Raw genomic sequence first — 53567 nt, forward strand, 5'->3', positions numbered from 1 at the left:
TGGGGGTGGACGTGAACACCGCGTCGGCCCCCCTTCTCACCCAGGTGGCCGGCCTCAACAGCACCACCGCCCGCAATGTGGTGAAATACCGGGAGGAAAACGGCCCCTTCACCGCCCGGCGGCAGCTGCTCAAGGTGCCCAAGCTGGGCCCCAAGGCCTTTGAACAGTGCGCCGGCTTCCTGCGGGTGCCCGAGAGCCAGAGCGTACTGGACCACACCGGCGTCCATCCCGAGAGCTACGCCGCCGCCCAGAAGCTGCTGGAGCTGTGCGGCTACACCCTCTCCGACGTGGCGGCCGGGACCCTCTCCCAGCTGAACGAGCGGCTGGATGCCTATGGCCGGGAGGAAGCCGCCGCGGCCTGCGGCGTTGGCCTGCCCACCCTGGAGGACCTGGTCAAGGAGCTCCTCAAGCCCGGCCGGGACCCCCGTGACGAGCTCCCGCCCCCCATCCTGCGCACCGACGTGATGGAGCTGAAGGACCTGAAGCCCGGCATGGAGCTCACCGGCACGGTGCGCAACGTCATCGACTTCGGCGCCTTCGTGGACATCGGCGTCCACCAGGACGGCCTGGTCCACATCTCCCAGCTAGGGGTGGACCGCCGGGTCAAGCACCCCTCCGAGGTCCTCTCGGTGGGGGACGTGGTGACCGTCTGGGTCAAGGAGGTGGATGTGGCCAAGAAGCGCATCTCCCTGACCATGCGCCGGCCCAAATAACCGCCCCTTTGATCCCAAACCCGCTATTTCCCCGGAAAGGAGCCTTCCATGATCCTCACCTTTGACGAGACCGGCGCCATCCTGGACGAGCTGGCCGACAGTCTGCCCCCGGATTTTTACCGGGAACTCAACGGCGGCGTCTCCCTCCTGCCCGAGGAACTGCCCGACCCGGCATTTCCCGGGGAAGCCCTCTATATTTTAGGGGAATACTGCCACGACCAGATGGGGCGGTATATCAACCTCTATTACGGTTCCTTCGCCGCTCTGGCCCGGGCGGAGGGCTGGACGCAGGAGGACTGGGAGGAGGAGCTCTATACCACCCTCCTCCACGAGTTCACCCACCACCTGGAGGGTCTGGCCGGGGAAAACGGCCTGGACCGCAAGGACGCCGCCCTTCTGGAGGAGCTGCGCGCCCAACTCTCCTGAATCCTCCAAACACGCACAAAAGCGCCGTGACCAAACCGGTCACGGCGCTTTCCATTTGTATTGAGCGGTTACAGCGCCAGATCCACGCCGAACTGCCGGGCCATATCCCGCAGGCCCTCCCCCACTTCTTCCCGCTCAAAGCCGCCTGCCTTCAGATCGGCGTCGGAGAAGCGGTTCAGGTGGACATAGAAGTCCACCGCGATCTCCAGATAGCGCAGATCGGAGGGGTCTGCCTCCTCATAGAGCAGATCCTCCGCCTCATTGAGGTGGTTTTCCTTGAGCAGCTGATCCAGGGCAAACCACAGGCCGTCCGCCTTGGCGTCGGCCTCCAGTCCGCTGGGGGTGTAGTCGGTCCCGGTCTTGCGCAGGACCAGGTGTGCGATGGTGGTGGCCAGCGCGTCGGTGGAGCGCACCAGATAATCGTCCTTCAGCATCCTTATGCTCCTCTCTTGAAATTATCTTAAAAAGATACTTGACTTTTATTTTCGTATATGGTATCTTACTAAGAGTCAAGAACATTTGTTCTTTCCAGCTATGAAAAAACGCCCCGCCGATTGGCAGGACGCTTTTGGTGGAGGAGGGTGGATTCGAACCACCGAAGCTAACGCAACAGATTTACAGTCTGCCCCCTTTGGCCACTCGGGAACTCCTCCATATGAACTTTTCAGCCCCTCATTAGGACGGTGGAGCTGGTGGACGGACTCGAACCCCCGACCGGTTGATTACAAATCAACTGCTCTACCAACTGAGCTACACCAGCAAATCAGCTCGTCCACAACGATGCTTAGTTTACCAGACGAATCCCGATTTGTCAACAGTCTTTTTCAAATTTTTTAAAATTTTTTTCACACAGGGAAAGGAGGGGGTTTTATGCCCGTCCCCATCCGGCTCGACCCGCTGCGGGACCTGCAGCGCCAGCCCCCCGCGGACTGGTGCCGCCGGTGCGGCGCGGAGCTCTACGGCGAGGAGCGGGAGCTCTGTCCCGCCTGCCGACCCCAAAAGGAGGAATGGATATGGGAGAACCCCGCTACCGCCGGGGCCGGGCCTTTGCGTCCGATATGGCGGTCTACACCCGCACCATCAGCTCGGACAACGGTGCGGAACACCAGCGCCTCAAGCGGAATCTGATCCGGGCCCTTCAGGAGGAGGTCACCCCCCTCCAGCGGAAATACCTGCTTCTCTATTATAGTGAGGGGCTCAATATGCGGGAGATCGCCGACCGCTTCGGCGTGGAGCGCTCCACCGTCTCCCGCACCATCCACCGGGGGGAGGAGCGCCTGCGCCGGTGCCTGCGCTACGGGGCGGCCGCCCTGCTGGCCCGGAGCGGGTGATTGCCCCAGCCCCCGGTCTGTGTTACAATCAGAGGGAACACCGTCTATCTCAGGAATGCACAGGAGGAATCCCCATGTCCTATCAAGCCGTACTCTTTGACTTTGACTTTACCCTGGCCGACGCCTCGGAGGCCATCGTGGCCGGATTTGAGCACGCCTTCCGGCAGATGGGCCATCCCGCCCCCGATCCCGCCGCGGTCCGGCGCACCATCGGCCTGGTGCTGGAGGACGCCTACACCCAGCTCACCGGCCAGGCCGATCCCGAGGCCCGGGCCCGGTTCCGCGCCCTTTTCTCCGAGGTGGCCGTCCCCATGCAGATCAAGGTGACCCGGATGTTCCCCGGCGCCGCCGAGCTGCTGCGCGCCCTGCACGAGGCCCACATCCCCGCCGCCATCGTCAGCACCAAGCGCGCCTCCACCCTGCGGGAGGTGCTGGGCGCGCGGGAGCTGCTCCCCCTGCTGGCCTCCATTACCGGCGGCGAGGACGTCACCCATCACAAGCCCCACCCCGAGGGACTTCTCAACGCCATCGCCGCCCTGGGACTCACCCCCGGTGAGGTCCTCTACTGCGGCGACACCGTCATCGACGCCGAGGCTGCCCAGCGCGCCGGCGCCCCCTTCTGCGCCGTTCTCAACGGCACCACCCCCGCCGATGCCTTCGGCGCCTTCCCCAGCGTCCACATCGCTCCCGACCTGGTGGAGCTGCGGCAGTGGCTGGGGCTCTGATCCCTTCGTCCACAGTGCACAACACAGAGGCCCCGATCCGGCGGGCCTCTGTGTTTTTTTGCCTACGGCGGACATTTCGACGACAAACCACCCAGTTTTGTCTTTCTATCAAGTACACATCCCCCTCTTTCTTTACAAACTCTTTACTGATGTTTGCAGGACTCCTTTACAAAAAATCCGTTATACTGACAGCGTCCTGAAGAAAGGAAACAAAACTTTAGATTGTTTGGATAGGAGATCGAAGAACATGAATAAACTCTTTTCTCTTGCTTTGACCGGTGCTCTCTCCATTGGCCTGCTGGCTGGATGCTCCTCCGGCACTGCCACCACCCCCGCTCCCGACGGCGAGAGCAGCGCCGCTCCTTCCGCTGAGCAGACCACCACCCTCTCCGGTGTGGTGAACACCGACGGCTCCACCTCCATGGAGAGCGTCATGGGCGCTCTGGGCGAGGCCTTCATGGAGCTCAACCCCGACGTGACCGTGGGTTACAGCGGCACCGGCTCCAGCGCCGGCATCACCGCCGCTCTGGACGGCACCGCCGACATCGGTCTGGCCAGCCGTGACCTGAAGGATTCCGAGACCGGCGTCGAGGCCATCACCGTGGCCAAGGACGGCATCGCCATCATCGTCAACCCCCAGAACCCCGTTTCCGACCTGTCCATCGAGCAGATCGCTCAGCTCTTCACCGGTGAGATCACCAACTGGTCCGAGGTGGGCGGCAACGACGGCACCGTGGTGCCCATCGGCCGTGAGGCCGGCTCCGGCACCCGCGACGGCTTCGAGTCCATCACCGGCACCGAGGACGCCTGCAAGTACACCAACGAGCTGACCTCCACCGGCGAGGTGATCGCCAACGTGGCCTCCAACCCCAACGCCATCGGCTATGCCTCCCTCTCCGCTGTGGATGACACCATCAAGGCCATCACCGTGGGCGGCGTGGCTGCCACCGAGGAGACCGTGCTCGACGGTACTTACGCCATCCAGCGTAACTTCAACTTCATCATCAACAGCGACAAGGAGCTGTCTGAGGCGGCCCAGGCCTTCGTGGACTTCGCTACCTCCGCCGATGCCTCCGACCTGATCACCGGTGCCGGCGCCGTGCCTCTGGCCTGATCCATACCCCCGATCCTGATGAACTCCCTCCGTCGGAGTGTCACTGTGGAGCGACCGCGAGGCGGGTGACCCCGCCCCGCGGTCTCCCCGCGCGCGGCACCCGGAGAGAGTTTTTTGAATGTCTTCCGGCCTCCGGCCGGATTTTGAAGAAAGGTGGAACCCATCCAAATGGACGAACATCTCAGCTATGTGCCCGGCGCGGAGCAGACCGCGCCCAAGCCGCAGCATAGAAGCCCCCTGCGCGTCATGGAGTGCGTGATGCATGCTCTCTTCCTCTTGTGCGGCCTCATTGCCATTGCTTTCGTGCTCTTTATCAGCTTCTATCTGATCCTCTCCGGGCTGCCCGCCATCCGCACCATCGGACTGACGGAGTTCCTCTTCGGCCAGACCTGGGCCTCCACCGCCGCAGAGCCGCAGTTCGGCATCCTGCCCTTCATCCTCACCTCCATCTACGGCACCGCAGGGGCCATCCTGCTGGGGGTGCCGGTGGGCTTCCTCACCGCCGTGTTCCTGGCCAAGGTGGCCCCCCGGAAGGTGGCCGCCGTGGTGCGCCCCGCCATCGACCTGCTGGCCGGTATCCCCTCGGTGGTCTACGGCCTGATCGGCATGATGGTGCTGGTCCCCGCGGTGCGGGAGCTCTTCAACCTGCCCGACGGCGCCAGCCTCTTCTGCGCCATCATTGTGCTGGCCATCATGATCCTGCCCTCCATCGTCAGCGTCTCTGAGACCGCGCTCCACGCGGTACCCAAGGAGTACGAAGAGGCCAGCCTGGCCCTGGGCGCCACCGAGATCGAGACCTATTTCCGCGTCTCAGTCCCCGCCGCCAAGAGCGGCATCGCCGCCTCCATCGTCATGGGCATCGGCCGCGCCATCGGCGAGGCCATGGCCGTCATCATGGTGGCCGGCAACGTGGCCAATATGCCCTCCCTCTTCTCCTCGGTCCGCTTCCTCACCACCGCCGTGGCCAGTGAGATGAGCTATGCCGCTGTGGGCTCCCTCCAGCAGCAGGCTCTCTTCTCCATTGCGCTGGTGCTCTTCCTGTTCATCATGCTGATCAATGTGATCCTCAACCTCCTGCTCAAGTGGAAGCGGGAAGCCTGATCCGGTCCCCCGGCTTGGATTTTACGGAAAGGAATGATATACTAAATGGAACTCCAGACTCTTTCCGGCGCCCGGAAGGCCTATGACCGCACACTGCGCTTTCTGCTCTACTTCTCCGCCTTCCTCACCTGTGCGCTGCTGCTGTTCATCATCGGCTATATCTTTATCAAAGGTCTCCCCCATGTGACCTGGGAGCTGCTCTCCACCAAACCCAGCTACATCCGGGATACCATCGGAATTCTGCCCAACATCCTCAACACCGTCTTTATTGTGGCCGTCACCCTCATCATCACCCTGCCCCTAGGCGTGGGTGCGGCGGTCTACCTCACGGAATACGCCCAGAACCGCCGGCTGGTCTCGGCCATCGAGTTTGCCACTGAGACCCTCACAGGCATCCCCTCCATCATCTTCGGTCTGGTGGGCATGCTCTTCTTCTGTAATTTCCTCTCTCTGGGCAAGTCCCTGCTGGCCGGCTCCCTGACCCTGGTCATCGTGACTCTGCCCACCATCATCCGCACCACCCAGGAGTCCCTCAAGACCGTGCCCCAGAGCTACCGGGAGGGCGCGCTGGGCCTGGGCTCGGGCAAGTGGCACATGATCCGCACCCTCGTGCTCCCCTCCTCGGTGGACGGCATCGTCACCGGATGCATCCTGGCGGTGGGCCGCATCGTGGGTGAGTCGGCCGCCCTGCTCTTCACGGCCGGCATGGGCATGACCCTGAACAACTTCTTCACCGCCGACGGTTTTCTCCACAGCTCCGGGGCCAGCCTAACCGTGGCCCTGTACGTCTACGCCAAGGAGCGGGCCGAGTTTGACGTGGCCTTTGGCATCGCCGCCATCCTGATGCTCCTGACCCTGCTGATCAATCTGTCCGCCAAGCTGGTGGGCCGCAAGCTCCGCCACAAATAAGGAGGTCCCCCATGAACGAAACTACCATTCTCTCCGCGGAAAAGCTGAATCTCTACTACGGCGCCGCCCACGCCCTGAAGGATGTGGACATCGCCATTCCCGAGCGGCAGGTCACCGCCCTCATCGGTCCCTCCGGCTGCGGCAAGTCCACCTTCCTCAAGACCCTGGACCGGATGAACGACCTGGTCCCCGGCGTGCGCATCGAGGGAACCGTCTCCTACCGGGGACAGGACATCTACGCCCCGTCCGTGGATGTGACCTGGCTGCGCAAGCAGATCGGCATGGTCTTCCAGAAGCCCAACCCCTTCCCCATGTCCATCTATGACAACATCGCCTACGGTCCCCGTACCCACGGCATCAAGAACAAGAGCCAGCTGGACGACATCGTGGAGCAGTCCCTCCGGGGCGCCGCCATCTGGGACGAGGTGAAGGACCGCCTCAAGAAGTCCGCCCTGGGCCTCTCCGGCGGCCAGCAGCAGCGTATCTGCATCGCTCGCGCCCTGGCGGTGGAGCCCGACGTCCTCCTCATGGACGAGGCCACCTCCGCCCTGGACCCCATCTCCACCTCCAAGATCGAGGACCTGATCTCCGACCTGAAGGACAAGTATACCATCGTCATCGTGACCCACAACATGCAGCAGGCCACCCGCGTCTCGGACAAATGCGCCTTCTTCCTGCTGGGCGAGCTGATCGAGTTCGGCAACACCACCGACCTCTTCTCCATGCCCAAGGACAAGCGCACCGAGGACTACATCACCGGCCGTTTCGGTTAATCCCGCCTATTCCGCTCCCCGCTTTGGGGAGCGTAAGCGTGTCGAAGCGCTTCGACACGCTTCTCAAAAATGCAAGCATTTTTTCGAGGGGATTGCAGGCCGCTGCGTCGCACGCCCCAGAGGGCGCACGCTTGCGGCCTGAGCAGAGTGTTTTCCGACGTACACGCCGCCGGAAAACACGCCTCTGACTTTCTTCCGCCGTCTGCGCACGGCGGAACTCTGCGAGGCTTTACCTCCAAAAGCACAGAAAGCTCCTTTTTCAACTGCGTTCCGCTCCCCGCTTTGGGGAGCGTTTTCCCATGCGGACGCGCCGCGTCCCCATTCTTACTCACAAGGAGGAACCCCACCATGCGTAAAACCTTTGACGCCGAGCTCCAGGAGCTGGGCGCGGAAATGATCGACATGGCCGCCGCCGCCGAGGACGCCATCGACCTGGTCACCACCTCCCTGGCCGCCCCCGACGACCGGCAAGCCAAAGAGGCCATCCATATGACCCAGAGCATGGACCGGATGGAGCGGGACATCGAAAACCGCTGCCTGCGCCTGCTGCTCCAGCAGCAGCCCGTGGCCCGGGACCTGCGCACCATCTCGGCCGCCCTGAAGATGGTCACCGATCTCCAGCGCATCGGCGACCAGTGTGCCAATATCGCCGAGATCTCCCTGTTGCTGGATAAGCGCCAGCCCGTCCCCAGCCACATCCGGGAAATGAGCAGCAAGGCCAGCGGCATGGTCAAGCGTGCCATCTTTGCCTACGTCAACCGGGAGGAGACCGCCGCCCGGGAGGTCATCGGCCTGGACGACGCGGTGGATGAGCTCTTCCAGTCGGTGAAGGGCGATCTGGTGGCCCTCATCCGGGAGGACCGGGAGAACGCCGACCCGGCCATCGACCTCATCATCATCGCCAAATACCTGGAGCGCATCGCCGACCACGCCGTGAACATCGCCCAGTGGGCCATCTACTGCGTCACCGGTACCCTGGTCGAGACCAATTAAACCCGAGGGAGGCTGCCACCCCATGTCCACCAATACCATCGTCGTCGTGGAGGACGACAGCAGCATCCGGGAGATGCTGCGCTACTATTTCCAATCCACCGGCAACGAGGTGCGCACCTATGAGAGCGGCGAGGAGTTCTTTGCCGCCGAGCAGGGCCGCCCCGCTCCCTCCATCTACCTGCTGGACATCATGCTGCCCGGCATGGACGGCCTGGAGATCCTGCGCCGCCTGCGCGCCAGTCTGACCACCGCCGATGTGCCCGTCATCATGCTCACCGCCCGCACCGCCGAGATGGACCGGGTAGCCGGACTGGAGAGCGGCGCGGACGACTATGTGGTCAAGCCCTTCGGCCTGATGGAGCTTCAGGCCCGCATCAAGGCGGTGCTCCGCCGCACCCAGCGGGAATCCCCCGTCCTGCGCTGCGGCGACCTGGAGATCAACACCACCGCCCGCACCGTGCTCCGCGCCGGTGTGCCCGTGGAGCTGACCTATAAGGAATTTGAGCTGCTGCGCCTGCTGGCTGTCCACCGGGGCGCGGTGCTCAGCCGGGACGAGATCCTGCGCACCGTCTGGGATTACGACTTCACCGGCGAGACCCGCACCGTGGATATGCACGTCAAGGCCCTGCGCCAGAAGCTGGGGGACGATGTGATCGCCACCGTCCGCGGCGTGGGCTACAAGCTGAACTAGAGGAGGGCGGAAGATGAAAAAAAAGCTGATTTTTTCCACACTTTTGATTGTACTGGCCGCTCTTCTGGTCTCCAACGCGGCGGGGTGCTGGTTCCTCTATGAGCAGGAGCGGCGGGACTCCACCCAGTCCCTGCGGGAGCTGCTCATCCTCATGGACAGCCAGAGCCAGATCACCAATGCCGACAGCGCCGCCGAGCAGTTCCACCAGGCCGCGCCCGACAAGCGTCTGACCATCATCACCCCCGACGGCACCGTCCTGGTGGACACCAAGGCGGACGCCGATCAGCTGGAGGATCACGCCAACCGCCCCGAGGTCATCACGGCCCTCTCCACCGGCTGGGGCGCTGACGTGCGCTCCTCCGACACGGTGGGCGTGCCCATGCTCTATGTGGCCAAGAAGTTCACCGACGGCATGATCGGCCGGGCCTCCATGCCGCTCTCCTCCATCGAGAGTCTGGTCTGGCAGAGCGTCACCGGCTTTCTCATCGCCTCGGTGGTGGCCCTCCTGCTCTCCCTCCTGCTGGCCCGCCGGATGGCCCAGAAGGTGCTGGAGCCCCTCAACGCCGTGGGCGGCGCCCTGACCGGCGTGCTCTCGGGCGCGTCCACCACCACGCTGGACGCCTTCCGGGGGGACGATGAGCTGCGCCCCATCCTGCGCTACATCGACAAGCTGGTGGAGCGGCTGAGCGGCTCCATCCACAACCTCACCGTGGAGCGGGACAAGGTCAATCTCATCCTGGACTGCATGGACGAGGGCTTCCTCCTCCTGGACGAGGACGGCGGGCTCCTGGCCAGCAACCGGGCCGCCCGGAACCTCTTCGGCGTTCCGGAGGACTCCAGCGACGCGGCCGGGCTCCTGGTACTCACCCGCAGCCGCCGCCTGCGGGAGGCCACCGAGCAGTGCCACCGGCAGAAGAGCCCCGTCATGCTGGACGTGGACGACCTGCCCCTGCCCGGGCGCAGCCTGCGCTTCTTCCTCTCCCCGGTCTCCGGGCGGCAGTATGAGGGGGAGAATGTGGGGACCTCCATCCTCATCTCCGACGTGACCGAGCTCAAGGCCGCCGAGCGCATCCGGGCCGACTTCACCGCCAATGTCTCCCACGAGCTCAAGACCCCTCTCACCTCCATCAAGGGCTTCACCGACATGCTCTCCAGCGGGATGGTGACCTCGGCGGAGGATCAGAAGCGCTTCTCCTCCCTCATCGGGGTGGAGGTGGACCGCCTCATCGCCCTCATCAACGACATCCTCAAGCTCTCCGAGCTGGAGTCCCTCACCATGGAGCAGGGGGAGGAATCCGCCCCCGTCCTGGCCACCGCCCAGGAGGTGCGGGAGCTGCTGGACCTCAAGGCCAAAGAGTCCGACATCACCTTTACCGTGGAGGGCGAGGAGTGTTCCGCCGCCATCTCCGCCCCCCGGCTCAAGGAGGTCATCCTCAACCTGGCGGAAAACGGCCTCAAGTATAACCGCCCCGGCGGACGCCTCACCATCACCGTCACGCCCGGAAGCAACCAGGTGACCCTGCAGGTGGCCGACACCGGACTGGGCATCCCCGCCGAGGATCAGGCCCGGGTCTTTGAGCGGTTCTACCGGGTGGACAAGGGCCGCTGCCGCAAGGACGGCGGCACCGGCCTGGGTCTGGCCATCGTCAAGCACATCGTGGCCCTCTACCACGGCTCCATCGAGCTCAAGAGCCAGGTGGACGTGGGCTCCACCTTCTCCATCACCCTGCCGAAAGCGGTGTGAGCCCCTCTCTCCCGACGGCATAACAAATGCCCGGAGGAAGTCTAAAAAGACTTCCTCCGGGCATTCTTTTTTGTGGTATGGCTATTTCAGGGCCACCCGGAATCCGATGGTGGTGCCCTTCTGGTAGGCCGTGATGCTCCCCCGGTGCTTTTTGGCGATGGACCGGGCGATGGACAGGCCCACGCCAAAGCTGCCGGAAAAGGTCCGGGCCTTGTCCGCCCGGTAAAACCGGTCAAAGAGGCGGTCCAGCTCCAGCGTTCCCACCTCCGCATAGGTGTTCTCCACCGTGAGGACCGGGTGCCGCCGCTGGGAGAGGGTCACCTGGATCCGCCCTCCCGGGTCGCAGTATTTCAGGGCGTTATCCAGCAGGATGGCGGTCAAGCGCCGGATGAGCGCCTCGTCCCCGCAATAGGTCACGCGGGGCTCTAAGGCCGCCGTGAGGGTCTTGTTCCGCTCGGCCGCCAGGCTCTGGAACTCCGAGACGGTATCGGTCACCGCGCCGCTCAGATCAAAGGCGGTGTACTCCAGCGGGGTGTCGCTCTCATCCATCCGGGACAGGGTGACCATCTGGTTGATGAGCAGGCCCATCCGCTCTCCCTCGCTGCGGATGTCGTCCAGCCACTCGTTCTTTCCCACCTCCGATTCCACGATGTCCAGATTGGACAAGATCAGGGTCAGGGGCGTTTTCAGCTCGTGGTTGGCGTCGGTGATGAACTGCTTTTGCTTTTCATAGCTGTCCGCGATGGGGCGCACCGCCCGCTTGGAGATGATGATGGTCAGCCCCAGAATGAGGACGGCGCTCCCCAGCAGGACCAGAAAGGCCGTGAAGAGCAGACGGTTGGTCACGTTCTGATTCATGGCCCCGTTGACGAACACCATGGTGGAGCCCGTGTCGGTCCGGACCACCTTGTAGCGGTAATCCGCGATCCAGCCCCGCTCGGCGCGCTCCTTCACGGCGCGCTTGACATAGTTTTCCACCTCCGACTCCGAGATGGAGGAAATGGAGTCGATGTTGACCCGGTCGATCTCCTGCCGGTCATCCAGCCAGACCGTAAAAAAGCGGGTGCTGAACTGGGTCTCGGCCGTAATGACGTCGGAGTAGGGAAACTGGGAGGGCGGGCGCTTTTCCAGGGGATCAAACTTGGGAAAGACGCCGTCATTGGAGGAAATGGCGTCGGTGAGGGTGTCCATGGTGCGGTTCATCTGCACCCGGCTGAAAATCAGAATCAGCAGGAAGATTCCAAAGAACACCACAAAGATGGAGGCGGCGCTGATGAGAATGAACCGCCGGCGCAGATTCCGGATCATGCCTTGACCTCCAGCACATAGACCGCGTTGCGCACAAAGCGGATCTCCAGCGGGGCCTGGAGGGCGGCGATCTTCTTGCGCAGGTTGGAGATATGTACCCAGACCACGCTGGTGTCCACATTGGTGTCCCACCCCCACAGGTGGGTGATGAACCGCTCGGTGGGCAGGATGGTGTTGGGGGCCTGCATCATCATCTCCAGCAGCTGGAACTCCTTGCCGCTGAGGGACTGCACCCGCTCCTGATACCTCAGCTGATAGGTGGAGCGGTTGAGGGTCACCGGACCCAGGGAGAGCAGGTCGGGCAGATAGGTGTCCTTTCTGCGCAGCATGGCCCGCACCCGGGCCAGCAGCTCCGCGGTGGAAAAGGGCTTGGGCAGATAGTCGTCCGCGCCGGCGTCCAGCCCCTCCACCCGCTGGGATACCTCGGTGCGCGCCGTCAAAAAGAGGGCTGGGGTGGTGACCCCCTCCTTCCGCAGGGTCTGAAGCACCTTCAGACCGTCCAGGCCCGGCATCATGATATCCAGGATCAGCCCGTCATACTCCTGGGACTGCCCGTGGGCCAGCGCGTCCTCTCCGTTGGAGACTCCGTCCACGCAGAACTTGTTGCTCTCGAATATATGCACCAGCGACTTGAGCAGCTTGGGGTCATCCTCTGCTACCAGCAGTCTCATAGGTCCACCTCCCCGTTTTTTCACTCCAGTATAGCACACCTGCCTTAAAATAGCCTAAAGGAGTTTACTCCACAGCGTGTCGAGAAACCTCGACACGCTTCTCAAAAATGCAAGCATTTTTTCGAGAGGGTACAGGCCGCCGCGCGCATGGCCCAAAGGGCCACACACTTGCGGCCTGAGAAATTTACTCCAGTTCAAAGGCGCCTGTGTAGAGGTGATAATATACGCCCTTCTTCTCCAGGAGGCTCTCATGGGTGCCGCGCTCGATGATCCTGCCGTGATCCAGCACCATGATGACGTCGGAATTCATGATGGTGGAAAGACGGTGGGCAATCACGAACACGGTCCTTCCCTCCATCAGGCGGTCCATGCCGCTCTGTACCAGGGCCTCCGTTCGGGTGTCGATGGAGGATGTGGCCTCGTCCAAAATCATGACCGGGGGATCGGTCACAGCCGCCCGGGCGATGGAGATCAGCTGGCGCTGTCCCTGGGACAGGCCGCCGCCATCCCCCTGGAGCACGGTCTGATAGCCGTCCGGGAGCATCATAATGAAATTGTGCGCGTTTGCCAGCTTGGCCGCCTGGATGCACACCTCATCGGAGGCGTCCGGGTTGCCGTATCGCAGATTTTCCATCACCGTTCCGGTAAACAGGTTCACATCCTGTAGCACGATCCCCAGCGAGCGGCGGAGGTCCGCCTTTTTGATCTGGCCGATCTCGATTCCGTCGTAGCAGATCTGGCCCCGGTCGATCTCATAGAATCGGTTGATGAGGTTGGTAATGGTGGTCTTTCCCGCTCCGGTCGCCCCGACGAACGCGATCTTCTGCCCGGGCTGCGCGTATAGGCTGATGTCCTGCAAAACCGGCTTATCGGGCACATAGCCGAAGTCCACATGATCCAGAACGATCCTGCCCTCCAGCTTGGTCAGGGAGGAGCCATCGCGGCCGGGCTGCTTCCAGGCCCAGGTGCCGGTGTGCTCCCGTGTCTCTTCCAGAACCCCGTTCCGTTCCGTGGCATTGACCAGGGTCACACGGCCCAGGTCCTCTTCCGGCTGCTCATCCATCAGGGCAAAGATCCGCGCCGCACCGGCCAGGGCCATGACGACGGAGTTGAACTGGTTGGATATCTGGGAGATGGGGCTGGTAAAGCTGCGGGACAGGGTGAGGAAGGAAGCGATCATGCCCAGCGTCACCGTTTTGACTCCGAATATACTCAGGTTGGTTACGCCGCCAATGGCCATCCAGGCTCCCACCACCGCAACGATCACATATTGCAGGTAGCCCAGGGCGTTCATCATGGGCATCATGGTATTGGCGTATCCGTTGGCGCTGGCAGAGCTGTGCTCCCAGGCCGTATTCTTCTCCCGGAAGATCTCCTTGGCCTGGCGCTCGTGGCAGAATACTTTGACCACCTTCTGCCCGTGGACCATCTCCTCGATGTAGCCGTTCAGATCGCCCAGCGACATCTGCTGCTGGATGAAGTAGTATCCGCTCTTCCCCACGATCCCCTTGATCAGAAACAGGCTCACCGCCACCGCCGCCACCACAATGGCGGTCAGATACACGCTCAGGTAGAGCATGCAGCAAAACACCGCCGCAATGGTGCACACCGAGGAGACCAACTGGGCCAGGGACTGGGCGATCATCTGCCGGAGGGTATCCGTATCATTGGTATAGCGACTCATGATATCCCCGTGGGTATGGGTGTCAAAATAGGATACAGGCAGGTCCTGCATCTTGGCGAACATCTCGTCCCGGATCTGCTTCAGGGTTCCCTGGGCGATGGTCACCATGGTCCGGTTGTAGATCCAGGTGGCCAGGACGCCCACCAGATAGACCACCGCCATCACCCCCAGCGCCTTGAGCAGGGGCCCAAAGACCGGGGAGGTCTGTCCCAGCAGCGGCACGATGTAGCCGTCGATCAGGGTCTGGATGAACACCGAGGAGGCCGCACTGGCCACCGCCGAGAGTATGATACAGACCGTAACCACCGCCATCTGCTTCTGATAGCGCTTCAAATAGGAGAGGATTCGTTTTGCGGTTTTCCAATCCATTCCTTGCTTAAGCATGGCACCCACTTCCTTTCTGCTGGGATTCAAATACTTCCCGATAGATGGCGCTCTCCTTCAGCAGCTCTTCGTGCTTTCCGATGGCGGAGATCTTTCCGTCATCCAGGACGATGATCTGGTCGGCGTGCTGCACGGAGGAGATCCGCTGGGCAATGATGATCTTGGTGGTCTGGGGAGATATTCCGCAAAGGCCTTTTGGATCAACGCGTCTGTCTTGGTGTCCACCGCGCTGGTGGAGTCGTCCAGGATCAGGATCTTGGGATTCTTCAGCAGGGCTCTGGCAATGCACAGGCGCTGCTTCTGTCCGCCGGATACGTTGGTACCGCCCTGCTCGATATGGGTGTCATATCCCTTGGGCATGGCGGAGATGAACTCGTCCGCACAGGCCAGGCGGCAGGCCTCCTGCATCTCCTCCTCGGTGGCGTTCTCATTGCCCCACCGCAGGTTCTCCCGGATGGTCCCGGAGAAGAGCTCATTCTTTTGCAGCACCATGGCCACCGCGTTGCGCAGGGTGTCCAGGTCATAGCGCCGCACATCCACGCCGCCGACCAGCACCGCCCCGGCGCTCACATCATACAGCCGGGGGATCAGCTGTACAAAGGAGCTCTTGGAGGAGCCGGTGCCTCCGATGATCCCCACGGTCTGGCCCGCTTGGATGGTCACGTTTGCCTGGTCAATGACCTTCTTCCCCGCCTTGGAGGCATAGACAAAGTCCACATTCTGATAGCAGATGCTTCCGTCCCGCACCTGGCGGACCGGATCCTTCGGATTCTGGATGTCCGACGTCTCCTGCAGCAGCTCCGAGATACGCTCCGCAGAGGACTGGGCAATGGTCATCATGGCGAACACCATGGAGAGCATCATCAGGCTCATCAGGATCTGGATGGCGTAGCTGAACAGGGCCGTCAGGTCTCCGGTGGTCAGCGTTGTTCCCGCTTGCCACAATGGCCTTCGCGCCCAGCCAGGAGATCAGCAGCATGCTCAGATACAGGCAAAACTGGAGCAGCGGCGTATTGAGCGAGATGAGGCGCTCCGCCTTTGCAAAATCTTGATAGATCCGCTCGGAAACCCGGTCAAACTTCTCGATCTCCTTGCTCTGCTGGTGGAAGGATTTGACCACCCGCACGCCCCGCAGATTCTCCTGCACCACATTGTTGAGCCGGTCGTAATTTTCAAACACCTTCTGAAAGATCGGGTGTACGGTGCGGACGATCAGGATCAGGCCAATGCCCAGCACCGGGATCAGCGCCAGGAACACCAGGGAGATCCCCCGGTTGATCCGGAAAGACACCACCATGGCAAACAGGATCATGAACGGGCCGCGCATGGCCAGCTTAATGAGCATCTGATAGGCGTTTTGTACATTGGTCACGTCTGTGGTCAGTCTTGTGACAATGGACGAGGTGGAGAACTTGTCGATGTTGGAAAAGGAAAAGGTCTGGACATTGTCGTACATGTCCTGCCGGAGGTTGGCCGCAAAGCCGGCCGCCGATCTTGCGGCCGCCAGGGCGGAGCCCATTCCGGTCATGAGCTGAAGCAGGGCAAACACCACCAGCGCCAGACCATACTTCAGCACCAGGTTCATCTCCCCCTGTTCCACGCCCCGGTCGATGAGTTCGGCCATACACAGGGGGATCACAATTTCAAACACCACTTCAAACAGGGTCAGGCCAATGGTGAGCAGGGATGTCTTTTTGTACTCACGCAGGCTTTTCCAACGGGTTTTGATCATATGCTTCTCCTTTCATTTTGTAGCTAGCTACACTTTCGGGTAAAAAAACGCCGCCTGGCGGCGTTTCAGGTGAGGTTATGGTAGATCTGCTCCAGCAGCCGGTGCAGCTCGCTTCTGCTCCGGGCATCCATGCCCTTGACCAGCTTTTCTTCCAGCGAGGCGATATCATGGCGTATCTCCACAAAAGCCGCCTCGGCCCGGGGGGTCAGCGCGGCGATCTTGTTGCGCTTATCCCGCTCATCCACATAGCAGTGCAGATACCCGTTTTTCTCCATGCGGGTGATCAGTCCCACCACGGTAGGATGCGATACGTCCAGAGATTCCTCTATGAATTTCTGTGTGGCGGAACCGCCCGCGGCAAACACACATTCCAGCACCCGCACCTGTGAAAGGGTCAAATTGCGGGCTTTCAGGGAGGAATCTGCATCCACTTTGATCTTCTCTGTGATCTGTTTCAGCAGATACCCAATTTCTTTCTGTTCCAACTGCAATCGCTCACCTCCAAACATGTAGCGCGCTACATATTATAGACAGCAAATGGTCCTCTGTCAAGCCTCTCTTATCCAACATGATCGGAACGGTTGAGAAGAATTTCAAAATATCAGGACAAATTCGTTGCATTTTCGAGGGAAACCGGTCTAATATAAAAACAGACGCAGAGAAAAAACATCCGCCTGAGAGGTCACTTCACGGTATCGAAAGGAAGGTTATGATGAAACGGTTTCTATCGGCACTTTTCGCCCTGGTTCTGAGCGTTTCCCTGATGACTCCCACCTTTGCGGCGGAGCACAAAGCGGGAGATACCTATACCCGTGTTCTGGCCTCCAATGGTGTGGTGACGGTGGGAGTACGCACCACCTACGGCGAGTATAAACACGTGAATGGCGCCATAATCCGAGACGATTCCGATGAATTTGTCTACACATACAATGGCGTGGATTGGTCCGTGGCGGGCCCGGCATCGAGCGATCTCTGGTATGGCTGGTACGACGGCACACAGTTTCTGGTGAGCTACACGTTCAACAGCCCCCAGCCAAAGTATCGCTCCACAGACGGAATCCAGTGGGTTAAGATCCCCTATGAAGCGGGAAAAAACTACCCCGCAATTCCCATCGGACGGGCCGAGCTGTCCGGGTATCAGTTCCTTGCGGATGGCAGCGGGAATGTCTGGGTCGAGAATACCCTTGGCCAGCGGGCCCGGCTGTCCGAGTTTGACGCCCTGGTGCAGAGGGGTTACCTGCCCACACATGTGGTAGCCTACCCGGTCCCCCAGGGCATACAGGTGGTGGCCTATGCAAAATACGACTATACCGCCGATGACTCCCATACCTATTCTGTCCAGGCGCTGGATGATCTGCTTGCAAACGAGCCCCTCCCCCCAAGCGAGCCAGAGCCCCCGGCGGTCTGGAGCGCCGTGCCTGTCCCATTCATCCCCCGTGATCCGATGACGGGCTGCACCATTGCCATCCTGCGGGCTATGACCGAATACATGGGGTACCAGACCACCTATGATCCCGGCGCCACCAGCCCGGCAGCACCCCTGCCATAAGAAAAGAGCGGCACGGAAGATTCCGTGCCGCTTTCATCAAAGGGGCTCTCTCCGATCAGTGATGCCCAAAATATAGTCAATACTGGTCTTGTAGAAACCAGCCAGCTTGATGAGGACCTGTGTGGGAATATCATTTTCTCCGGTTTCATACTTTGAATATCCGGTCTGAGACATCCCCAGAAATTTGGCCACCTGTGTCTGGTTCAGGTCAGCGTCTTCCCTTAAATCGCGCAGTCTGTTCATGGCACTCACCTCGAACAGAGTATGGCATAACCTAAAATAGAGTATTTACTTTTAATCTGTTTCAGGTTAAAATATCCCCGAGGTGAATACTATGCCTGACTACAAAGAAATGTATCTGACCTTGTTTCGCGCCACCGAGCAGGCGATCAACACCCTGATCGCCGCCCAGCAGCAGTGTGAGGAGCTATATATGAACGCACCCCAGGGCGATTTGATTGTCCTTTCCCAAAGTCAGGACACAGAGGAAACCTAAAGCAGCGGCATGGAATCTTCCGTGCCGCTGCTTCTGCTTTCTGAAAAGAGCCAGGAGAGACATCGCTCCATGCTGACCCGTCCGAAAAAATAAGTCGGAGCAAACGATAAAACGCTTGCTCCGACGCTGGCGCAGCGGGAGGGATTCGAACCCTCGTGCGGTTGCCCGCAAACTGATTTCGAGTCAGCCCCGTTATGACCACTTCGATACCGCTGCATATTCGATTTCCCTGCCCGTACAGGCAGATTCCTCCGGACCGCTCTGTCCGGAATCTTTAATAGGATACCCTATTTTTATTTACTTGTCAATATTGCAGAGGAAAGTAAAATAGTCTATAATCAGTCTAATAACGGTTCTGAGGTGTATGATGGAAGTTCATATTCTGGTCTCTGCCTCCTCTTCCGGCGCGGAGAACTACGAGGCCGCAGTCCTTGCCGCCGGAGGAATCCCGCACGCCGCCTACTGCCCCGCCGACCGTACCGAGTATGACGGTCTCCTGCTGTGCGGCGGCGGAGATATCGACCCCTGCCGTTTTGGGCAGGAAAACTGGGCCAGCAGTGAGATCGATCCCCAGCGGGACGCATCGGAGCTGGCGCTGGCCGCCTCCTATCTGGCCGCCGGAAAGCCGGTGCTGGGAATCTGCCGCGGACTCCAGATCCTGAATGTGGCTCTGGGGGGCACCCTCTTGCAGGACATCGGCTCCACCCAGGTGTGCTTCCACACCCATGCCCCGGGGAGCTCTGAGGATAAGGTCCACGCCGTCCACGCGGAGGAGGGCTCCCTTCTGGAGCGGTGGTATGGCCCGGTCTTTTCCGTCAACAGCGCCCATCACCAGGCGCTGGACCGCATCGGGGAGGGACTCACCGTCACCGCCCGCTCGGAGTCCGGTCTGGTGGAGGCGGTGGAGCACACGGCCCTGCCCGTTCTCGCCCTGCAATATCACCCCGAGCGCATGACCGGCGCCCACCGGCGGATGGATACCGTGGACGGCGCGCCGGTGTTTCAGTGGCTGATCGAACAATGCCGCAATCGTTTGGAAGGACGTTGAGAGAGGATCATCATGAAGGAATTAAGACAGCGCATTCTGGAAGAAGCCCAGGTGGGCGAGGGAGACATTATCCACGTGGATATGTTTCTCAATCACTGCATGGATGTGGAGCTCATTGAACGGGCCGGGACCGAACTGGCCCGCCGCTTCAAGGGCGACAAGATCACCAAGGTCCTGACGGTGGAGAGCTCCGGCATTGCCCTGGCCTGCTTTGTGGGCCGGGCGCTGCGGGTCCCGGTCATCTACGCCAAGAAATTTCAGACCGGCTACATCGATCCCAATGTCTACACTGCGGAGACCCACTCCTTTTCGCTGGAGAAATCCTACACCATCCGGGTGTCCAAGAAATACCTGGAGGAGGACGACGTGGTCCTGGTGGTGGACGACATCCTCTCCAACGGGCAGTCCACCCTGGCCCTGCTGGAGCTGGTCTCCAAGGCCGGGGGCGAGGTGGCCGGCGTAGCCGTGGCCATCGAAAAGGCCATGCGCGAGGGCGGAAAGGTCCTGCGCCGCATGGGCGTCCGGGTGGAAGCTCTGGAGACCGTGGAGGGCGTGGAGGACGGCCGGATCATCCTGGCCTGATCTCCTTCCCCGGTTCATACCGATCCGCTACGATCCCTCTTCCCGCTTCTGCGGGAGAGAGGGATCTTTTTTTGTCCCGTCCTCCCCTTCCCGGCGGTTTTTAGCCCCCCACAGGCTGCCCAGCCAGAACAGCAGCGGAGGCAATCCACCGGCCAGAAAGGCCATGAGGTAAAACTCCCATCCCCCCTCTCCCCACCAGATGCCGCCCATGAGTCCGAGGAGCACGAACAGAAAGGAGGGGAAGGCCAGCGGTACGGCCACCATGAGCGCATAGTAGGAGACCGTCACCCATTCCAGATCGGCTCCCACCAGGACCAGGGCCTCCCAGGCCCAGGCCACCAGCATGGGGGCCACCAGTGACCAGAGGGCAGCCCAGATGGAGCGGGGCGGCTCCCACCGCTGTCTCCGGGCCACCCAGGCCCCCGCCAGCGCGTAGGTGAGCATCAGGCAGATGTCAAATGCGATCGCGATCCACCAGGCCGCCTCCGTCGTCTCCAGAAGCTCCACCCATCCCACGAAGAGAAGCAAGCCCAGCGGAGCACTCACCACCGAAATGAGAAAATGGTTTAAGGCAAAGGCGCAAAAACGCCGGGTCTGTGTGGTCCTCAGCTTCCCCTGATTCATATTCCGTCCCTCCTGTCCGGCTGTCTCATTCCTCGGGCACGTACTCCAGAATATCCCCCGGCTGGCAGTCCAGGGCCTTACAGATGGCCTCCAGGGTCGTGAAGCGCACCGCCTTGGCGTGGTTGTTTTTCAGGATGGAGAGATTGGCCAGCGTCAGATCCACCCGGGCGGCCAGCTCGCTCAGGCTCATTTTGCGCCGGGCCATCATCACATCCAGATTGACTACGATGGGCACGCAATCCCCTCCTCATATGGTCAGATCGTTCTCTTCCTTCAGCTCGGCCGCCTGCCGGACCAGGGCCGACAGGATCAGGCAGAGCAGCCCCGCCATGAAAAATACGGGGATGAAGAGGGTGTTGTAGGTGAACAGCGGCCCGATGCTCCCATAGTGGAAGAGCCCCCACACCGTCCGCAGAAGGGCCGCGCCCGAGATGAGGAAGCAGCACACCGCCGCCCGCCCCATGTTGGCCGCGTTGCCCCGGGTAAAGGTCTCCCCCCGCAGGACAGTGTCCAGCACCCGCCGCCCCTGCCACAGGATGACGGCGGTACACACGCCGCAGAAGAAGAGAAAGAGGGCCAGGACCTGGGCATACCGCTCTCCAAACTGCCAGATCTCCCACCAGGAGGCCAGAAAATAGCCGGTCAGCCGCAGAACGATCTCCGCCGCTCCCTCCCCCTGCATGGAGAAATAGGAGATTCCCCCGGTCAGCTCCCCCAGTCCCCGCAGCCGGGCCAGCCCGGCCAGCAGGGGAAGGACCAGCAGATTACATACAAAGGTGATGCTCACCAATCGTTTCAGGATCCGGGCCAGCTTTTCCACGTCCATCTTCCATACCTCCTCGTCTCTCTCCGGGCGCCTGCTTCCGCACCCCGCTCTCCCCTCTCTTTTTTCTGATTATAGCGCCGCACTTATTGAAAGTCAATTTATTTTTATTGTTTTTCAATAAACAAGTGTATGCAGGAAATCCCCGGGAGTACTCCCGGGGATTTCAGCTACCACTACTATTTACTCTGGCACTCTTTGCCGCAAACGCCTCGCAGAGTTCCGCCGTTCGCAGACGGCGGAAGAGGGTCAAAGTGTGTTTTCCGGCGGCGTGTACGTCGGAAAACACACCTCTCAGGCTGCAAGTGTGCGAACCGGGAACCCAAACAAAGCCCAGCGAAGTGGGTTTGTTTGGGAGAGGAGGGGCAAGGGAGCGGAGTGAACCCTGGCCATTAGGCCGGGGCGAACGGTGCGGACTTTGACCCGACGAAGTGCGTGCAGCGGCCTGCATTTCCCTCGAAAAAATGCTTGCATTTTTGAGAAGCGTGTCGAAATTTTTCGACACGCAAGTCCCCGGGAGTACTCCCGGGGACTTGGCGGTATCAGGGACGGACCTGGATCTGCTCCAGCAGCGCACCGATGGGGGCCTGGATCACCAGGTCGGCCTGCCGGTCGTAGGGGGTGGCGCTCTTGTTGATGAGGACCAGGCGGCTCCCCCGGTAGTACTGGATCAGTCCCGCCGCGGGATAGACCGCCAGAGAGGTCCCGCCGATGATGAGAAGGTCCGCCTTCCGGATGGCCTCCACCGCGCCTTCGATGGTGCGCTGGTCCAGGCTCTCCTCATAGAGCACCACATCGGGCTTGATGATGCCGCCGCACACCTTGCAGCGGGGGACGCCCGTGCCCTGGACCATCTCCTCCAGCCCGTAGAACTGGTGGCACTTCATGCAGTAGTTGCGGTGGACCGATCCGTGGAGCTCATAGACCTTCCGGCTCCCCGCCGCCTGGTGCAGGCCGTCGATGTTCTGGGTCACCACCGCGTCCAGCTTCCCGGCCTGCTCCAGCTCGGCCAGCTTCCGGTGGGCCGGGTTGGGCTGGGCCTGGGGCCAGAGCATCTTCTCCCGGTAAAAGCGGAAAAACTCCTCCGGGTCCTGCTCAAAAAAGCTGTGGCTGATGATGGTCTCGGGCGGATAGCGGTAGCTCTGGTTGTAGAGCCCGTCCACACTGCGAAAGTCCGGGATGCCCGACTCGGTAGTAATAGGGTTATTAGTCCCTAAATCATAAATGCCCCCAGGACTGCGGAAATCCGGCACGCCAGACTCAGTGCTGCACCCGGCCCCAGTGAATACGACGATATGGCTGCTCTCGTCAATCCACTTTTGTAGTGTCTCAATCCTTCTCTTATCTATCATAAAAGCACCTCCAATTGTCACAATCGTACAGCACTAGCCCGAAACATTCAATCTGCGTTTTAAACGAAAAAAGAGGGCGACCCACACGGGCCGCCCTCTTATCATTTGCTATTCCGCTTTGTCCTCTGGCACAACCTTGTCCCCCGCTGCATCAACCGCAGTTCTGGCAGCGGCCAGCCCCTTCACCAGGATCTCCGGCACGTCTACCCCCAGGGCCACCATGTTCTCCACAATGCTGGTCAGCTCATTCAGAATGTAGACGGCAAGGGTAAACCAGCCAATCAGCTGGAGAAAACCAAGGTCGATCCCCAGCACCATACCCAGGTCCATGAGGACGAAGGACACGCCGAAGGAAAGAGCGACGATTACCCAGTAGGAAAACTTCTTTGCGACGCCCTTTGCTCCCTTGGCACTGGACAGAGTGTCCGTGGCCCGGGCCTTCATCAGACCATAGATATAATCCACGATGTTGAGCGCCAGAAACAACGCGAACACCGGCCAATGCACCCCGAAAACGTAGGTGAGACCGGAGACGATGGCCGCACCAATGAGGTTTGCCTTGTCCGCAAAAGCGGAGAAGGCGGCAGAAATCTTGTCCATATCAGTTGCCCTCCTTTCGGATGTATTCAGCCATGGCGTGGATGAGACACACCACGTTGCCGTCAGAGTAGCCGCTCCCGGCCTTCCAATAGTCCGGGGAGCCCACGATACCAGCCCCGGCCAACACGTCCACATCGGCCACCAGGGCGGGGGGTGTGGTGCTTTTCCCCTTGCAGAGATCCAGGAACTTGTCCCACGCGCCGGTGGTGTGGCGGATGGTCTGCGGGCAGTCCTTGCCGCTCCAGTCGTGGTGCTGCTTGATGTTGGCCGCCGGGATCTGGTGCTCCTTCATCAGCAGGCGAACCAGGGATGCCGCATTGGCCTGGGCCTTTGCAAAGTCTCCGTCAGCGTTGACGCAGACCTCGATGCCGATGCTCTGGGCGTTGCCGGGGCCGTTTGCGCCGTCTCCGGCGTGATACGCTTTTTCGCCGTCCGGGATGTGCTGCACGATGGAGTCATCGTCCACGGAGTAGTGCCAGCTCACCCGGGACGCCTCGGCGGAGTCGCCCCGCACATAGGAACCATGGGCCTCAGCGTCCGCCCCATTGGCCTTGTTCCCCGTCTCGTGGATGGTGATGTAGGTGCAGGGATTCGCGCCGCCGGGACGGTTCTTCCGGCCAGCGGCCACCAGCATCTCCTTGATGGGCACGCCGGTGTCTGTCTTTCGGCCCGTTGCCGTGCTGCTGCCGCCGGAGCTGGTGGACAGGCTCAGGTTGGACAGCTTGACCCACCCCTTGTCGGTGCGGCCCCAGCCGTCACGCTCCTCCAGGACGGTGATAACGGTGCCCTTGCTATATCCGCCTACCTTGTCGTAGCCAGTTCCGGGACCCTTCCGGATGTTGACGCCGACGCTCGGCGTCACGGTGTACTGTTTTCTCATGGTGTTCTCTCCTTCCGGCGGTACCACGCCGCCCTTTTTGGTGTATACACAGATCCAGTTATGGACCTTGCGGCTGGCCTTGATGGCCTGTCCGTCAAAGTCACACTGGCTGGAGCCGCCGCCATCCAGCATCACGGCGCTCTCCCAGCCCAGGGCGGCCAGCTCATCCCGCAGACCCTCGGGCGTCCGGGCGTCGCTGGAGCCGTCCGAGGAGCAATAGAGACAGAGCTCCCCAGCCTTGAGACCGATGGCCGAACGCCCCCGGGTGCCGCCCTGGCCCTTCTCGTGGTAGCCGGGTTTATCAACGGGCCCCCACGGGGCAATCAGGCATGTACAGCTGATAAAGTTCCGGCTCTTCATGGACGGAGTGAGCTGGATGTCCGGCCCTTGGTCCCAGCCGTAGCCGTAGGAATCATAGTCCGCGTCGGCCAGCATCTTCCCGTCTACCTTCAAGAGTGGGCAGGGGCCCCCGTCAGCGTTCCACATGCCCCCGTTGAGGATGTAATCCGCGCCGCTCTCCGCCTTGACCTTGGAGAGCGTCTTTTGACAGCGCGTGACCCGGATCTCGATCCGCTCCACGTCCGCCAGGGGGATGGATGCGATTTTCTTCATGTAAATCCTTCTTTCTCAACAAAAAAGGAGCTTGCCCGTTTGAGCTTGCTCCTGGCCGGTGTGTATGATGTTACTGCTCCAGCGCCGCACGGACTTCCTCCCGCCAGCGCTCCGGGACCTGGCCGATGGTTCGCAGGCCCTTGCGGATGAGGTCAACATAAAGCTGTACCATTACTTACTCACCTCCCCCGCCGCCATACGCTCGGCCAGCTCCGCAACGGCGAGCTGGGTTTCCGTTGTGCTGGCCTCCATGGTCTCCGCAAGCTCCGCCATGGCAAGCTGGATCTGCGTGATCGGGTCCGTAGGCCCTGGGTCGGGTTCAATGGGTGGTTGCGGTTGAGGATTGACTTCATCCGGTACAGACGCAGACTCCCAGCTCTGTGTCTCTTCATCCCACCTGCACGGGATCGGAAACGTCTCTGCCTCCTCATGCGTGCTCAGAATACGTTCATTTTCAGCAGGAGAGTAATTATCATCACATTGCTCAATGCAATAATAAATGCCATTGAATGAAACGGCCCTGTATTTCATCAGGATTTCCTCCCATATAGTCTGACGGTAATATTAGCGGCTGCAGTTAAAGTAGCGCTGGAGTTGCTGCTGAAACTGGGAATCAGGTGAATGGAAATTCTATTATCTTTTGGACTGTAAGTAGCAACGTTATCATCCATTATGTGATAATTGTAAATATCATTTCTGTCCTCAGTTGAACCACTGTACTCATATACTTGAACGGAAGATTGAATTTGAACTGTTTTTGTCCATTGTACAGACGTTCCGGATGCCACGACACTGGAATTCATTACATAACGACTCGCTCCACTTGTATCACGGTCGGTAGCCATTAATGTAAACATATGAGTATTCCCTGACTTTGGAAGTTCGCTTGAATAATTCACCTCAAGGACTATCTTTATTTCGTCCGGGACCTCCGAAACCCCACCCGAGAATGGAATGGTTACATTGACGACCTTATAGTTACCAGTTGATCGTGTAACCGAAACTGCATTGCTACCAAGTAGCGTCCATGCTTTTTCAGCTCCTATCTGCTGAATGGTCACACCATGTGGGTTGCCTCTATTCTCCATATGAGAATTCAGAGCCTGTTGCACTGCGGCGCCCGTCCCTGCCGGGTCAGCTCCCACCTGCTGGGCCGTCACCCCATGGGGGTTGTTCCGGTTCCCTGTGTGGGCGTCAAGATTGGCCTGCACCGCGGCTGCGCTTCCGGCTGGGTCGTAGTTCATAGCGGGGAGCTGTCCCTCCGGGACCTTTCCTCCCTCATCCAAACCGGCCACGCCGTTGGGCTTGCCCACCTGCGAGGCCATGACAACTTTTAATTTTTCGCCTGCTGCCATAGGCGTTTCACCTCTCAGTTAATTTTATTCGTGTACTGTGTAATCTGCCCGGAAGAAGCATTCCAGGTTCGCCGCCAGGTTAAGCGTCACCTTGAAGCTGTTCTTGAAGTACAGGGGCCTTGCCGCCCCGGTGGTTAGCGCCTGGGAATTGTTCGTGGGCGTTGCGGTGAGGTAATCGCCCGCGCTCAACATGGAATTGCAGATGTATGAGTGCCCGGTTATGTTACTGAACCTTGCAACCACCTGCCCATCAGCCTCAAAGATAAGTGGGCCGTTTGGGAACCCCATGTTGGTGTTTGAAAAATCGAAACTTCCAGGGCCTGCGATGTCCAGAAGCGTATAATTCCCAGGCGCGGTTTTCGTGATGTTGACTACTTTGCTCACCCGAACCCTACCGCCTGGTTTCAGCCAATTCAAGATGTTGTTATACCTGGCGTTGGCATTGGCCTCGCTCTCCCAGGAGCTGATGGCAGCGTCCAGCAGATCAACCTTTGCCACCCTGGCATCCGGCCACAGGTCATTCAGCCGCTTGGTATAGTTTCCGATGTTGGTAAGTGACGTTGTGACATACCCCAGCAGATACGCAATCACCGCATTGAGCTTGCCAAAGACTGAGCCCGCCGACGTACTCCCGCCCACATCCACGGTCGTGCCGACCTTCCCCTTGGTGTCCGCCGTGGTGGCGTCCACCTTGTCCAGCGTCGGCTTGTCAGCCAGATAAATTCTACTCACTATTCAACCTCCTCAAGATATGCGATCCCGTTTTCGATCCCCCAGCGATACTTTTTCCCGGTGCCGATGTCGGTGATGTCAAGATCAATATTCGCCAGAGCGTCGGAGATCAGCTTCTCGGCCTGCTCCTGAGTCATATAGACCCCGCTCTCAATAGTCAGGTCCACCTTTGCGTCGTTGCCAACATAGACCACAAGGTCCATCTGCCGCTCCACCGGCTGCCCGGAGGTATAGGCGGGCATAAGGTCCGCCTGGTCTCCAGCATTGCCGTAGGAATACAGGCACTCCGGTATCTCTGTGCCATCCGTATATACCGCCTTGGCATACAGAGCCAGCTCACGGAAATACCAATCCTGAGCAATGTCCTGGTTGGAGTACACCCCGCCAAAGATGGCCTTCGCGTCGTTGGTGCGCTCCTTCTTGTTGATGGTCAGATTCTTGATCGGAGTCACGACATCCGTCATTGTGCGGGCCGTCTTGCCGGGCGGCATATAGCCGGAACCCACCACGATCTTTGTCGGTGTAAATGCCGCCCCCATCTGCACATGAGACAGGAGGGACCGGCCCACATCTGTAATTGCATTGTTCTGAAAATTTGCCACTCTGATCCCCTCCTTACAGTTTTGCGCCGATGCTGTATTGCTCTTTGCTGGTCTCCCGGAAGGCAATACCAGCATAAAGCGGCATTTGCCCGGTCAGGGTGATAAAGATTCCGTCCAGCTTGGCAGAGGCCCGCTTGACCTTGTTCAGCAGATTCAGAAACTCAGTCAGCCGCTCATTATTGAGCGACGGGTTGGTGGAGTACACCCGGAAGTGCCCGGGCTGGCCCTCATACTCGAACCACTCTTCCACATACCCATCGCCGAAATAGCTGTTGATGACGTTCTCCACGGCCCACTTGGTCCCCAGGCGCTTATATACCAAGTCACTATCCTTGACCAGCGCCCGCTTGGTGTCCAGGGACGCGCCGGTGTCATACCACAGGATATTGAGCTCCCAGGCCAGGGCGTCCAACTCCGCCTCGGTCAGCTCGTCGATGTGGTCCCAGGTGGACAGGGTTGCGGCGCTCTGCGCCAGATCCGGCACGATCTCATCCATGGCTGCCGCAAGCCCCTTCACCGCCCCGTCCTCTCGCATGAACTGCGGAAGGAGGCGGATAAACTCCAGCGTGGTCAGCTTCATCTCGCTCATACGATCACCTCATGGGAGACCGTCGGGACACCGGAGAGCTTCGCCACCTGGGCCTTGGTGAGCTCCTGGAAGGTCGGGCTTGTGACCTCCAGACGGACGGCCCCCGTGCCGCTGGTGGGTGCCAGAATGAAACGGCGGAGCTGGTCAGGGTTGATGTCCCGCGCCAGCGCCGCCGCCTGCCATGCGATATATTGGTCGATTGCTCCGCCGTCCCCCTCAATTGTCTCGATGGTGGCCGCCTCGTCGTCTTTGGTGCAGTAATACTTGATGTTGATGGTGTATTCCACCTGTTCCGGGGCCATGATCTGCACCTTGTCCGTCATGGGCCGCACGTCGTCGGCCATGGCGGCCCGTACCTTCTCCAGGGTGTCCCCGTCCGGTATCTCCCCGCCGGTCATCAGCGGATAGATATTGACGGTGTTCGGCTCGCCCTCGGGGCAATCTATCGCCACATCTACGATGTCCGGGTCCGCGCTCAATGTGTGATAGCGGTATCCGCTTTCCGGTCCTGCCGTGGACAGGGCTGACGGCGCAAGCCGGATGCGCTCGCGCAACCGGTCGTCGCCTTCCTCAGTGTATGGTTCGCCATCGTCTCCTCTGGTGCTGGTGGTGATATTCTGCGCCCCCGAGATATAGGGGATCAGATCCACCAGCGTCTTGATGGTCCCGGCGGTTAACCCGTTGTACTGGGAGCCGCCGGTGGTACACACGCCCAGCACATCCACATACAGCGCCCCAGTGGTCAGGACGGTGGTTTCCTGTGTTGCAAAATACACACTTCCGTCCGTGGTGATGCGGGTGCCCGCCGGGATGATGATGTTCTCCGCCTGGGCCGACGCCACAGAAAAGCGGAAGGTTGCCGTTGCACTGGCCGGAGCGGCCCGCTCCACGCCGTATCGCTCGCCCAGGGCGTCCAGCACCTCGCCCCTGGCATACTGCAAGGTGCGCTGCTTCATCTTATCGTTGAACTCGCTATATAGGGCCACGAACACGGCCACAAGGGCCTCACTAAAAATGCGGCGCTCGTCGCCCGGATACAGTGCCTCGTTGCACTCGTCCATCAGGGAGCCGATAATCGCCGTGTAAAGCTTGGCGCTGTCTGTCTCCACAAAATTAAAGTCAGCCAATTCGGCTCACCTCCTACTCTTTTTCTGAGATGTCCGCCGTGACAATATACCCGCCGCCGGTGTCTCTCGGGGTCATGGTGATCCCGTTCACTTCGACGCGGGGCTCGTATGTCTCCAGTAGCCACTCGGCATCCTGCTTGATCTCAGGTTCCGCCGCCGTGATGGGCTTATCCATCAGGCGCGGGTCAAGCCCCTTGACCCGCTCATAGGGGACCTCGCTCCGGAAGGTCATAAGCAAATTAGCCGCGCACACATCCCGGGAGCCGTTTCCACTCGCTCTCATCATCACGCCCCCTTGCTCGTCTTTTTCTGCGCCTTGTCCGACTTGGAGGCCGTAGCATTCATGGCCGCCTTTTTTGCCGCAAGCGTGGCCTTATAGTCGGCAGTTGCTTTTTTCGCCGCCGCGCTGCTCCCGCTCTTACTCTTGCTCTTGCTGGAGGAAGAGGAGGAGCTGCTGGTGCTCTTTGTGGTCAGTGCCGATGTCTTGCCCTCGGAATACTCCTCAAGCGTCAGGGCCACCTTGCAGGAGATCCATTGGCCCGTCGATGTGAATTGCACATCAGACACGGAGACATTGGTCAGTGTCATCTTGGGCGGTCCGAAACGCTTTTCCCCGATATACAGTGGATAGGAGTTCCCCAGTTGCGCCTCCCACTGTGCCACCTGGTCACGGGGATCGACGCCAGCAGCGGCCACATAAACAGTCTCAAAGTTGATCGGGCGCAGCTCCCGCCCCCTCGTGTTGGAGGGGGCGGTTCCGCTGGTATCATTCTCACTGTCCGCTTTCAGGGCCAGCGATGTGGAAAAGCCGTTGAATGGGACGATCAAGGACGGGGACACGGTAAAGCCCTTTGGCCCCCATCGGGCAATGAATATCATGTGTTCCCCTCCTTACTGCGGCCCGCTCGTGCTGCCGCCGCCAGACTCCACGCCGCCATGGGTGTGGGTGTTGTAGCTTGGGATGGCTCCGGTCTTGAGGTCGCCCACGGTTGCCATTCCCTTGATGGTCAAATCGCCAGAAAGCTCCCGGTTCCACTCCCCATCCATACGGGCCAGGATTACCCCTGTGTTGTCCGGGAATGTGGCGTACACCACCGGCATTTTTACGGTCAGGCTACCGGCCAGGAAGAAGGGGACCACCATGGGGAACGTGACGCTGGAACCAGAGAAGGCCGGGACCACGGTGGCCGTCTTGCCGTCCGCGCTGACGGTGGACACCATACCCTTGTCAATCATCAATATCCCTCCAGTGGTCGGCGGAAAAAGATCTTGCTTTTCCCCGCCCCGTAGTCGTTGCGGACATGGTCCAGGAATACAGGCCCGTCCCAGGACGGAGCCCGTGCGTTCTCCAGCGTAACCGTAGAGGCCGCCGCATAACCGGGAAGGATGCGGGACCGCACGAATCCGGCGCATCCTCCCTTGTTGGCGGCCCGCAGCAGGTTTTTGGCATACCTGGCGGCATCCTCATTGCTGGAGATGTTCGGGGGCGTCTCGGGACGCAGGACGCGCCCCACGCCGTTGCCGGAATCAAACTTACCGGAATAATTGCCGCCGGTGATGATGCAGTAGCCGTAAAGCTCCGCCCGCCGGTCAGTATACTCATAGTCGCCGTCAATGGTCACAGCCAGCACCTCAGACGGGGCCACAGCCTCCATATAGGGCTCTGAGTACAGGACCAGCCGCTTGTCATACACCAAGAAGGCACAGCCCTCCAGGGTGCAGATGCGATGCAGAAATGCAAAGTCGCTCTGCCCTCCCTGGAGGAGGTAAGAAAACAGCCTATCCTCCACCCCATAAGAGACAAAGGATAGGCCGTTGCGGGCGCCAATCTCCGCCCCGATCTGCAAAAGGTGGACCTGTTGCCATGCCTTGCTCTGCGCCTCATAGCCGGACGCTGGAGCGGACCAGGCTACTAGGTCATAGGTGCCGTTGCGCGGCGTGGCCGATACCAGAAACATAGTTCCGGTGGAAATGGTCCCATAGTCCACACGGAGCTCGTCGCCTACGGCTGGTGACCACTTATCCCACAGGTTATCCACATCATTCACACGCAGGCGGAGCTCGTCAGTCCGGCCTGCGGCGTACATATCATGATAGCACCTGTTGATGGACACGCTCTCGGTGATGTCTACGCCCTTGTAGGTGATCTTTATCATGTTTCACGCCTCCATGGCGGCAAGGTTTCCGGCGGAGTGGCAGCAGCCTCATCCGGGATGTAAAGCTCTACCCCAGCCCCAAAGACCAAGGTGCCGCAATAGTCGGGGTTGGCCTGGATGATTACATGGGCCTGCTTCTCATCGTTGTAATACGCAAGCGCCAGCGCGTCGAAGGTGTCCCCCTCGACGGTGATGTGCAAACTAGGCATATACCGGATCCCCCCTTCCAGCGAGCCATGTTTCCAGCATATCAATGAACTCCGGATATTCTGCCTCGATGGCCTCCATGATGCTCTCCTTGTTGGCCTGCCCGGTGACAGTGATTTGAGGCGCGAATGTCACGCCCCCTAGGTTCACTCCTCCGCCTGAGCTATCTCTGCCAAGGCTGAACGATGTCCCGTCCTCATCCGCGCCAAGCATCCGGCCAGCCTTGGCCCAGTACGCAAGGTTCTGTGCCCGGTATGCAGGATCAAAGCTGATGACGGCCTCGGTGCCAGCCTCGCCCGCGATGGAGGGGCCGTCCGTGAAGCCGCCAGTTGCCAGCATTGGGATGTTGGGGATATCCAGCTTGAATGCCTTCCCGCCGACAACGGGGACCCAATCGGGTATCTCGAATCCCATCCCATTGATCCCGTTAATAACGGAGTTGATGGCCCCGATCACGCCATTGATGGGTGCTTTTGCGATGTTCACCAGAGCGCCGAAGATATTCCCGAAGATGTCGACGATGTTCTGCCACGCCGCCGACCAATTCCCAGCAAACACGTTGCTGATAAAGTCAATGACACCCTGGAATATGGCCTTTACATTTCCAACGACGGCCTGGATGCTGTACCACCAGCCGTCAAGGTAGCCGCTGAATATCGGGAAATACTGCCCGATGAAATCAATGGCCCCCGTTATCCATCCGGCAATGTTGGTCCAGATTTCTCCAACCTTCGCGCCGAACGCAATCACCTTTTCTTTTGCAATGTCCCAGTTGTTATAAAGCCAGATCACGCCTGCCGTCAGTCCAGCGATGGCCGCCACGGCGATGGTAATAGGTGAGGTCAGGAACGCTATGGCCCCATTGAGTGCCCAAGTGGCAATGCTTGCGGCATTTACAACGGTCGTCCCTGTCGCAAGGACCGCCGTCTTGATGGCCTCCGCAGCGGCCACGCCAATGGATATAGCCTTGTAGGCCACAAACGCCGCAGTCAGGCCACCGATAACCGGGATGAGCCAGTCAGCGTTGTCCTTGAGCCATGCGAATCCGTTCTCGGCCAAAGTGATAACATCGTCAGTCAGCTCACCAATCTGCTCGGCAATGGCGGTGAAGTCGGTGCCCTCCGTAACATCAAGTATTCTGTTCAGGATCTTGGTAAATCCCTGTTGTACTGCCGTGGTGACCGGCTCTATCCGCTCGCCCATTTCGGCGAGTGTCTGAGTATATTCGGCGTTGGCCGCGTTGGCGTCCATCAGCGTGCCCGCCGTCTCCTCGTACTTGTCGGCGGCGTCTCCATACAGGACGGTTAGGGTATCGGTAATGAGCGCCTGCCGCTCCGCCTCATCAGAGCACGCGGATAGGGCCACATTGAAGGCGTCCTCTGCCGTAGTCACTTCATCGTTCATAAATCCGGCCAGTATTTCAGCCGCCTCGCTGGACCAGTTCAGGGCGTCAGCAAAGGTGCCGGTGACCTGGCCAACCTTGGCCGTCTCTGCGGAGGCCTCGGCCAGACTCTCCACCGGGAGAGCGTCCTGGTATGTACCCCAAACACCGGTGGTGATCCGCACCCATTCGTCAAGTTCTGCCTGGTTATCGGCCATGCGGGCGATGTTGTTCGCCGCCTCCACGGCCCGGTCATCCTCACCGAACACAGAATAGAGATCTTCCCATGTCTCGGTCGCCGTCTCGGCGGAAAACCCGGCGCTATCAAAGGCGGTCTCCAGGGTGCCCATATCCTGACGGAACTCCCGGGTGCTCTCTGCAAGTCCATAGATGCTCGTTGCGGCGTCCTTGGCCGCCCCGACAATGGCCTGTATTCCGCTGGACACCAGGTCTGCGGCGGCACCCTTAGCGATGGTGAAGCCGCCCTCCAGGTTACGTGAGGCCCTTTCCAGCTCCGCAAGCTTCCCCTGGGCCTCGTTCGCTATACCCTCCAGCATTTCAAGCCGGTCAGACATGCTCTCAATGGCTGCACGGACGGATGGATCGATGTCTCCGCCTATGCTGATTGTAGTGCGAAACTCTTTCCCTTTGCCTATGGCTGCTCACCTCCTACCTATGCCGCCTTCCTCGGCGTGGCGGCTGTTTGGCTTTCATTCTGGCCTGCCGCTCCTTCTCTTCCTCCACCGCTTCCCCGAACTCCTGGAGGAAGTCGGTCAGTCTCATTTGTCCGGCGTCTCGGATGCTGGTGTGGAAGGTTCGGCTGTATTCTCGGAGAGCTCTTCGGAGGGTTTTTGCCCGGAGGGTGCCTCCGACCTCCGATAAGTAAAAAGCATTCCGATGTCGGTCAGTTTGAGCACGTCAAAGCCCTTGATACGCTCCAGATCAGAAATATCAATGCCGGGGTTCAACGCGATAACGGCAAACATGCCAAGGTACAGGTGCAGCGCGTAGTCGTTCTCTCTCATCTTGAAAGAAAAGGACTTGCTCTTGTTGATGGCGGAACTACGGGCGCACGCCTCGGAAAACTGTGCCGCAGTGATCTCCATAGGGTCATAGGTCAGCTCATAGACCTCTTTCCCGTCAATCAGGACGGGCTCGTCCAGTGTCAGTGTCTTTTTGCTCATTGTGTCCTCCTTATGAAAAGACCCCGCCGGTTACTGCCCGGCGGGGCCTTGTATGTTACAGGAATTGGTTGATTGCTGCGTTCAGGTCCTTCCCGCCAACGCGGTTTACGCCTGCCCAGCGGTCGATATAGAACAGCTCCTTGCCATCCCGGAAGACTGCATACTTGGAAAGACCGACGTTGTTCTGCGCCTCGGTGGACTCCCCCACAACAACACCAAGCTCGGGAATATTGGCGGACTCGCCGCGCAGGAACGCCTTGAGGCCGATGGTACGCGTTCCGCCGTTCGGCGTAGTGATGTCCTGCGCCCATCTGCACTCGATGTTGTTTTCCCCTGCGCCATTGACGTTTTCGCACCACAGGCCGGGGTCGATCTTACCGAACCCTGCCTCCATGTGCTCAATGAGCTGAGGGATCGGCTTGGAATAGGTGCCCATGACGGCAAGGTCGATGGTGGCATACTCGACGGCGGGGAGCGTAATTTCAACATCCCTGCCAACAAGGACACCGTTCAGGTAGACAGTATCTGCAATGACTGCACCGCCGATATAGGTCGTATTCGCCATTTACTCCACCTCCCCGAAATAAGAATCAAAGCCCGCCGTGGTGTAGGCCACGCGCATGGTGCCGCTCTTGAAGGGCGGTGTCGGGGTTCCCTTTGTGGACCAGGTGAAGTTGCCCTCCACCATGTCATCGGTGCTGTTGTCGTCCTCGCTGAAATCAACCACAGGCGTACCGATGAGGGCACCAAGCGCGGCCAGCGCATCAGCCTTCTCCTGCTCCCGGTTCTTGATGGTGTCAGCCATGGCCCGGGTCATGGGCTGGTCAATGGTCAGGGCGTGCTCCGCCTGGAAGCTGTTCGTAATGTGCATCATCATCCGGATGGAGTTGTCGAAGATGGCACGGTTGTCCGTCACATCCCCGTGCTTATAGGCCGCCGTGTGTGGGCCCCACAGCACCCACAGGCCGCCCCAGTACACCAGCGTAGTAATGCCGTTTTCGTTGAGCTCGTTGCCACGCTGCTGGTCAAAGCCCCGGTTGGTGGAGTCAGGCCCGAAATACTGCCGCGCCACAGGGATGGGCTTGTTGGAACAGCTCTCCATGGGGATGCCGTCGTTCGCCTCATCCACCATCATCTGCCGCCAGATGCCCAGCACAGCAGCATGATAAATGCGCCCCGCAGTATCCATGGCCTGGGGCCAGAATACTTTGGAGCGCTCGTTGGTATAGGCGTTGTCGCTGGCCCACTTGATGGCCTTGCCGATGGTGTCCACAGCCTGGCCGCCGACTCTCGCATCCTCCACCTGCGCCTCGCCCACCTTTGCGGCGGCGGACTCAAGCGGGATGTCCGCAAATACAGCGGCGTCCCAGTGGCCGTTGATCTTGGTGCCCGCATTGACCATGGCCGCATAAACCTTGGGATTGGAGCTCCAGCCAGGGCAGGAAATCAGGTTCGGGATCAGGCCCAGCTCGGGATAGACCAGGCCGACACAGCCCAGGCCGGTATAGACGCCCTCGGTGCTTTCCCCGCCGATGATGTCAGCCTCGGTGATGGTGGATGTGTCGATCTCGCTGAATGTGGCCTGCACATCGCCGGTGATGGGCGTGTCGCCCACGCTGTTGATGATGACAAGGCCGTTGTCAAAGTCGTAGTTGATAGAGAAGTCCACGCCCTCCGTCTTATCCGCCAGGACCAGCGTGTCCAGGATGATGGTGTCGCTCTTGATCGTGGCCTGTCCGTTGGCAAAGGTCAGGCTCTGTGTGGTCTCGGGGGACTTCTTGTGCTTTGCGGGGTTCAGCACGTTAATTGCAACGATGGGACCGATGTTGCCAGCCGCGTTGTCGAAATGGAGCTGGAACGCCTCGCACAGGTCGAATGTGGACCAGTTTCCAGAATAGCCGAAATAGCGCTTGACTGCGTTGAAATTGGACAGCTTGACCGGGCTGTTGACGTACTGCTCATAGCCGCGCACCAGATTTACAGGAGCGAGGCCGGTGTATACGGCTACCGTCCCGGCCTGAGTTGCGGCGTCGCCAATACTGGCCGCGAACTCGCCATAGGTGCCGTGCTTGTAATCTGCCACTGTGTTCCCTCCTTACAGGAACTTTTGTAGATCTTGAATGTTCCGCCGCAGCGGATAGTTTACGGTGAAGGACACCCATGCGAACCACATTGGGTAAAAGTCCGGTATGGCCTCCTGTTCCGTCAGCGGGCCAAACTTGACCGGCTTTGCCAAGTCTATGGTATAGCCCCCGATGCTTGTCGTGCTTTCCACCGCCCGCAGGGCTATGTCAACGAAGTTCCAGGCGTCCCGCCAGCCGTCGCCATTTCGCCAAAATGCGCCCGCCTTACCCCTACGATAAGTCCCGTCGCCGTTTGGAAGAAGTTCATCCTCCCCATGGGTTCCGGGGTCCCATGCCGAAAAGCAGAACTGCACCTCGACGGTCCCGCTTCCATCAGCCGGTATGTCCTGGCCGGTGACGAACCGCACACAGAGCGACGGGAATGGCGCGTGGATATTAGGCGGCAATTTGTCGGACGTGGGGACGTACATGGCAAAGGCCGCAGGGGTCGCCAGATTGTAGGCATACCCGGCATCATCCGGGGCCGTGTTCTCCGGCGGTACTTTCAGCTTGATTTGCTCACAGATGTTTTGCCGCGCCCACTCTGTCAGGGTGTCGATCATATGGACCACAGACATGGTCCCGGCCTCCTTTACGCGATGATGTTCTCCCGGAGCACGACGGTTGCCATGCCCATATCAACCTGCCAGTCGTCCACGATGCACTCGCGTCCGTTGACATTCAGGTTTTGACCTGGGGCCCGGCGGGGCGGAAGATCCTCCGCACGGGCATAAAAAAGGGTGGAGCTTTCCGCCACCGCCAGATCCTGCCCACCCTGCCGGGCTTTCAGCTCGTCATTGTCCATGACAATGGGGATGTCCTTGCCCTCGATGCGGTAGGTCTCCCCGAAAAAGTCAACATCCAAAAATACGCTGAGGCGGTCAGCCTCCACCATATCTTTGAATCCCATTACAGCACCGCCTCGGTGGCGTCAAAGGACGGAGCATCCTCACCATCAGCCTCGCCATTCACGACCTCGTCATAGTCCACCATGTTTCCCTCGATCTCGGCGTCCAGGGCATCCACCATTTCCTTCTTGGTCATGCCGACTTTGAAGGTCAGTCCGCACAGCTTCCCAATGTCCCGCAACTCCTTGACGGTCATGTCCTCGCTGTACTCAGGGATTCCAACCACACCTTCCGGGAGCTCATTGGGCTCAGGCGGTTGCTCGTCAAACCCGATGGGGGCCGCTCCTGTCTCAGCGTTGTCCACATACCGGGCCACGCCCTGGGAAACCAGACGGGCCTCCTGCTCGGGCGTCAGCTCGAAGGGATCAGAATGTTTATCTCGCGCCACGACGCGGCTCTTGCCGTTCTGGTCAGTAACATAGTGGCCGTAAACGCCACGGATAATCTTAATCATGGTTTCCTCCTTTAGGCCGAAGCCAGAATGCCCGCCGCCCGCAGGCTTGCGAGGAGCGCGTTATACTCCTCCTGCGTAGGCGCTGCGGCTGCATCATTCACAGCTGCGGCCTGCTTCACGCCGCCGAGGGCCGAAGTCGTGGCCGCCGGAAGCGTATAGCTAGGACCAGCAGGGCCCTGGGGGCCTTCCGGTCCCTGCGGGCCGACCTGCTCATTCTTCACACCCTGTTCCAGCTTGTTCATTTTATCGGCGGTAATCACGTCGCCGTCTTTCCACACAGTAGGTTCGTATGCCATTATTACAGCCTCACTTTCTTCCTAAGATTGCTGTTCCGATCTGCCCTCTGCCGATCACAGCCGCCTCAGCAGAGGGGGTTATTCCCCCAGGACAGTGGCAGAAATGAAGGGGTTCTTGGTGCGGGGGATGAACAGCGGGCGGGCGGATACAGTCAGCTCGCGGGCGTTCTTATCCGCCCAGTAGCGAGGCACCCGGCGGCCCATGTAGCTGCGCCACTGGCCGTCGCTCTGCTCGATCTGAGACACAGCGCCATACAGACCACGGCCAGCATTGGGCGCGGTCACACAGATCTGCTTCTCAGGGACATAGGGCTTGACCTTGCCGTCCTCCTCGTCCACATAGGTCCCGTCATAGGTCAGCAGGTCGATCATGCGGCCACGCACATTCAGGCGGCCCAGGCGGGCGGCACCGTTGGGTAGGGCCACAGGGTCAATCTGGCCGATACGATAGTTGTTGAGATCCAGCAGCTCCTTGATCTTTGCGTCGTCCAGCAGGGACTCGGCGGCGTCCGCACCCAGCAGCACCTCCGTCGCGTTGTTGCCGACGGTGGTCAGCATACGGATCATCTGATACAGGTCAGCCAGCTTGTCGGAAGTGCTCTCATTCCATTTCACGCCGGGAACATAGACCGCAGGGTTGGAGCCCTCGTCGTAGAACTTCATTTCATACTCCAGATACTCGCCCTCGCCGTACTTATCGGCATACTGCCGCAGCACATATCCGTTCTCAAACATGCACTTTGCCGCGATATACTCCTCTCGGTTAGTGTGCATCTCGTCGAAGTCCTGGAGGTCCTGGAGCAGGATGTCGGCCTGACGCTCGGCTGGGGTGCGGTCGCTGAACAGGTCCTCACCGAATCCCTTCTTGTTCAGGTCGTCGATGGTCAGCGGACGGCTGGGAGCCACCAGGGGCGGGGTCATGCGGCTGGTGGTGTAGCCCTCACGCTCCACGGAAATGGAGCCCTTGCGTGGAAGCACAACAGGGGCCAGCTTGTTACCGCTTGCGTCCTTGTACTCCACCAGCACCTCCTCAGTGGGGAACATGTCACCGGAACCGGTAGGGAAATAGCGGTCACGCAGGAAAGACGTGACGGGAGTCATCTGACGGACAGCCGCCAGCATGGTTTTAGTCTTGTAGATGTCGATAGCCATATTATTACTCCTCCTTCTCGCCCATGGCGTTCTCGATGTAGATACCACCGTCGCGCAGAGCCTTGATGTCTGCGGCGGTCATCTTGTAGGCTGCCTTGGTCACCAACGCATTCGCGTTAAACTGGCCGGATACATAGACCTCGGCCACGGCCTCGCTGGTAGCGTCCACGTCATCGCACAGGATGCCGTAAGGCACTTCACTTGCGCCAGCGCTCTCGGTCGCCAGCTGCTTGAGCTTGCCGTCAGCGCCGGAGGCCAGCACAGTACCGCGCACCAGCTTCCCCTCGGCGGCGGCGATGGTCGCGGAAGCGGTCAACACGGGAATGGTATTGCCCGCGATCAGGTTGTCAGGCACACATGCGCCCAGGTTCTCATAGTAAGCTGCCATATTACTTGCCCTCCTTCTTATTATGGATTCGGCCCATCAGCAGGGCCTCGGCCTTCTCGTCATCAGTCAGCGCCTTGGGCTCAGCACCAGAGGCGGGAGTGGCCTCCACGCCAGCCGCACCGCTGTTCTTGGCATCCTCGGCCAGCTTGCCCAGCATATTGGCCCCGATGGCCGCCTGCGCCTTCATGGCCGCGAAAGCCAGCTGCTCTGCGTTCATGGGCTTGTCGCCATACTTGGCGTTCTTGACCATATCGGTGTCACCGATGGCGGCCTCGATGTCCTCAATGCCCTGGATGCGGGCCCGCTCGCTCGCCACACCCTTTGCCTGGGCGGCGTTCTCAGCCTGCGCCAGCAGGTCAGGATAGGCGGCGCGGAGCTCTTCAAGGTTCTTGATTTCCATGTCTTTACCTCCGTTTTTGTGTGTTTTATCGAGAACCGGGGAGCCCGGCTTCTCACGGTTGTTGCGCGGCTTACTGCCGCTCTGCTCGTTGGACCACTTGGCCCATTCGTCGGCACTCATCACTGGCACATTGTCGGGCACTTTGCCCATGCAACGGGCGGCCACAGGGTAGCCGTTGACCATGACCACGGACTTGTCCGGGGCCAGCTTCATTTCCACCTGTTCGTCCTCGTCGGTGATGGTCTCGGTGGCAAAGCCCTCGTCCACGGCCTCCTGCCCGGTCATCCAGGTTTCAGCCTCCACCAGGGCGTTGATCTCCGCCTTATCCCGGCCTGTCCGCTCGGCGTAGATGTTTACCCCTGCCTTGTTGTGGGCCTCCATCTGCTTGGCCGCGTCCCGCAGGTCCTGTACCTGGTAGTATCCATAAAGGAACCCGGCGGCCCCGTGGATCATCAGGTTACTGCCCGCGTGCATCTTGCGGTCGTCACCGGCCATGAAAATGAGAGAGCCAGCGGACGCCGCCAGACCGTCATTGATGGTCGTAACGTGCGCCGCCAGCCCTTTCAGCCGGTTATAGATCGCGATGCCTGCATACATATCCCCGCCCACGCTGTTGATGTGGACAGTGACCTCGTCCTTCCCCTCTAGCTCGGCCAGATCTTTGAGAAATTCATCCTGGGCAATGAAATTCCCGGGAATGGGCTCCCCGGTCCACCAGTCCACCGGATGGTTGGCGACGACCTCACCGTACATGTCGATGCGGGCCGAGTTGTTGCCCTCGTCGATGACAATGTTGTAGGGCTTCAAAAGCCCGCGATTGCTAGGTTTCGGCATTGGTTTCCTCCTCTTCTCCTCCCTCCCCGGTATCCTCCGGGGGCTCTTCCGCTGCCTGCGGGGACTGGCCTGCTCCGTTTGCCTTGCGCAGCAGCTCGTTCTCCACCGCGAGCTTGTCCGCATTGGCCGCGTACTCGCTGCCATTGAGCCGGATGGCCTCCGCCTCGCGGGTGGAAAGGCCGTTGCCGATGGCCGTAACAGCCGCCGCAACTTCCTTCGTCGGATCAAGCTGCCCCTGGCTCGGGCCGATCCACTCGCTTTGCAAGTACGCCTGCCGGATGATTGGGTCTGTCAGGAACCCAGGGGCGGAAATGCGCCCACGGGCCACGGCCTCCGTCAGCCACACCTCATATACCGGGCGGCAAAAGTCGTCCGTCAGCCATTCCCGGCGCATACGGAACCCCTTCCACGCCTCCAGCAGCGCCGCACGGGAGGCGGAATAGCTGGAGTTGAAGGACATCAGCAGCAGGTCCGCCGGGATTTCCAGCGCAGCTCCAACCTGCTCGCACATGGCTCGCATGAACACGTCAAATCCGCCGTTCGGGTGGGTTGCGGCGGCCATTTTGACATCCTCACCGGGCTCCAAGATGTTGATAGTCCCGGCCCCGATCTCGTATTCATTGGGGTCCCGGCTCACCTCTTCCACGCCGTCGCCGCCTACCTCGTTGAATGGCATCTGAGACGCCCCGGCCTCGGTGGTGATGAAGGCAGTAAAGAATGCCTGCACCACGGCGGCCATGATCTCCGCATCGGTATAGCGTCGCATTTGCAGCAGCGGCTCAATGGCCTGGGCCAGATACGGGACGCCCCGGTATTGCTCCGGTCGCTCCGTGTCCATGATATGCAGGACATTGGGCAGGCCGGTGGCCTTTCCATATGCATCCACGCGGGTGTACTTGGTCATCTCGCCATCCCACTGATTTGGGTAGGTATTGGCGATGTGATAGGCCACGATGGCCCCGCTCGGGTCAACCTCCACGCCGTCATAGATGGTGTTCCCGTTTTCAAGCTTGGCCGTTGTGATGTTGGTCAGCAGTGGATTGCTCCGCGCCGTTCCGCCGCCCGTCACCTCCGGCGTCCTCACCCGGTCCGCCTCGATCAGATGCAGCCGCAGTGAGTACGGGGCCAGCGGCGTCACCGTTGCCCGCTTCACCAGTGCGAACACGTCGCCGCTCATGGGCCATGAAAGCGCCACAAGCTGCTGCATCCCGTAGAAGTTGTTGACGCCGGTAGCATCGCAGGCCCGCTTATTGTTGGCCCACAGGGCAAACTCCCGCTGAACGGTTCTCTGCCAGGCCGCCGCCTGTTCCTGAGTCATCCCCAGCAGCTCCCGGTCGATGGTCGATTTCAGCCGCAGGCCTGGACCGACGATGTTCGTCCGCTGCCGTTTCAGGGCCGCCGTAGCAATGGGGGCTGTCTGGTACAGGATGCGGGATCGCTGCCGCAGGGTGTAGTTGTTAGCGTTGATGTCCTCCGATGCGCTCCCGCTCTCCACCGTGAAGCCTTTCAGCGCCTTCTTGGTGTGACTGGCCCCGCCGTGGGAATATCCCTTGTTCTGCACCCTGTCAATGGGCGCTCCTCGCGGCCTTGCCGGTCGTTTCTGTTCCACTTGTATCTCCTCCTTTCCTTCTTACCAGTCCCAGGGTATAGCCCCAACCGCCTTGCGGCGCTTGCCGCCGCGCAACTCCTCTTCCAGGCCGTCTATCTCTTTCTCCAGCTTTGCAATGGTGTCCTCAAGCTGAGGAAGGTCGAGCCTTGTCAAGTTCCGAGAGCCGATAGCGCAGCTCTTGACCTGCCCGCCCAACAGGGCCAGATAGGCCGCCTGTGCCTGCTCCAGCGCCTTCCGTCGGAACTCCAGGCGGGCCTTGATAACTGTCTTACTTGCCATGTTCACTCCTCCTGGGCATGAAAAAAGCGCCGGTCTCCCGACGCTGCCCGCATTATCCTGTTTACCAATCGTCCGCCGCGCTCTGCCGCTTCACAGCTCCGCGCCTGCGTGTCCGCTGCGGCTGCACAGCCTTCTGCTCTGGAGCTCCCTTCAAGCGACGCTCCACGGCATCCATGTCAGGATCAAGCACACGCAGGGCAGCCATGGCGTAGTTCCGGCAGTCAAGCGGCTCATTCCGTTCGTGCCCCTTGAGCACCTTCCAGACCGTCCGCTTGCGGCCCCGCTCCAGCGTCTCCTCCTGCACCTCTGACATAAGTCCGGTAAAGTATCGGTAATCATACCCGGCCTCCGGGGCCCGGTTGAAGTGGCAATACTTCGGGCCGGGCTCCAGCACCAGCAGTGAGCCCTTGAGGATGTCCGTCTTTCCGGCATCCACGCCGATGGTATAAAGCCACGTTTCCCCAAGCGCCCGCCCATTGACCACGATCTTGACCTTTGACGGCGGGCGGGTGTACGGCTCGCCCTCTCCTCCCTTTCCCTTGATGGCGAATACACGCTTGCCCAGCCTTGCCCGGCACTGCTTATAGACGCTCTGCGTCTTATGGCCGCCGGAGTCAACAAAGGTCAGAGATATGGTCAGCCCGCGCCCACTCTCGAATTTGTAAACATGGTCTATCACATCGTCCAACCGGAGCCATACTTCATCGTCGTTCGGGTCGCCCATGATGACGCCCTTCTTGATTCCCCAGCTCTCGCCGTAGTGCCCCCAGCCGACCACCTCATACTCCAGGCGGTCATCCTGAGTATCGACGCCGCACGTGAGCACAAGCACGCCCTCCGGCAACTCTACCGGGGAGCCGTCGACCCTGGTCCCGTAGTCCTCCCGGCGGGCAAGCATATCATCCTCACTCGCAAGTCCCCCGCGATCCTCCCACAGCTTACCCAGCTTTGTGTTATAGACCACCTGGAGCTTGCGCGGATCTTTCCGGGCGTCCAGGAACTCATAGACGATCTTCTCCCACGGCTGCCAGGGGGACGCGAAACCGTTGAGCCAGAAGGAGCGATGCCCCTTGTGGATGGCCTCCGGGTTGTCAGCGACCCACTCTGCAGGTTGCCGCCTTATTTCCTCCTCGGTGGAGATACAGGCGCAGGACGGGCAGCACCACCATACACCAGTCACCTTGTAGTCCGTTTTTCGGCCAGCCTTAAAGGTATCGAACTCAAACTTGATGTCGTCAAATTCGATCTCGTGCCATGCCCCACAGTGTGGGCACTGGTGCTTCCACCTCTCCTGTGTGCCGTCGTCGAATGCGTCCGCGATTGGACTCGCCCCCTTGACGGTACAGGTTGACACGTCCACAAGCTTGGCGTTGTAGTAGGTGATGGTACGGGCGTCGGCCAGCTTCCATGGGTCGCCCTCCGTGCCAGCAGACAGCGCCCAGCGGTCCCGCTCGTCGCCAAAGATGTAGCGAACTGGCGTGGATGCCAGGGCCGCCGGGGAGTTGGAGCCGATGATGGACAGGGCCCCTCCCGGGAATGATTTCTCCTGTACGGTATTGGCGCTGTCCCGGCCTTTGGCATCTGCCACCTTCCTCCTGAGCGTCGGGCAGTCCCGCACCATGGGGGCGATACGCCGCCGGGAGAACTTCTTCGCGTCGTCGATGTTCGGCTGGATATACAGCATGGAACCGGGGTCCTGGTCGATGGCGTAGCCGATGCAGTTCAGGATGAATTCCGACTTGCCCACCTGAGAGGAGGCCACCATGGTCAGGTGTCGCACCCTTGGGTTCGAGAAGGCGTCCATAGGCTCAACCAGGTACGGTGTCCGGGTGTTGCGCCACGGCCCGGCCTCTGCGCTGCTCTCGCGTGATAGCACTCGGTAACGCTCCGCCCATTGGCTGACGGTCAGGTCTGCGGGCGGAGTATAGCTTGCAAAGGCCCGGGCGAATGTCCTATCAACGGGCCGTATCCGCCACTTTTTAGTCGTCATCGTCTCCGTGCCGTTCACTCCATCCCTGCCTTTCCCGCACACGCGCCTTGTATTCCTCCGGGTCATAGCGGTACTCAGACAGTCGCTCCAGGAGGTAGTAGACCTCTCGCTTTACCCTGTCGGCCTGCTCCGGAGCGGTGTGTGTCCCGGCCAGGTCAACGGCCAGTTTCCCGGGCATTGCCATGAGCATGGAGCGCAAAAAAAGGACATGGTCGGTCATAATTACCTCCACGTCCTCCGCTCTGTGCATCTTACCCTGGAGCTCTTTCAGCTCCATTTGCGCCGCCTTGGCCTTTGCCTCCTTGATGTCAACCTCGGCCCTCAGCTTCGCCTCTTCCAGCTCCGCCGTCGTCTGCTTCTTCTCCCGCCCATTGGCCTTGTCCGATAAGTATGCAACATACATCTCAACCGTCTTGTCCCAGTCATAGCGGCGGCCCCTTGGAGTCTCCACGGTTTCCAGCACCCCGTCGGCGGTAAGCCGTTGCACATTTTTCGATGTCATCCGGAACACCTTTGCGACCTGCGCAGACGTCCGATAGTCTACTTTTGCTTCCACGTTCATACCTCCTACCGAAATGGGTCAAAAATGAAAATCAAAAACTAGGCAATTCCTGGGCTCGCGAGCACCACAGCCGCCATTTCCCGCTGGAAGTACCTACGACACGCCGCCGTTGCTTATTTGCCGCCACGCTACGCCGTTTTTATTCTTTCTTGGTGTCATATCATAGGCCAAAGAAAAAGAGCCGTCACGCGGCCTTCTATGGCCTTGTTCAGCTCCCGTTCCCCTTTGCCTATATAAAGTAGATGTTCTATATATACATACGATATACACAATAAGAAGATATATAGTATAACTCGCGCACGCGCACGCGCGAGGGCTGGCAATGCAGCTATGCACCCAGTAGCCCCAGTGCGTTGGGGTCACACTCCAGGGAGCCCAATGCTCTTATAGAAGTCCTGGGCCATGCGCTTCTTGATCTCCTCTAGGTCTATGGTAACAGTCATGCCCTCAGCAATCTTGATGTCCCGGTAGTCGTGCTTTACGGCCACAGGCTCTATCATGTCGGCTACGATCGGAGACTCTACGCTTGCGGCCATGTTCTTCTCGGGATAATACATAAGCCCCTCCATGCGCTTATTCTGGCATGTGTCCTGGAAGGGGCACTTCCGGCATCCGCTCCACATTCTACTCAGTCCCATGTCGTCCTCCTATTTCCCCATATACCTCTCCATGTAGTGATCCATCCGCTTCTCCAAGCCATCTCCTATTACCCGCTCAATGTTCTTTGACGTTCTGTGCCCACTAACCATTTGCGGAAGAGATACGGTCTTGATAGCTTCCACGTCGCTCCTATTCTTGCTCTTGCGCTGGAATGGGATGTACTGGGTCTTTTCCGCCGATCCCGCCCCCGTGTGCATGAGCATGATGGGGGAATGGTCGCTTTTTTGTGTACCCTCCCTACGGAAGTTCTTCCCGAGTGCCGCCCTCTGCTTCTTGGTCATTTTCTTGACCTTGCCCATGGTGGCACGCTTTCCATTAATGAAAGTCGCCTTCAAGGTGTAGCTGCCAGCCTTCGGCACAGTGGGGGACATGGAGAAGTGTGTGGGCGTCAGCGCACTTCCGGTATAGGTGATCTGGACGTTTTCCAGGCTGTCACCCCTCACCCTTACCTTTCCTACCTTCTGACCGGTGATCTCAGCCTTTTTGACGCCGTAGACCTTTGACACCTCTGCCGCTATCCATGGCGGAACGCGCTTCTTCATGTCTCCTATGGTGCTGTTTATGACCTTCTGAGGGGCCTTCCCTAGCGCCTTGAGCTGCTTTTGCAGATTCTTCATGTCCTTAATCTGGACAGTGACCGCCATTTTGCTCACCCCTCATTTCGTTAGGTCTGTCCATCACGGCCACAATGCCTCGCTTGGTCAGGATCTCGTGAATGATCAGGCGGCCCTTCTGCGTCCACTGGGTGGTGATTCTGGTGTCCGGTCTGCCATCCGTGTGGATGAAGTGGAATGTGCTGGACTTGGTGTATCCCTTGCCCATATGCCTGCGGTAGAGAATCCACTGGCCGTTGACGCAGTGCTGGAGCCCCTCCTCGTGGAGGATCCGGTTGAGCCGCTTGGCACTCATATCATAGTCCGCTGCAATCTGCGTGGTTGTCATGGTGCCGGTGCTGTTGAGAATTGTGTCGATATACTGCCGCATGGGTTCGAACTCTGCGATGACCTGCCGCTGCTGCTCGTTCTCAGCCAACAGGGCCAGCTTCTCCTCCTCCGCATCAGCCAGAGCCCGCAGGGCTGAGGGGTAGTCCTTTGGCAAGGCTGGGCTGCGCATCGTCTCCCGCATCTTCTCAAAGGCGGTGACATAGGCTGCGGTGAACAGAACACCCTTCTCTCCGGTCATCTTGTTTGCCACCATGTCACATCCCTTTTTGGTCAGGAGGTAGCAAGGCCGAGTCTCGCCTTTGCTGTCTTGATAAGTGTGAGGGATAAAGAAATCTAACGAGCGGAATTTTCCGTTGGTTAAATGCTTCATGTAGCCATTGACTTTTTCGAGCAAATCAGCGTGGCGAACGTTTGTCATCTCGGCCACTTCCCGGCTGTCTACTACATCTTCGCCCTTTAAGCTGACTACCTGTAATTCTTTCACGCGAGAGGCCTCCCTTCAATTTGAATGGAGAGGAGGCGGGGGATTGCCCGCCATGCGTTTCCTCTCGTTTTGTCCGCCCCTGCCTCTTGCAGCATGAGAGCGGCATATAAAAAGCCCGCAGGAACGCTTCCTGCGGGCTTAATCTGTTCTGTCGCTGATTCAGCGCCCTTCCCGTATCGGCTCGGGAGGTTGGCCGGTGGGCAACTATACGCCCGTCCATCCAGGCGTCGGAGTATGAGAAAGGCCGCTCCAGGTTCCCCCGTGCGGCCTTTTCTGTATTATGCGGCTTGTCGGCCGCCTGGTGCTCCGATGGTCCTATGGTACACCCAAAACAAACCATCATTCAATGACATTTGCTATCATTTACTGACATTTACTATCAAACATTTAGATTTCTCTTAAACCAGTGCGCGAACTGCCAATTCCTACAAGTGCGATATGCTTTGATCTTCGCTTTTGGATGCTCCATGTCTATATAGTCCTCAGAAATCGCCAGCTGCTCAGCGTCCGCTATGTCCACCACGATCCCGTTACTCTCATAATGAACCGACTTCCCGGGTGCCGGTCTGAATGCAAGGTGGAAGTTATTCTCCCATCTGAACGGCTGCGCCACGCCGCAAAGGTAATAGACGGAATCTTTCAGGTCAAGCCCGTGGACGGTCTTTCTTCCTGGTGTGATCCGCTTATCATACTCACCGATCAGACTCCGGGCACAGTGCTGTGATAAGTCCACCGCCTCTACTGTTTTGAGCCATATATATTTGAAATCTGCGTTTATGGATAGGGTGTTGATCCTCATTGTTCTGTTCCTCCTGTAATCTTTTTTGCCGCATAGATTGCGTTATCGGTCAATTGACGTTGCCATGCCCCCTGAGAAGGGGCCCACCGGAATCCCCGGCTCTTGAGGTCCTGCTTCATGTCATCGTCTGGACGGTCATCAAGGATAATCTGGAGCCGGTTCAGCTCGGTATTGATGACCACCTCACCGCCGTCAAACTTCCAGCCCTCCGGCACGTCTCCGGCTTTCAGCTTCTCCAGTTCCTCAAGTCTGGCCTGTACCCGCTTGATCTTCCCCCGCAGGCTGGTCAACTCAAAGTCAGGTGCCGGGCGCTGTGCAAAGGCCGGGGCCTCAGCTATTGCCTTGTCCATGCGGGCGGCGGCCTCATCGGGCATATCCCGGAAGCCCTTCATGGTCTTATGCTTCCGGTAGTGGGCGTTCATGGCCTTGTCCGTCTCCAGTCTATCTTTCAGCCGCTGGAGCTGGTCCTCCAGCAATTCCCGAGCGTGCGGGTCGGCCAGATCCACGGGACCGGTGCCGATGCTCTTGATCCTGCTGAGAATCCCCTGAATCTCCTCGTACTCTTTCCACAGGGAATCCTCACGGGCGTTCTGACGGTTCTTCTTTCTTGTGGGAAAGTTGCCCGCACCGCATACCAAAACGCTGGGGCAACTTGCCCCGTTGCGGTTGTAGTCGTTGGTCCACTGAGCCAGTCGGCGGGCGTAGGCATCCAGCAGGCCGTCCAGCTTTTCGTGATAGTACGGGCTGACGTTCTTTTTCTTGTGCTCCACCAGGGCGGAGGCCTTGTCAACGGCGGCCCGGTATTCATTGGTGGCACGGTTCTCGGGATAGTCCCGCATGGACATCATTTCATGGGCACGGCGGGCGGTGTTCTCGTCGATTGGATAATACTTCATAGTTCTTTCTCCTCTTAGCGTGGTTTTGCCCTGCCATCATCAGGCCGGGTAGGGCAGTTCCCGGCGACGGGCCGGTGGGCCCGTTTCGGCTTATATCTTCCATCCTTTTGTGGTCGTCAGTGTGCCCCCTCCTTGAATGGCCCCGCCGATGGTCTGCCCATCGCGGGTGACGCCCTCATAATGGTCCAGGTAGAGCAACGCCCTTTCATTACCAATCAGCGCAGCATCCGGTTGAACTCTCTTCGGATCTCCTTAGCACACTCGGTGTCGATGTCCTCCAGGTAAGTGACCACCTGGCAGTGGATGTCGATCCGGTCATTGACCTTCATCATGCGGACCATGCAGGTATTCGCGCTTGGGATCTCCATAACCACCACAACGATCTGTCCCTTGTGGACCACGGGAGTGTTTGCCTCCTCCGCCATCTTCATAACATCGCTGTATCCGAAGCCGGCTTTCAGACAAGCGCCTTCCCCGGTGATTCCAAGCTTTCCACCATCATCCAGAAACAGCTCTCCGTGGGTCGTCATTCCCTCATACCTCCGGTCTTTTCTGTCCCAGGCCACGCGCACCCGACATCCCTTGGCGTATCGGCTGCCCTCAAATGGCCGGTTCTCCATGTTGATTCTCAAAACCGGGTATTTCCCGAAATTCATTGCCGCACCAATTTCATGCCTATCAGTCAAGTACATCATTTCAATTTCCTCCCGGCCAGTGGCCTGTCGCTCTATCTTTTCGGCGTATTGCCATGTTGTAAATTCCTTACACTTTGGTATAATGGGGGCGGTTGGTGTAAGGTCCAACCGCCCTTTGGGGTTCGGGTCTGCGGGTTGCTTGCTACGGCTGCCGCAGGCCCTTATTTATGCCTTGACCTTGCTGTCCCGCACAATCTTTGCCGCGGTCTCGGGGTCTTTGGCGGTCGCTTCAATCAGTTTTGCGATGGTTTCGAGGTACTGATTGAGCTCGGCTGTGGTCATCTGATCCATGTCCTCCCTCCTTTCTTAACGGGGTCCGCCCCGTCCTTACATGTATTATTGTACATTATCGTGAACATATTTTCAATAGACAGTGTACACAACAGTGAACATACATTATTGTTCATTATGTACATTTACGTGAACGCCTCAAAAAAGATATAATAGGCTCTGGAAAGGTGGTGCTCAAATGCCTATTGTTTATGACAAGCTGTTCGACCTATTGGCCCTGAAAGGGCATAGCTCAACCTACTGGCTCCGTCAGAACGGCGTTCATCCGGCAACTGTGAATAAACTAAGAAAGGGAGAGCGAGTAAATACAGATACTATTGAAATGCTCTGCCGTCTGTTGGATTGCCAACCCGGAGACATTATGAGATATGTGCCTGATATGTAAGAGAAGGCGGCCCGCCTGGGCCGCCTCTTTTTATGTCCTATTGAGCGATGAGGCAAACGCTTCTACAAACGCCGACATCCCGTCGCAGATGGCCCAGGCTACCCGTTGAAGCTTCTCACCTACCAACTGAATAACATCGAGGACATCCGGCAATGATGTGTATGCCATATATGCCTTTTCGTAGCTCACGCGGCCACCTGCTGCACGATCCGCGAGTTCGTTCGCCTCGTTCCGGCTGATCTTCCGTGCCATCAGCAGCTTTACAAAACGCTTTCTTGTCATTTATTGATCCCCCTAATATTCTGGAGGGCCCTACCATGCAGCCTATATACCGCCTGCATCTGGCCCTCATCATCGTCACCGTATATCGCTATGGCGACGTCTCTCCATGGCATCAGGCGGCTGTAATCGCTGTCTGTATAGCGCAGGCGCAGCACCTCACGTTCGAGCGGGTTTTCCAGTGAATTGATAGCGGCGTCAATCCGTCGCATTTCCGCACGGTTCGCCTCCAGAATTGGCCTGATTTCTTCCTCGTATTCCATGCGCCGGATGACGGCATTTGCCATGCGGTCACTATTCCCGCCAGTGTGCTGTGAACCGTCCCCCATCCTCGACGCCGGGATCAGCTCCTCGTTCTTGAGTCGCTCCAGGCGCTCCAGCCGGTTCCGATTCTCGCGTCTTAGATGGATATAGTTCATAAGTCTCTTTTTGGTGATAGGTTCCACCATGCTGTTGATTCCTCCTGATTTATCGCCCTGATACTATGTCAATGTGATCCCCGCCTCCTCTTCCAGGGCGGTCATCAGGTCATTGATTGATACATACCCTCTCGCCACACTGTCAGATAGATAGTTGACCTCTCTCCACAGCCGGGCAAGCCTCACCTTTCCCCACCCCTCTTTGTCCCTGAGCGCCGAAAACATGATGGCAAAGGCATAGTCAACAGCATTGTTCTCGGCCTCCCTCTTTGCTTTCTCAACATCCGCCTTTGTCGCTGGCTTCCGGTGTGGATTCACTCTTTTGCGCTTTGACATCGTTCCTCCTCCATTTCCACAGCAAAGGACAGGCGGCATAGGGCGTGAGCCAGATGATCGTTACTCTCATCACCAGCCATCCAGGCGAAAAGATGGGTGAGGGCCCGTCCCACATGTTCCTCCGCTGGAATCAGCTTATAGTTGTCCTTTGGGTAATGGTGGAGGGCATCCGCCTCATACCGCACTCGGGAGAGGGCCAGCATGGCCCGAGGCGGGAGCCATTCGGACTTATATGGCCGGTGGTGCTGCCTGCCGCCCTGGCCGTTGGTTGTGACTTCGGTTTCTTTGGAAAGCCCGGAACCCGTGCAATTTACATTCAATGTTGCTCAATCCTTTGCAATTTTGTTTGTTTCGGCCGCAGTGATGTTTTGTCTCACGCCTTTGGCTCATACAGCCTGCAAAACGGTCTCGGGATATTTGCGATTACAACCTTGTCTTTTGCTCTGCACAAAGTTTCTGTCCCAATGCAGTTCAATGGCATCATCAAATCTCTCAAGTGCTTGCAGAATTTACAACGCCGGTGCTTTTTGCGCCACTCCAGAACGGTCATCCTCGATCACCTCGGCTACAAAAGTCATCATCCGTCACAAGGACACACCCGGAATCCCGGTTGCAACATCGCTTCCCGAACTCTTTATCGTAGGAGCTCTTCTTACACTCCCGGCAGCGGATCCCCGGAACAGCGTTAACCGTTGGAGCTCTGTGCAAATCCTCCAGCTTTATAAACCACTCGCTTTTTGGAAAGCATCCGCCTATTACCTGAAAAGAATATTTCTTCTTCCTGTTAAGTACGTCAGCATCAATCAGCCTCATGAGCTCCTCCGTCCATCTTTGCTCCGCAGTGAGGGCAATATAAATACTCCTCATTTCCTTTTAATTCCAAGTGCTGACATACTGAACACTTACAACTGATGAGTCCTGTTGACTCCCACCGTCCATGAACTACCGGCGCAACGTCGGCGGCGGGTGCGTGGGCAATTTCAGCCCATGCCGCTACGTAGTCTCCGCTTGTGCGCTTTACCACATCTAAGGCAAAGCTGCGCTCAATGTACTCAGCCATCTCCAAACATCTCCCAGTCATAGTTCTCCCAATAAGGGCAAGTCCCATTTCCCCCGGTCTGGTACACATCTGCATCCTCGTTGGTGCAGACACCATTATCGTCCCACCAGTGGCACGTCCCGCAGGTCTTAACCATCCCGTTATCCTTTCAGCGCAGCCTCGGCGGTTTCACGGGTGAGCTTTTCAGCCACAGCGTCCGCAATATACCGCGTCACGGGATTGTTATGATAGAAACAGGTATTCATCGAGGATTTAAGCGCATTTTCTCCGTCCTTATCCGTGTACCCACCAGCTTGCAGCACCACGCACCGCCCGTCCCGGTCCGCCTCGGCCAGTTCGCGGAGACGGTCCAGGTCGTATTCGTCGCCCAGGATGTCCTCGATAGCTGCAAGGCGGTCTATAACATCCGTTATTTTCATTGTCTGCTGCAACGGTGTAGCTCCATCTTTGTTTGCGATTGCCGCTCGTCCATCCTTTCTCCATATAGTTAACCGATCCATGCTCATTCCTCCTCTGCTGGCTGGCGGAGCCAGTTCAAGCGGCACTCTTTGCAACTCACTCCATCGCAACGGACATCATCGAGGTCTCTGATGCAGATGCCTGCGCCTAAAAACCATTTTGCCAGCTCCTCATTGCTCATGGGCCGGATTCGGTCGGCGTTAGTGACGATCTTCGGCGCATATGCCCCGCAAGGCCACGTTAGACCAGATCCAGTTCGACAATCGTCATATTTGGTACAGCTCTGGCATTTCATTGATTGCCCCCCTCTCCCTCCGGTAGGCAGCTTCCCGGTGGCTCCAGCAGCGGCATCCAATGGGTGACGCGCTGATATTTTTTCTTCGCCCATGCGGTTTTACCTCGGAATGTATCCATGCCAACCCGTCTCTCTGGCCTAACGCTGTCCCAATAGCATGGGTGGTACACAACCAGATATTCTCCTGGAGCCTCTGGCAGCCTATCATCCACGCTCACCCACGCCTCCCGTTCGATGTTGGCGGGAGGGTAGGCGTAGGCAAGCCAAGTCTTTCCGTATGTGTCCTTATCCCCAAACCCCTGGGACGCTCCAGCGCAAGCGATAAACCAGCATTGGCTCATATTAACAACGCGCACGATAAACCATTCTCCA

69 protein-coding genes, 3 tRNA genes, 1 other RNA gene and 1 pseudogene (2 of these 74 cut by a window edge) are annotated in these 53567 nt (G+C 59.1%); 17 read left to right on the forward strand and 57 right to left on the reverse strand.

Going from position 1 to position 53567, the window contains the following annotated elements; translation table 11 throughout:
* Together GPK94_RS10865 and GPK94_RS10870 are read left to right on the forward strand one after the other, a co-directional pair.
* On the forward strand, window positions 1-713 hold the end of the coding sequence (locus tag GPK94_RS10865) for a Tex family protein (protein WP_215655782.1). 1447 nt of this gene lie to the left of the window's left edge; 713 of the gene's 2160 nt are visible here — the last part of the coding sequence; the start codon falls outside the window, past its left edge; its stop codon occupies window positions 711-713.
* Between the two features lie 48 nt (window positions 714-761).
* Window positions 762-1139: a metallopeptidase family protein gene (locus tag GPK94_RS10870; RefSeq protein WP_195278434.1), complete on the forward strand. Its 378-nt coding sequence runs from the start codon at window positions 762-764 to the stop codon at window positions 1137-1139.
* Between the two features lie 68 nt (window positions 1140-1207).
* Here the strand turns inward: GPK94_RS10870 and GPK94_RS10875 are convergent, their stop codons facing one another.
* The 3 genes from GPK94_RS10875 to GPK94_RS10885 all read right to left on the reverse strand — a co-directional run bounded on the left by GPK94_RS10875 (window position 1208) and on the right by GPK94_RS10885 (window position 1899).
* Window positions 1208-1573 carry a DUF6483 family protein gene (locus tag GPK94_RS10875; RefSeq protein ID WP_215655783.1) on the reverse strand — a complete coding sequence of 122 codons (366 nt, stop codon included), beginning with the start codon at window positions 1571-1573 and terminating at the stop codon, window positions 1208-1210.
* Window positions 1574-1708: 135 nt separating this feature from the next.
* A tRNA-Tyr gene (locus GPK94_RS10880) sits at window positions 1709-1792 on the reverse strand.
* A gap of 31 nt (window positions 1793-1823) precedes the next feature.
* Window positions 1824-1899: transfer RNA gene (locus GPK94_RS10885), tRNA-Thr, on the reverse strand.
* A 253-nt stretch (window positions 1900-2152) separates the two neighbouring features.
* Here GPK94_RS10885 and GPK94_RS10890 point away from each other — a divergent pair.
* The 9 genes from GPK94_RS10890 (at window position 2153) to GPK94_RS10930 (ending at window position 10520) form a co-directional block, all read left to right on the forward strand.
* A complete protein-coding gene (locus GPK94_RS10890; protein WP_243207873.1) occupies window positions 2153-2470 on the forward strand; it encodes a sigma-70 family RNA polymerase sigma factor in 318 nt (105 codons plus the stop codon).
* A 74-nt stretch (window positions 2471-2544) separates the two neighbouring features.
* Window positions 2545-3195, forward strand: coding sequence for an HAD family hydrolase (locus GPK94_RS10895; RefSeq protein ID WP_101693683.1), 651 nt, complete (start codon window positions 2545-2547; stop codon window positions 3193-3195).
* A gap of 247 nt (window positions 3196-3442) precedes the next feature.
* Window positions 3443-4309, forward strand: coding sequence for a phosphate ABC transporter substrate-binding protein (locus GPK94_RS10900; RefSeq protein ID WP_186962890.1), 867 nt, complete (start codon window positions 3443-3445; stop codon window positions 4307-4309).
* A gap of 246 nt (window positions 4310-4555) precedes the next feature.
* Window positions 4556-5410 carry a phosphate ABC transporter permease subunit PstC gene (gene pstC / locus GPK94_RS10905; protein ID WP_235964190.1) on the forward strand — a complete coding sequence of 285 codons (855 nt, stop codon included), beginning with the start codon at window positions 4556-4558 and terminating at the stop codon, window positions 5408-5410.
* A gap of 45 nt (window positions 5411-5455) precedes the next feature.
* On the forward strand, window positions 5456-6319 hold the full coding sequence (gene pstA, locus GPK94_RS10910) for a phosphate ABC transporter permease PstA (protein ID WP_101693686.1): 864 nt from the start codon (window positions 5456-5458) through the stop codon (window positions 6317-6319).
* Window positions 6320-6330: 11 nt separating this feature from the next.
* A complete protein-coding gene (gene pstB / locus GPK94_RS10915) occupies window positions 6331-7092 on the forward strand; it encodes a phosphate ABC transporter ATP-binding protein PstB (RefSeq protein ID WP_101693687.1) in 762 nt (253 codons plus the stop codon).
* A gap of 348 nt (window positions 7093-7440) precedes the next feature.
* The gene (phoU, locus tag GPK94_RS10920) at window positions 7441-8085 is read left to right on the forward strand and encodes a phosphate signaling complex protein PhoU (RefSeq protein WP_101693688.1); all 645 of its coding nucleotides are present in this window, start codon (window positions 7441-7443) and stop codon (window positions 8083-8085) included.
* 22 nt (window positions 8086-8107) lie between these two features.
* Window positions 8108-8776: a response regulator transcription factor gene (locus tag GPK94_RS10925; protein ID WP_101693689.1), complete on the forward strand. Its 669-nt coding sequence runs from the start codon at window positions 8108-8110 to the stop codon at window positions 8774-8776.
* Between the two features lie 13 nt (window positions 8777-8789).
* On the forward strand, window positions 8790-10520 hold the full coding sequence (locus tag GPK94_RS10930; RefSeq protein ID WP_215655784.1) for an ATP-binding protein: 1731 nt from the start codon (window positions 8790-8792) through the stop codon (window positions 10518-10520).
* 81 nt (window positions 10521-10601) lie between these two features.
* Here GPK94_RS10930 and GPK94_RS10935 read toward each other — a convergent pair whose 3' ends face one another.
* The 5 genes and pseudogenes from GPK94_RS10935 to GPK94_RS10955 all read right to left on the reverse strand — a co-directional run bounded on the left by GPK94_RS10935 (window position 10602) and on the right by GPK94_RS10955 (window position 16790).
* Window positions 10602-11828 (reverse strand): HAMP domain-containing sensor histidine kinase, encoded by a 1227-nt coding sequence (locus GPK94_RS10935; RefSeq protein WP_215655785.1) that lies wholly within the window; start codon window positions 11826-11828, stop codon window positions 10602-10604.
* Window positions 11825-12499, reverse strand: coding sequence for a response regulator transcription factor (locus tag GPK94_RS10940; protein WP_215655786.1), 675 nt, complete (start codon window positions 12497-12499; stop codon window positions 11825-11827). Before GPK94_RS10940 ends, GPK94_RS10935 begins: the two co-directional genes overlap by 4 nt.
* A 184-nt stretch (window positions 12500-12683) precedes the next feature.
* The gene (locus GPK94_RS10945; RefSeq protein ID WP_215655787.1) at window positions 12684-14567 is read right to left on the reverse strand and encodes an ABC transporter ATP-binding protein; all 1884 of its coding nucleotides are present in this window, start codon (window positions 14565-14567) and stop codon (window positions 12684-12686) included.
* A pseudogene (locus tag GPK94_RS10950) lies at window positions 14560-16299 on the reverse strand (ABC transporter ATP-binding protein). Before GPK94_RS10950 ends, GPK94_RS10945 begins: the two are co-directional and overlap by 8 nt.
* 65 nt (window positions 16300-16364) lie before the next feature.
* A complete protein-coding gene (locus tag GPK94_RS10955) occupies window positions 16365-16790 on the reverse strand; it encodes a MarR family transcriptional regulator (RefSeq protein WP_180956892.1) in 426 nt (141 codons plus the stop codon).
* Window positions 16791-17011: 221 nt separating this feature from the next.
* Between GPK94_RS10955 and GPK94_RS10960 the strand changes: the two genes are divergently transcribed.
* Window positions 17012-17848, forward strand: a complete 837-nt coding sequence (locus tag GPK94_RS10960) for a copper amine oxidase (RefSeq protein WP_215655788.1) — start codon at window positions 17012-17014, stop codon at window positions 17846-17848.
* A gap of 36 nt (window positions 17849-17884) precedes the next feature.
* On the opposite strand, the gene GPK94_RS10965 is transcribed toward GPK94_RS10960, so the two are convergent.
* Window positions 17885-18091 (reverse strand): helix-turn-helix transcriptional regulator, encoded by a 207-nt coding sequence (locus tag GPK94_RS10965; RefSeq protein WP_193536273.1) that lies wholly within the window; start codon window positions 18089-18091, stop codon window positions 17885-17887.
* A 91-nt stretch (window positions 18092-18182) separates the two neighbouring features.
* Here GPK94_RS10965 and GPK94_RS10970 point away from each other — a divergent pair, with 91 nt between their 5' ends.
* Window positions 18183-18344, forward strand: coding sequence for a hypothetical protein (locus GPK94_RS10970; RefSeq protein WP_180956893.1), 162 nt, complete (start codon window positions 18183-18185; stop codon window positions 18342-18344).
* A 127-nt stretch (window positions 18345-18471) separates the two neighbouring features.
* On the opposite strand, the gene GPK94_RS10975 is transcribed toward GPK94_RS10970, so the two are convergent.
* A tRNA-Ser gene (locus tag GPK94_RS10975) sits at window positions 18472-18560 on the reverse strand.
* Between the two features lie 151 nt (window positions 18561-18711).
* Here GPK94_RS10975 and GPK94_RS10980 point away from each other — a divergent pair.
* Window positions 18712-19392, forward strand: a complete 681-nt coding sequence (locus GPK94_RS10980) for a gamma-glutamyl-gamma-aminobutyrate hydrolase family protein (protein ID WP_186962895.1) — start codon at window positions 18712-18714, stop codon at window positions 19390-19392.
* Between the two features lie 12 nt (window positions 19393-19404).
* Window positions 19405-19974, forward strand: coding sequence for a xanthine phosphoribosyltransferase (locus GPK94_RS10985; RefSeq protein WP_101693711.1), 570 nt, complete (start codon window positions 19405-19407; stop codon window positions 19972-19974).
* 27 nt (window positions 19975-20001) lie between these two features.
* Here the strand turns inward: GPK94_RS10985 and GPK94_RS10990 are convergent, their stop codons facing one another.
* The 41 genes from GPK94_RS10990 to GPK94_RS16295 all read right to left on the reverse strand — a co-directional run bounded on the left by GPK94_RS10990 (window position 20002) and on the right by GPK94_RS16295 (window position 49962).
* Complete coding sequence (locus GPK94_RS10990; RefSeq protein ID WP_215655789.1) at window positions 20002-20598, reverse strand: hypothetical protein; 597 nt, start codon at window positions 20596-20598, stop codon at window positions 20002-20004.
* A gap of 25 nt (window positions 20599-20623) precedes the next feature.
* Window positions 20624-20833 (reverse strand): helix-turn-helix transcriptional regulator, encoded by a 210-nt coding sequence (locus GPK94_RS10995; RefSeq protein WP_101693713.1) that lies wholly within the window; start codon window positions 20831-20833, stop codon window positions 20624-20626.
* A 12-nt stretch (window positions 20834-20845) separates the two neighbouring features.
* Window positions 20846-21424, reverse strand: a complete 579-nt coding sequence (locus GPK94_RS11000; RefSeq protein ID WP_186962897.1) for a DUF2975 domain-containing protein — start codon at window positions 21422-21424, stop codon at window positions 20846-20848.
* A 539-nt stretch (window positions 21425-21963) separates the two neighbouring features.
* Window positions 21964-22773, reverse strand: a complete 810-nt coding sequence (locus tag GPK94_RS11005) for an NAD-dependent protein deacylase (protein ID WP_215655790.1) — start codon at window positions 22771-22773, stop codon at window positions 21964-21966.
* Window positions 22774-22881: 108 nt separating this feature from the next.
* On the reverse strand, window positions 22882-23373 hold the full coding sequence (locus GPK94_RS11010) for a phage holin family protein (RefSeq protein ID WP_215655791.1): 492 nt from the start codon (window positions 23371-23373) through the stop codon (window positions 22882-22884).
* A gap of 1 nt (window position 23374) precedes the next feature.
* A complete protein-coding gene (locus GPK94_RS11015) occupies window positions 23375-24865 on the reverse strand; it encodes an N-acetylmuramoyl-L-alanine amidase (protein ID WP_215655792.1) in 1491 nt (496 codons plus the stop codon).
* A gap of 70 nt (window positions 24866-24935) precedes the next feature.
* Window positions 24936-25037, reverse strand: a complete 102-nt coding sequence (locus GPK94_RS16110) for a CD1375 family protein (RefSeq protein ID WP_252192599.1) — start codon at window positions 25035-25037, stop codon at window positions 24936-24938.
* The gene (locus GPK94_RS11020) at window positions 25037-25396 is read right to left on the reverse strand and encodes a hypothetical protein (protein ID WP_215655793.1); all 360 of its coding nucleotides are present in this window, start codon (window positions 25394-25396) and stop codon (window positions 25037-25039) included. Before GPK94_RS11020 ends, GPK94_RS16110 begins: the two co-directional genes overlap by 1 nt.
* The gene (locus GPK94_RS11025) at window positions 25396-26220 is read right to left on the reverse strand and encodes a hypothetical protein (protein WP_215655794.1); all 825 of its coding nucleotides are present in this window, start codon (window positions 26218-26220) and stop codon (window positions 25396-25398) included. Before GPK94_RS11025 ends, GPK94_RS11020 begins: the two co-directional genes overlap by 1 nt.
* Window positions 26221-26244: 24 nt before the next feature.
* Complete coding sequence (locus GPK94_RS11030) at window positions 26245-26952, reverse strand: hypothetical protein (RefSeq protein WP_215655795.1); 708 nt, start codon at window positions 26950-26952, stop codon at window positions 26245-26247.
* The gene (locus tag GPK94_RS11035; RefSeq protein ID WP_215655796.1) at window positions 26952-27554 is read right to left on the reverse strand and encodes a hypothetical protein; all 603 of its coding nucleotides are present in this window, start codon (window positions 27552-27554) and stop codon (window positions 26952-26954) included. The genes GPK94_RS11030 and GPK94_RS11035 overlap by 1 nt, the downstream gene beginning before the upstream one ends.
* A gap of 13 nt (window positions 27555-27567) precedes the next feature.
* Complete coding sequence (locus tag GPK94_RS11040) at window positions 27568-28143, reverse strand: phage tail protein I (protein ID WP_215655797.1); 576 nt, start codon at window positions 28141-28143, stop codon at window positions 27568-27570.
* A complete protein-coding gene (locus GPK94_RS11045) occupies window positions 28140-29270 on the reverse strand; it encodes a baseplate J/gp47 family protein (protein WP_252192600.1) in 1131 nt (376 codons plus the stop codon). The genes GPK94_RS11040 and GPK94_RS11045 overlap by 4 nt, the downstream gene beginning before the upstream one ends.
* 13 nt (window positions 29271-29283) lie before the next feature.
* Window positions 29284-29553 (reverse strand): early E1A protein, encoded by a 270-nt coding sequence (locus tag GPK94_RS11050; RefSeq protein ID WP_215655798.1) that lies wholly within the window; start codon window positions 29551-29553, stop codon window positions 29284-29286.
* Window positions 29554-29555: 2 nt separating this feature from the next.
* Entirely contained in the window at window positions 29556-30149 is a 594-nt protein-coding gene (locus GPK94_RS11055) for a hypothetical protein (RefSeq protein ID WP_215655799.1), read from the reverse strand.
* 12 nt (window positions 30150-30161) lie between these two features.
* Complete coding sequence (locus tag GPK94_RS11060) at window positions 30162-30506, reverse strand: pre-mRNA-splicing factor (RefSeq protein WP_215655800.1); 345 nt, start codon at window positions 30504-30506, stop codon at window positions 30162-30164.
* A complete protein-coding gene (locus GPK94_RS11065) occupies window positions 30506-31426 on the reverse strand; it encodes a hypothetical protein (RefSeq protein WP_215655801.1) in 921 nt (306 codons plus the stop codon). The genes GPK94_RS11060 and GPK94_RS11065 overlap by 1 nt, the downstream gene beginning before the upstream one ends.
* Complete coding sequence (locus GPK94_RS11070; RefSeq protein WP_215655802.1) at window positions 31423-31635, reverse strand: tail protein X; 213 nt, start codon at window positions 31633-31635, stop codon at window positions 31423-31425. Before GPK94_RS11070 ends, GPK94_RS11065 begins: the two co-directional genes overlap by 4 nt.
* Window positions 31628-33589, reverse strand: a complete 1962-nt coding sequence (locus GPK94_RS11075; RefSeq protein WP_215655803.1) for a hypothetical protein — start codon at window positions 33587-33589, stop codon at window positions 31628-31630. Before GPK94_RS11075 ends, GPK94_RS11070 begins: the two co-directional genes overlap by 8 nt.
* A 204-nt stretch (window positions 33590-33793) precedes the next feature.
* Complete coding sequence (locus GPK94_RS11080) at window positions 33794-34198, reverse strand: early nodulin 20 (N-20) (protein WP_215655804.1); 405 nt, start codon at window positions 34196-34198, stop codon at window positions 33794-33796.
* A 55-nt stretch (window positions 34199-34253) separates the two neighbouring features.
* Window positions 34254-34763 (reverse strand): phage major tail tube protein, encoded by a 510-nt coding sequence (locus GPK94_RS11085; RefSeq protein WP_215655805.1) that lies wholly within the window; start codon window positions 34761-34763, stop codon window positions 34254-34256.
* Complete coding sequence (locus tag GPK94_RS11090; RefSeq protein ID WP_215655806.1) at window positions 34764-36281, reverse strand: phage tail sheath family protein; 1518 nt, start codon at window positions 36279-36281, stop codon at window positions 34764-34766.
* A gap of 12 nt (window positions 36282-36293) precedes the next feature.
* Entirely contained in the window at window positions 36294-36899 is a 606-nt protein-coding gene (locus tag GPK94_RS11095) for a hypothetical protein (RefSeq protein ID WP_215655807.1), read from the reverse strand.
* A gap of 14 nt (window positions 36900-36913) precedes the next feature.
* The gene (locus tag GPK94_RS11100) at window positions 36914-37231 is read right to left on the reverse strand and encodes a sugar ABC transporter ATP-binding protein (RefSeq protein WP_215655808.1); all 318 of its coding nucleotides are present in this window, start codon (window positions 37229-37231) and stop codon (window positions 36914-36916) included.
* Window positions 37231-37683 carry a hypothetical protein gene (locus tag GPK94_RS11105; RefSeq protein WP_215655809.1) on the reverse strand — a complete coding sequence of 151 codons (453 nt, stop codon included), beginning with the start codon at window positions 37681-37683 and terminating at the stop codon, window positions 37231-37233. The genes GPK94_RS11100 and GPK94_RS11105 overlap by 1 nt, the downstream gene beginning before the upstream one ends.
* A gap of 11 nt (window positions 37684-37694) precedes the next feature.
* Window positions 37695-37979 (reverse strand): head fiber protein, encoded by a 285-nt coding sequence (locus GPK94_RS11110; protein WP_215655810.1) that lies wholly within the window; start codon window positions 37977-37979, stop codon window positions 37695-37697.
* Between the two features lie 78 nt (window positions 37980-38057).
* Complete coding sequence (locus GPK94_RS11115; protein WP_215655811.1) at window positions 38058-39131, reverse strand: major capsid protein; 1074 nt, start codon at window positions 39129-39131, stop codon at window positions 38058-38060.
* Window positions 39132-39135: 4 nt separating this feature from the next.
* Window positions 39136-39519: a head decoration protein gene (locus GPK94_RS11120; RefSeq protein WP_215655812.1), complete on the reverse strand. Its 384-nt coding sequence runs from the start codon at window positions 39517-39519 to the stop codon at window positions 39136-39138.
* 1 nt (window position 39520) lies between these two features.
* Window positions 39521-40753 carry a head maturation protease, ClpP-related gene (locus tag GPK94_RS11125; RefSeq protein ID WP_215655813.1) on the reverse strand — a complete coding sequence of 411 codons (1233 nt, stop codon included), beginning with the start codon at window positions 40751-40753 and terminating at the stop codon, window positions 39521-39523.
* Complete coding sequence (locus GPK94_RS11130; protein ID WP_346728024.1) at window positions 40740-42362, reverse strand: phage portal protein; 1623 nt, start codon at window positions 42360-42362, stop codon at window positions 40740-40742. The genes GPK94_RS11125 and GPK94_RS11130 overlap by 14 nt, the downstream gene beginning before the upstream one ends.
* 21 nt (window positions 42363-42383) lie before the next feature.
* On the reverse strand, window positions 42384-42641 hold the full coding sequence (locus GPK94_RS11135; protein ID WP_215655814.1) for a hypothetical protein: 258 nt from the start codon (window positions 42639-42641) through the stop codon (window positions 42384-42386).
* A gap of 61 nt (window positions 42642-42702) precedes the next feature.
* Window positions 42703-44517 carry a phage terminase large subunit family protein gene (locus GPK94_RS11140; protein ID WP_346728025.1) on the reverse strand — a complete coding sequence of 605 codons (1815 nt, stop codon included), beginning with the start codon at window positions 44515-44517 and terminating at the stop codon, window positions 42703-42705.
* A gap of 103 nt (window positions 44518-44620) precedes the next feature.
* On the reverse strand, window positions 44621-45187 hold the full coding sequence (locus tag GPK94_RS11145) for a protoporphyrinogen oxidase (RefSeq protein ID WP_346728026.1): 567 nt from the start codon (window positions 45185-45187) through the stop codon (window positions 44621-44623).
* Between the two features lie 365 nt (window positions 45188-45552).
* Entirely contained in the window at window positions 45553-45831 is a 279-nt protein-coding gene (locus tag GPK94_RS11150; protein WP_215655817.1) for a hypothetical protein, read from the reverse strand.
* Between the two features lie 9 nt (window positions 45832-45840).
* Window positions 45841-46497: a hypothetical protein gene (locus GPK94_RS11155; RefSeq protein ID WP_215655818.1), complete on the reverse strand. Its 657-nt coding sequence runs from the start codon at window positions 46495-46497 to the stop codon at window positions 45841-45843.
* Complete coding sequence (locus GPK94_RS16430) at window positions 46475-47281, reverse strand: phage regulatory protein/antirepressor Ant (RefSeq protein WP_215655819.1); 807 nt, start codon at window positions 47279-47281, stop codon at window positions 46475-46477. The genes GPK94_RS11155 and GPK94_RS16430 overlap by 23 nt, the downstream gene beginning before the upstream one ends.
* Window positions 47282-47660: 379 nt before the next feature.
* Window positions 47661-48080 (reverse strand): hypothetical protein, encoded by a 420-nt coding sequence (locus GPK94_RS11165; RefSeq protein ID WP_215655820.1) that lies wholly within the window; start codon window positions 48078-48080, stop codon window positions 47661-47663.
* Complete coding sequence (locus tag GPK94_RS11170; protein ID WP_215655821.1) at window positions 48077-48976, reverse strand: hypothetical protein; 900 nt, start codon at window positions 48974-48976, stop codon at window positions 48077-48079. Before GPK94_RS11170 ends, GPK94_RS11165 begins: the two co-directional genes overlap by 4 nt.
* Before the next feature lie 24 nt (window positions 48977-49000).
* Window positions 49001-49067, reverse strand: an RNA gene (locus GPK94_RS11175) — hammerhead ribozyme type II.
* A 124-nt stretch (window positions 49068-49191) separates the two neighbouring features.
* Window positions 49192-49506, reverse strand: a complete 315-nt coding sequence (locus GPK94_RS11180; RefSeq protein ID WP_215655822.1) for a hypothetical protein — start codon at window positions 49504-49506, stop codon at window positions 49192-49194.
* 330 nt (window positions 49507-49836) lie between these two features.
* The gene (locus GPK94_RS16295; RefSeq protein ID WP_256447363.1) at window positions 49837-49962 is read right to left on the reverse strand and encodes a hypothetical protein; all 126 of its coding nucleotides are present in this window, start codon (window positions 49960-49962) and stop codon (window positions 49837-49839) included.
* Window positions 49963-50140: 178 nt separating this feature from the next.
* Between GPK94_RS16295 and GPK94_RS11185 the strand changes: the two genes are divergently transcribed.
* Window positions 50141-50347 (forward strand): helix-turn-helix domain-containing protein, encoded by a 207-nt coding sequence (locus GPK94_RS11185; protein ID WP_215655823.1) that lies wholly within the window; start codon window positions 50141-50143, stop codon window positions 50345-50347.
* 30 nt (window positions 50348-50377) lie between these two features.
* Here the strand turns inward: GPK94_RS11185 and GPK94_RS11190 are convergent, their stop codons facing one another.
* The 3 genes from GPK94_RS11190 to GPK94_RS11200 are packed head-to-tail and all read right to left on the reverse strand — an operon-like array spanning window position 50378 to window position 51381.
* Window positions 50378-50629: a hypothetical protein gene (locus GPK94_RS11190; protein ID WP_215655824.1), complete on the reverse strand. Its 252-nt coding sequence runs from the start codon at window positions 50627-50629 to the stop codon at window positions 50378-50380.
* Entirely contained in the window at window positions 50626-51075 is a 450-nt protein-coding gene (locus GPK94_RS11195; protein ID WP_215655825.1) for a hypothetical protein, read from the reverse strand. The genes GPK94_RS11190 and GPK94_RS11195 overlap by 4 nt, the downstream gene beginning before the upstream one ends.
* A gap of 33 nt (window positions 51076-51108) precedes the next feature.
* The gene (locus tag GPK94_RS11200; RefSeq protein ID WP_215655826.1) at window positions 51109-51381 is read right to left on the reverse strand and encodes a hypothetical protein; all 273 of its coding nucleotides are present in this window, start codon (window positions 51379-51381) and stop codon (window positions 51109-51111) included.
* A gap of 44 nt (window positions 51382-51425) precedes the next feature.
* Between GPK94_RS11200 and GPK94_RS11205 the strand changes: the two genes are divergently transcribed.
* Window positions 51426-52070, forward strand: coding sequence for a hypothetical protein (locus tag GPK94_RS11205; RefSeq protein WP_215655827.1), 645 nt, complete (start codon window positions 51426-51428; stop codon window positions 52068-52070).
* 363 nt (window positions 52071-52433) lie between these two features.
* Here the strand turns inward: GPK94_RS11205 and GPK94_RS11210 are convergent, their stop codons facing one another.
* The 3 genes from GPK94_RS11210 to GPK94_RS11220 all read right to left on the reverse strand — a co-directional run.
* Window positions 52434-52577 carry a hypothetical protein gene (locus tag GPK94_RS11210; protein ID WP_215655828.1) on the reverse strand — a complete coding sequence of 48 codons (144 nt, stop codon included), beginning with the start codon at window positions 52575-52577 and terminating at the stop codon, window positions 52434-52436.
* 4 nt (window positions 52578-52581) lie between these two features.
* Complete coding sequence (locus GPK94_RS11215; RefSeq protein ID WP_215655829.1) at window positions 52582-52941, reverse strand: hypothetical protein; 360 nt, start codon at window positions 52939-52941, stop codon at window positions 52582-52584.
* A 250-nt stretch (window positions 52942-53191) separates the two neighbouring features.
* Window positions 53192-53567 carry the 3' portion of a DUF551 domain-containing protein gene (locus GPK94_RS11220; RefSeq protein ID WP_215655830.1) on the reverse strand. Its footprint extends 239 nt past the window's final position, so the window shows 376 of its 615 coding nt (coding positions 240-615); its start codon lies beyond the right edge, outside the window; the stop codon is at window positions 53192-53194.

Origin of the sequence: Pseudoflavonifractor sp. MCC625 (genome assembly GCF_018784545.1) — a bacterium.
Classification (GTDB): Bacteria; Bacillota; Clostridia; order Oscillospirales; family Oscillospiraceae; genus Pseudoflavonifractor_A; species Pseudoflavonifractor_A gallinarum.

Bases quoted from the DNA above. Each gene is read 5' to 3' on its own strand.
- GPK94_RS10870 (WP_195278434.1), top strand. From the start codon at position 762: ATGATCCTCACCTTTGACGAGACCGGCGCCATCCTGGACGAGCTGGCC.
- GPK94_RS11020 (WP_215655793.1), bottom strand. From the start codon at position 25,396: ATGAAATACAGGGCCGTTTCATTCAATGGCATTTATTATTGCATTGAG.
- GPK94_RS10895 (WP_101693683.1), top strand. From the start codon at position 2,545: ATGTCCTATCAAGCCGTACTCTTTGACTTTGACTTTACCCTGGCCGAC.
- GPK94_RS10900 (WP_186962890.1), top strand. From the start codon at position 3,443: ATGAATAAACTCTTTTCTCTTGCTTTGACCGGTGCTCTCTCCATTGGC.
- GPK94_RS11190 (WP_215655824.1), bottom strand. From the start codon at position 50,629: ATGACAAGAAAGCGTTTTGTAAAGCTGCTGATGGCACGGAAGATCAGC.
- GPK94_RS10990 (WP_215655789.1), bottom strand. From the start codon at position 20,598: ATGAATCAGGGGAAGCTGAGGACCACACAGACCCGGCGTTTTTGCGCC.
- GPK94_RS11075 (WP_215655803.1), bottom strand. From the start codon at position 33,589: ATGTCTGACCGGCTTGAAATGCTGGAGGGTATAGCGAACGAGGCCCAG.
- GPK94_RS10970 (WP_180956893.1), top strand. From the start codon at position 18,183: ATGCCTGACTACAAAGAAATGTATCTGACCTTGTTTCGCGCCACCGAG.
- GPK94_RS11070 (WP_215655802.1), bottom strand. From the start codon at position 31,635: ATGCCTAGTTTGCACATCACCGTCGAGGGGGACACCTTCGACGCGCTG.
- GPK94_RS11050 (WP_215655798.1), bottom strand. From the start codon at position 29,553: ATGAGAGCGAGTGGAAACGGCTCCCGGGATGTGTGCGCGGCTAATTTG.
- GPK94_RS11095 (WP_215655807.1), bottom strand. From the start codon at position 36,899: ATGTCTGTGGTCCATATGATCGACACCCTGACAGAGTGGGCGCGGCAA.
- GPK94_RS10945 (WP_215655787.1), bottom strand. From the start codon at position 14,567: ATGCTTAAGCAAGGAATGGATTGGAAAACCGCAAAACGAATCCTCTCC.
- pstC (WP_235964190.1), top strand. From the start codon at position 4,556: ATGGAGTGCGTGATGCATGCTCTCTTCCTCTTGTGCGGCCTCATTGCC.
- GPK94_RS10960 (WP_215655788.1), top strand. From the start codon at position 17,012: ATGAAACGGTTTCTATCGGCACTTTTCGCCCTGGTTCTGAGCGTTTCC.
- GPK94_RS10980 (WP_186962895.1), top strand. From the start codon at position 18,712: ATGGAAGTTCATATTCTGGTCTCTGCCTCCTCTTCCGGCGCGGAGAAC.
- GPK94_RS11105 (WP_215655809.1), bottom strand. From the start codon at position 37,683: ATGATTAAGATTATCCGTGGCGTTTACGGCCACTATGTTACTGACCAG.
- phoU (WP_101693688.1), top strand. From the start codon at position 7,441: ATGCGTAAAACCTTTGACGCCGAGCTCCAGGAGCTGGGCGCGGAAATG.
- pstA (WP_101693686.1), top strand. From the start codon at position 5,456: ATGGAACTCCAGACTCTTTCCGGCGCCCGGAAGGCCTATGACCGCACA.
- GPK94_RS11025 (WP_215655794.1), bottom strand. From the start codon at position 26,220: ATGGCAGCAGGCGAAAAATTAAAAGTTGTCATGGCCTCGCAGGTGGGC.
- GPK94_RS11010 (WP_215655791.1), bottom strand. From the start codon at position 23,373: ATGGACAAGATTTCTGCCGCCTTCTCCGCTTTTGCGGACAAGGCAAAC.
- GPK94_RS11120 (WP_215655812.1), bottom strand. From the start codon at position 39,519: ATGGCAGCTTACTATGAGAACCTGGGCGCATGTGTGCCTGACAACCTG.
- GPK94_RS11165 (WP_215655820.1), bottom strand. From the start codon at position 48,080: ATGAGGATCAACACCCTATCCATAAACGCAGATTTCAAATATATATGG.
- GPK94_RS11085 (WP_215655805.1), bottom strand. From the start codon at position 34,763: ATGGCGAATACGACCTATATCGGCGGTGCAGTCATTGCAGATACTGTC.
- GPK94_RS11100 (WP_215655808.1), bottom strand. From the start codon at position 37,231: ATGGGATTCAAAGATATGGTGGAGGCTGACCGCCTCAGCGTATTTTTG.
- GPK94_RS16110 (WP_252192599.1), bottom strand. From the start codon at position 25,037: ATGGTACAGCTTTATGTTGACCTCATCCGCAAGGGCCTGCGAACCATC.
- GPK94_RS11195 (WP_215655825.1), bottom strand. From the start codon at position 51,075: ATGGTGGAACCTATCACCAAAAAGAGACTTATGAACTATATCCATCTA.
- GPK94_RS10965 (WP_193536273.1), bottom strand. From the start codon at position 18,091: ATGAACAGACTGCGCGATTTAAGGGAAGACGCTGACCTGAACCAGACA.
- GPK94_RS11150 (WP_215655817.1), bottom strand. From the start codon at position 45,831: ATGGGACTGAGTAGAATGTGGAGCGGATGCCGGAAGTGCCCCTTCCAG.
- GPK94_RS11005 (WP_215655790.1), bottom strand. From the start codon at position 22,773: ATGATAGATAAGAGAAGGATTGAGACACTACAAAAGTGGATTGACGAG.
- GPK94_RS11055 (WP_215655799.1), bottom strand. From the start codon at position 30,149: ATGATATTCATTGCCCGATGGGGGCCAAAGGGCTTTACCGTGTCCCCG.
- GPK94_RS16295 (WP_256447363.1), bottom strand. From the start codon at position 49,962: ATGGATCAGATGACCACAGCCGAGCTCAATCAGTACCTCGAAACCATC.
- GPK94_RS10925 (WP_101693689.1), top strand. From the start codon at position 8,108: ATGTCCACCAATACCATCGTCGTCGTGGAGGACGACAGCAGCATCCGG.
- GPK94_RS11215 (WP_215655829.1), bottom strand. From the start codon at position 52,941: ATGGATCGGTTAACTATATGGAGAAAGGATGGACGAGCGGCAATCGCA.
- GPK94_RS10930 (WP_215655784.1), top strand. From the start codon at position 8,790: ATGAAAAAAAAGCTGATTTTTTCCACACTTTTGATTGTACTGGCCGCT.
- GPK94_RS10940 (WP_215655786.1), bottom strand. From the start codon at position 12,499: ATGAGACTGCTGGTAGCAGAGGATGACCCCAAGCTGCTCAAGTCGCTG.
- GPK94_RS11155 (WP_215655818.1), bottom strand. From the start codon at position 46,497: ATGGCGGTCACTGTCCAGATTAAGGACATGAAGAATCTGCAAAAGCAG.
- GPK94_RS11060 (WP_215655800.1), bottom strand. From the start codon at position 30,506: ATGATTGACAAGGGTATGGTGTCCACCGTCAGCGCGGACGGCAAGACG.
- GPK94_RS11015 (WP_215655792.1), bottom strand. From the start codon at position 24,865: ATGAAGAAAATCGCATCCATCCCCCTGGCGGACGTGGAGCGGATCGAG.
- GPK94_RS11040 (WP_215655797.1), bottom strand. From the start codon at position 28,143: ATGAGCGAGATGAAGCTGACCACGCTGGAGTTTATCCGCCTCCTTCCG.
- GPK94_RS10875 (WP_215655783.1), bottom strand. From the start codon at position 1,573: ATGCTGAAGGACGATTATCTGGTGCGCTCCACCGACGCGCTGGCCACC.
- GPK94_RS11170 (WP_215655821.1), bottom strand. From the start codon at position 48,976: ATGAAGTATTATCCAATCGACGAGAACACCGCCCGCCGTGCCCATGAA.
- GPK94_RS11135 (WP_215655814.1), bottom strand. From the start codon at position 42,641: ATGGCAAGTAAGACAGTTATCAAGGCCCGCCTGGAGTTCCGACGGAAG.
- GPK94_RS11080 (WP_215655804.1), bottom strand. From the start codon at position 34,198: ATGAGCAAAAAGACACTGACACTGGACGAGCCCGTCCTGATTGACGGG.
- GPK94_RS11000 (WP_186962897.1), bottom strand. From the start codon at position 21,424: ATGGACGTGGAAAAGCTGGCCCGGATCCTGAAACGATTGGTGAGCATC.
- GPK94_RS11115 (WP_215655811.1), bottom strand. From the start codon at position 39,131: ATGGCTATCGACATCTACAAGACTAAAACCATGCTGGCGGCTGTCCGT.
- pstB (WP_101693687.1), top strand. From the start codon at position 6,331: ATGAACGAAACTACCATTCTCTCCGCGGAAAAGCTGAATCTCTACTAC.
- GPK94_RS11200 (WP_215655826.1), bottom strand. From the start codon at position 51,381: ATGTCAAAGCGCAAAAGAGTGAATCCACACCGGAAGCCAGCGACAAAG.
- GPK94_RS11185 (WP_215655823.1), top strand. From the start codon at position 50,141: ATGCCTATTGTTTATGACAAGCTGTTCGACCTATTGGCCCTGAAAGGG.
- GPK94_RS10890 (WP_243207873.1), top strand. From the start codon at position 2,153: ATGGGAGAACCCCGCTACCGCCGGGGCCGGGCCTTTGCGTCCGATATG.
- GPK94_RS10985 (WP_101693711.1), top strand. From the start codon at position 19,405: ATGAAGGAATTAAGACAGCGCATTCTGGAAGAAGCCCAGGTGGGCGAG.
- GPK94_RS11210 (WP_215655828.1), bottom strand. From the start codon at position 52,577: ATGGTTAAGACCTGCGGGACGTGCCACTGGTGGGACGATAATGGTGTC.
- GPK94_RS11125 (WP_215655813.1), bottom strand. From the start codon at position 40,753: ATGCCGAAACCTAGCAATCGCGGGCTTTTGAAGCCCTACAACATTGTC.
- GPK94_RS10935 (WP_215655785.1), bottom strand. From the start codon at position 11,828: ATGATCCGGAATCTGCGCCGGCGGTTCATTCTCATCAGCGCCGCCTCC.
- GPK94_RS11065 (WP_215655801.1), bottom strand. From the start codon at position 31,426: ATGATAAAGATCACCTACAAGGGCGTAGACATCACCGAGAGCGTGTCC.
- GPK94_RS11110 (WP_215655810.1), bottom strand. From the start codon at position 37,979: ATGGCATACGAACCTACTGTGTGGAAAGACGGCGACGTGATTACCGCC.
- GPK94_RS11180 (WP_215655822.1), bottom strand. From the start codon at position 49,506: ATGACGACCCACGGAGAGCTGTTTCTGGATGATGGTGGAAAGCTTGGA.